Genomic DNA, 57,671 nt, shown 5'->3' on the forward strand with positions numbered 1-57,671 from the left:
CTTTTTTTTGTAGCCATTCTATTGATTTTTTAATTAACTTTACAAAGTAACTGATTTATGCGATTGGGAAAGCTACCGAAGGTTTAGTTCAACAGGAGCTTGGTGGTTTGGTTTTTCTCAATATACTTTTAAACATTTGCCACAGTTTGGAAATGTTAAAGAAAATTTACCAAAGGATTTGGTTCTTCTCAATTATAAGAATATTTTCAAAAAACACGCAGAGCACGGTGGATTTTGGGAAGTATTTAAAGATAATGTAAGTTTTTATGTAGATATTGCTAAAGAGAGCTTTAAAGAATTATTTAAGGTAGGTAATAAACTTTTTGGAGATAAAAATCTAAAATTTTTTCTTTCCAGTTTTTTCTTTTACAGCATTGGTATGCAGACCATTTTTCTAATGGCGACACCTTTTGGTAGTAATGTTGTTTTCCCAAAAAGTGATGAAAAATATAAATTAATCATAACAATTCTTGTAATCCAAGTTATTGCAATTTTTGGAGCTTTTCTGTTCTCGAAGTTATCAAAGAAAATAGGAAACAAAAATGTTATTACTATTTCTGTAATTATTTGGGTTGTTTGTTGTTTATCTGCCTTTTCTCTTAATAAAGAAAATCCTAATCTCCAATATCAGTTCTACGGTTTGGCAGGTTTGATAGGTTTGGTAATGGGTGGTTTGCAGGCAATGTCAAGATCGACGTACTCTAAATTATTACCGGTAGATTCTATGGAAAATACAACCTATTTCAGCTTTTATGATGTGTTAGAAAAAATTGCAATTATCTTTGGAATGTTAATATTCAGTGTTTTTATACAGAAGTTTGGAAATATGCAATATGCTTTTATTGCAATGTCGGCTTTCTTTATTGTAGGTGCAATTCTTATTAGATTTGTAAAGGCGAAAATCAATATTAATTAGTCATTGTTTTGAAAGTATTAAGCTTCGCATTTTTATTTCTTTTTTCGATTTTAAATGCCCAAAAACCAATCGTTGAGGATTTGAAAATCGGACAAAAAGTAACATTGACTTCTAAGGTTCTGAAAGAAAAAAGAATCCTGAACATCTATATTCCACAGGATTATGATAAGACCAAATCCTATCCTGTGATGTATATCCTGGACGGAAGTATGAACGAAGATTTTCTTCATTTGGTCGGACTTCAGCAGTTTTTTAATTTGTCATTCAATATGCCCAATTTTATTATTGTCGGGATTGAGAATGTTGACAGGAAAAGAGATTTTACTTTTCATACAGATTTGAAGGATCTGCAAAAAGATTATCCTACGACGGGACATTCGGATAAATTCATTCAGTTTGTTGAAGAAGAATTACAGCCTTACATCAATAAAAATTATAAGACGGATAAAACGAAGTATATTATTGGACAATCATTAGGCGGACTGGTTGCAACAGAGATTTTGCTAAATAAACCACAGCTTTTCACACATTATTTCATCATCAGTCCAAGTCTTTGGTGGGATGACGAAAGTCTTTATAATAATGCAGCAAAATTGATTTCTCAACAGAAAGATGACGAGCGATTCGTTTATATTTCTGTCGGGAAGCAGGAACATCCGATGATGGTAAAAGAAGCGGACGGATTATATCAGATTCTTAAAAATTCCGGAAAAAAGAATTTAAAATTAGAATATAAATTAATGACCGACGATGACCACGCGACCATTTTGCATAAAAGTGTTTACGAAGGTTTCCTGAAATTATTTCCTCCAAAAGATTAATTTTGATTAATTAATAAAAATTTAAATTTTCGGTATTAAAATTGATAATTTTTGAAAGAAAATATTTTGTAAATTTGCAATATCAAAACACGATATGAACAACCCTTTATTTTACGCAAAAATTCTTTTGTTCGGTGAGTACGGCATCATTGAGGATTCTCAGGGACTTACTTTACCTTACAGTTTTTATAAAGGAACCTTGAAATTCTCAGATCTGGATAACGATTTTGAAAAAAAATCTAATCAATCTCTGGAAAAATATTCCAATTATCTTTCAGATTTAGAATTACCTTCCGACTATCAGCTGGATGTTAAATCGTTCCAATCAGATATTGCAAAAGGTTTGTTCTTCGATTCTAATATTCCGCAAGGTTACGGCGTTGGAAGTTCTGGCGCTTTGGTAGCTGCGATTTTCGAAAAATATTCTTTTATCAAAAAAAATCCTGAAACGATTTCAAAAGATGAGCTGAAAGACCTGAAAGTTATTTTTGGACAATTGGAAAGTTATTTCCATGGAAAAAGTTCAGGAATCGACCCGTTGATTTGTTTTATGAACCTTCCGATTCTGATAGAAAGCAAAGAAAGCGTGGACAAAGTTTCTATCCCGAAAGAAGAATTGGGCAAAGGCGCTATTTTCTTGATCGATTCCGGAATGACGGGAGAAACCGGACCAATGATCCAGATCTTCTTTGAGAAGTTGAAGAATGAAGGTTTCCGCAAAACTTTGAAAGAAGAATTCATCCGTTATAATAATGCTTGTATTGACGCTTTCCTGAAAAAAGATATGAATCCGTTTTTCCGTAATCTGAAGAAATTATCGGTTTGGGCATACGAACATTTCCGCCCGATGATCCCGGAAAATCTTTTCAATGTTTGGAAAAAAGGTCTCGATTCAAACGCTTATTACCTGAAGCTGTGCGGAAGTGGGGGCGGAGGTTATATCCTTGGTTTTGCGAAAGATTATGCAAAAGCGGAAGAGATGCTGGAGGGATTCCACAAAGAAGTGATTTACAGATTTTAGTCTGAACCACAAAAGTCACAAAGTTCTCACAAAGCACACAATTATTTGCATTCGAAATTTGACGAAGTCAAATCTTTGTGACCTTAAAACATAAATTAAAAAACTTTGTGAGCCTTGTGTTTAAATTCAGAGTTTCTAGCCAAGATATTTATTTAAACTAAAAAAATGGTAGCAAAACCGACTTCACGAAATGCTCTTTACCGTATTTCTCAGTTGATGGGTTTTCTTTTGGGTGCTCGTTTTTTTGTGGCGGTTCTGCTTACTTTTGCGCTTTATGTTTCCACGTTTTTCCTATTTAATAGGGAAGAAAGTTTCAGAAATTTTGTTTTCGATTACAAAGTTCACTCCATTATCATTTGTTCTGTTCTCAGCATCTTAGCTGGCGGAATTATCAATCGGTTTTATGATAAAGAAAAAGACCAGGTTACAAAGCCTTTTCGTTCCAGATTACAAAACTTTTTGAAAGAAAAATATTTCCTGACAGCTTATGTCGTTCTCAACGCATTATCGCTTGGATTGGCATTTTTTGTATCACACAGAGTTTTTATTTTCTTTCTGATATATCAGTTTCTAATGTGGTTTTACAGTCATAAACTCAGCAAAATTATCGTTCTTAACAATTTTACTTTTGTATCGTTAACACTTTATCCGTTCTTCGGAATGTTGATTTATTACCAGACATTTTCACTTAAGATTTTGTTTCTGGCCATTTTCCTTTTTCTGATGTTGTTTATTATCGATGTTACGAAAGATACACTGACAAAGAACGCAGACAAAATGTTCGGTTATGACACACTTGCGAACAGATTGGGATATCAGAATACAAGGTCAATCCTTTTAATTCTTTTGATAATTACATTAGCAGTTTCCGTCATTCTAAGTATAGGAATCGGGTTCAAAAATATAATGGCCTGGTATTTTTTAGCAACAACATTGGTCATTATTGGAACCGTTTTTATGTTGTTCCGAAATCAGAAAAATGATAAATTCAAATCCCTGAATCTTCTTAGATTATGGATTTTCTTTGGGATTTTAGCAATGTTATTTGATGGTATTTTCCACAAATATCCTTGGCTCATTTAAAATAAATTCAAAAATGTCAGTAACAATTAGAAAAAACAAGCGGGAAGATAACGAAATACTAGCAAAAATTATCAGAACCAGTTTCCACGATTTTGATGTTAAGGCGACTTGCGGAACGGTTTACACAGATCCAACGACAGATGACTTGTTCTCTCTATTTCAAACTGAAAGATCTGCATTGTTTGTTGCGGAAGAGAATGGTGTTATTTTAGGGTGTTGCGGTATTTTTCCAACAGAAAATCTTCCTGAAAATACAACAGAACTAGTCAAGTTTTATCTTACAAAAGAAGCCAGAGGAAAAGGAATCGGAAAGTTATTAATGGAAAAATGCTTTGATAAGGCGAAAGAATTAGGCTATCAACAAGTTTATTTGGAAAGTTTGCCGGAATTCAGCAAAGCTGTTTCCATTTACGAAAAACAAGGATTTCAGTATTTGGAAAAAGCTTTGGGAAATTCAGGACATTCTGGTTGCAATCTTTGGATGATTAAAAAATTGAATTAATTCTATCCGAAAATATCATTCAGAACTTTTGCTAATCTTAATCCACCATACAGCAATTGTCTCTCAATAGTGGGTTCAAAACGATAATTGTAATCATAACTTAATACTGCGTCATTCGGCGTTTGATAATAAATTGAATTGGCAATTTTGTGACTGTCATACAACCAATCTTCCAGAGTTCCGCTCTGGATTTGCTTGACTTCATCTTTGGATTTAATGTCCAGAAGGTTGGCAAACTCAGTGTAAGAATACTTTTGGTCCTCAACCAGTTTAGAATCCCAAACCGAATGCAGGTTGGTTTTCTGTCCGAAATAAGTCACATTGATTTTGTTTCCGCCTAAGTCAGAATATCTTCCAACATGCAAAGGCTGATGTAAATCACCGATTAAATGGACTAAGAAAATCAAGGCTGTTTTTTTATCAGTATCAGAAGCGTTCTTATCTTTGATTTTGTCTGATAAGATTCTGATCTGAGTATAGATATTCGGTGCTTTTTGAATAGATAATGTATCCTTGAATTGGGTAAAATTCTTTTGAGGATTCACGTTAACATAATGCCATGCAGATGTTTCCTTCCAAACGCCGGTCGTGTCAGATTTGATAAAATCCGGCCAGTTGGCATAGTAAGCCAGCTTTTCGTTTTCCAGAAGCTTCCTGATTTTTCTTTCCGCTCTTGAACTTAAATGATGTTGCGCAATTTCTGCCACTACACGATGCCCTGTTAATCCCCATGCAAAGCAATAGAACGAAGATAATATAAAAACAGTGAGCACAAATCTGGATAAAATATTTTTCATTTTTAATTAATTTCAAGTTGCAAAGATAGTTTTAGCTCAACTTTTTTCTTCTAAAAAACAGTGTTAAATATTATTAAACTTGTGATTGATTTTTATCGCAAAGACGCAGATAAATTAATTTATAATGTTGTTAAAAGTCGCAAAATCAAACTTTGCGACTTTTAAATTAAGATTAATTATCAAAATCTTGCGTCTTTGCAATGATTAATTAAACTCAATCTGATGATTAAAAAACAAGTTAATTTCCGTAATTTTGCGTTTTCCCAGAATGAGACTTTTCAATGAAAGATAATCAGGACTTTATCGAAGTTTACGGTGCTAGAGAACACAATCTCAAGAATATATCCGTAAAAATTCCAAGAAACGAATTGGTTGTTATCACAGGGCTTTCCGGAAGTGGAAAATCCTCTTTGGCTTTTGATACAATTTTTGCTGAAGGACAACGCCGTTATATCGAAACGTTTTCGGCTTACGCAAGACAGTTTTTGGGCGGATTGGAACGTCCGGATGTTGATAAAATCGAAGGCTTGTCGCCGGTTATTGCCATCGAACAAAAAACGACGAACAAAAATCCACGTTCAACCGTTGGAACCATTACGGAGTTATATGACTTCCTGAGACTTTTGTTTGCAAGGGTTTCAGATGCTTATTCGTTATCGTCTGGGAAAAAGTTGGTAAGTTATACCGAAGAGCAAATTCTGGAAACGATCAAAGATAGCTTCAAAGGGAAAAAAGTGTATTTGCTGGCTCCGGTTGTGCGTTCCAGAAAAGGACATTACCACGAATTGTTCATTCATCTTTCCAAAAAAGGTTATTCACAAGCTAGAATTGATGGTGTTTTACAAGACATCGAATACGATTTGAAACTTGATCGTTACAAAACGCACGACATCGAAGTGGTGATTGACCGCTGGATTATCGGCGAAAATGCTTCTGAAGCCAGAATGTCAAAATCGCTGAAAACGGCTTTGGAAATGGGAGAAGGAATTATCGCAATCCAGGAAATGGGGCAGGATGAAGTTCACTTTTTCAGTAAGAATCTGATGGACGATTCCACAGGAGATTCCTTGGCTTTGCCAGAGCCGAATACTTTTTCTTTTAATTCTCCGAAAGGGCATTGTGAGACTTGCAAAGGTCTTGGAACGATTAAAAAAGTCAATACGGACTATTTCGTCGAAAACGATAAATTGTCAATCAACCAAGGGGCATTGTTACCTTTGGAACAGCTTAAATCCAACAAATGGATTTTATCTCAGATCAAATCTATTCTGGAAGTTTTTGATTTAGGTTTGACGACACCTTTCAAAGATATTCCGAAAGAAGCTTTGGAATATATCTATTACGGTTATAGCAGTGATATTACAAAAGAACTGAAACATGCCGGAATCTCAAAAAAAATCAAAATCAACTTCGAAGGTTTGGTCAAAATCCTTGAAGATATTGTTGAAGAAAGAGAAAACTATGATGCGGTTTTAGTGGAAAGAAATTTCACCACTGAAGAAACTTGCCCGACCTGTAAAGGCGCACGTCTTCGTCAGGAAAGTCTGAGTTTTAAAATCGATGGAAAAAATATTGCGGAAGTCAACGGATTGTCTTTGCTCGATTTCAAAGAATGGTTGGCGGAAGTCAAAGATAAATTCAGTGATAAAAATAAACTGATTGCGCACGAAATTCTAAAAGAAATCGAAACCAGATTACAATTCCTTTTAGATGTCGGTTTGGATTATCTGAGTCTCAGCAGAAGTTCTAGGACACTTTCCGGAGGAGAATCTCAGAGGATTCGTCTGGCAACTCAAATTGGTTCTCAATTGGTGAATGTTCTTTACATTTTGGATGAACCTTCAATTGGTCTTCATCAGCGTGATAACGAAAGATTGATTAAGTCTCTGAAAGAATTACGTGATATCGGAAATTCGGTTTTAGTTGTAGAACACGACAAAGATATGATTATGGAAGCTGATCACGTTCTGGATATTGGTCCCAAAGCGGGGAAATTCGGTGGGGAAATTCTTTGGCAGGGCAATCCAAAAGATATTACCAAAGCCAATACCATCACGGCTGATTATATCACTGGAAAACGTAAAATCGAAATTCCTTCTGAGCGCAGAAAAGGAAACGGAAAATCAATCGTTCTGAAAGGTGCAACGGGAAATAACCTTAAAAATGTAACGCTTGAGATTCCACTGGGGAAATTGGTCGTTATTTCAGGGATTTCGGGAAGTGGAAAATCATCTTTGATTAACGGAACTTTATACCCGATTCTGAACCGTCATTTTTACCGTGCCATTCAGGAACCATTACCTTATAAAAGTATCGAAGGCATTGACAATATCGACAAAATTGTAGATGTTGACCAAAGTCCGATTGGAAGAACACCACGTTCCAACCCGGCGACTTACACAGGAATGTTTACCGATATCAGAAATCTTTTCGCTGAATTACCGGAAAGTAAAATCCGTGGTTACAAAGCCGGTCGGTTTTCTTTCAATGTCAAAGGGGGAAGATGCGAAACCTGTCAGGGGGGCGGTTTGAAAGTGATTGAAATGAATTTCCTTCCGGATGTTTATGTTCATTGCGAAACCTGCCACGGTAAACGCTTTAACCGCGAAACGCTGGAAGTCCGCTACAAAGGAAAATCAATTTCCGATGTTCTCGATATGACGATTAATGAAGCGGTAGAATTTTTCCAGCCGATTCCGAAAATATTTAACAAAGTCAAGACTTTGAAAGATGTTGGTTTGGGTTATATCACAATTGGCCAACAATCGACCACATTAAGTGGAGGTGAAGCACAGCGTGTGAAACTGGCAACTGAATTGTCGAAAAAACAGACAGGAAATACATTGTATATTTTAGATGAACCAACCACAGGACTACATTTCGAAGATGTGAAAATCCTGATGGAAGCGATTACGCAATTGGTGGAATTAGGAAATTCATTCATCATTATCGAACATAATATGGATGTAATCAAGCTTGCTGACCATATTATCGATGTTGGACCGGAAGGCGGAATGCACGGCGGACAAATTATTGCAGAAGGAACGCCGGAAGAAGTAATTAAATCTAAGAAGAGTTTGACGGCTAAATTTTTGAAGAAGGAATTGTAGTTGGTATCAAATTTGTGATTCTGTATATAAAATCTGTTATGAAATATATTAGAATTTATCTGGCGATAGTTGTTTTTTCTTTAAGTTTTATAGAATGTGCTGCGCCACCACGACCTCCAAGACCACCGCATCCCTCAAACCGTTCGGCACTCAAACCAATGCCACCGGGACAAGCCAAAAAAGTCTTTGGAACCAAATCTGCTAAACCTTTCGCTCCTGGACAAAACAAATAAATAAACATCAAGGATTTTGAAATTTCAAGATCCTTTTTTCTTTTTCAATATTAAATTTTCACTTTCAATGTTAATTTAATATTAACTAAATATAAATTTTATGTAACTTTGTCGTAACATTAGATAAGTAATAACTTAAAATCAATTGATTATGAAAAAGAAAATGCTAGCGTTATCAATATTTTTGTTTGGATTTTTAGGAACGCTAAACTTAGTAAGAGCTCAAGCTACAGACAACAAAATACAGGAAGTTTTCATCAATTCCGGAGACGGGTTCGGAGAGTTAAGGAAATTGTTGAAAGATAATTTCGATTTTACCAACCAGGATTATAAAGAAGGCGTGGTGAATTCCGATGTTAGGTTCAGTCTTTCAGAAGATGGAAAAATCACTAATGTTCACGCTAATGGTGACTGCAAAAACGTAAGCAAAGAAATCGAAAATGTGTTGTCACACATTATCTACAAAGTAGATATGGAGAAAATGAGCCAGAAAATGGTGGCATCATCTTATGTAATGCCTGTGAGCGTTACCATAGACAACCGATAAAAGTTTAAAATTGTTAGTGAAAAGTCATACATTTTGGTGTGTGGCTTTTTTTGTGGTGTAAATTTTATATCATAAACACTTCGACTTCGCTCAGTGTGACAAATTTAATACTACAAATCTTACTAATACATTGTCAGGCTGAGCGGAGTCGAAGCCTTTTCAAAAGAAATAATCTTTTCTCTATTTTCTTTCTTCTAATAAAGGGATTTTTCTATATTTATAAACCAACAAATTGAACAAAAGAAAACTCAGTTTTATGATTGATAAAAGGGTTAAAAACGCTCAGGAAGCGGTAAAAGATATACAAAATGGAATGACGATAATGCTTGGCGGATTCGGGCTTTGCGGGATTCCGGAGAATTGTATTTCAGAATTGGTAAAGAAAAATGTAAACAATCTGACTTGCATTTCCAATAACGCAGGCGTTGATGATTTCGGTTTGGGATTATTATTACAAAAAAAACAAATCAAGAAAATGGTTTCTTCCTATGTTGGAGAAAACGCCGAATTTGAGAGACAGATGTTATCCGGAGAATTGGAAGTAGAATTGACGCCACAAGGAACATTGGCCGAAAAATGCAGAGCAGCACAAGCCGGGATTCCGGCATTTTATACGCCGGCAGGCTACGGAACTGAAGTTGCCGAAGGTAAAGAAGTCAAAGATTTCAACGGAAAACCTCATATCTTGGAACACGCTTACAACGCTGAATTCTCCATCGTAAAAGCCTGGAAAGGCGACCACGCTGGAAATTTGATTTTCAAAGGTTCGGCTCGTAACTTTAATTTTCCAATGGCTGGAGCCGGAAAAATTACCATTGCAGAAGTGGAAGAATTGGTAGAACCAGGACAACTTGACCCGAACGAAATCCATATTCCCGGAATTATGGTTCAACGGATTTTCCAAGGTGAGAATTATGAGAAAAGGATAGAGCAGAGGACTGTGAGGAAGATATAAAAATGCGCTGAGTTTTTCCAGCGTATTTTTTTTGAAAACTTTTATTACTAAATATATCTACTTAATAATTTTTTAAATTTATACTACAGAGAGTTTTGTAAATTACAATGTAAATGATTTTTTCAAAAGTTCAATTTTTGATTTGTATACTTCTTCCATATTTGAATAATAGATTAAGTCATACATCGAGCCACCGATGAATTTTACAGACATTGAACTTGCAAAATATTCAGCATAGTTTTTCCAATCATTTATGCTTTTTAGAAAAAACGATTTATCAATATATTCATTTCCGTCAAGCGAAACAAAACTATTTGTAATTTTTTCAAGCAATTCTAAAAATTCCTTTTCTATTTTTTCGAAATTGTTTTTTGCATTTTGATTTATCTCAAATTGAGTCTCAGGATAATTTGGTTGTAGATATTCAGTAACAGAAACAAAACAACATTCAAGAAAAATTTTGAAGTTTTCCAAATTGTAAATTGTCTCAGAATAATCTATATGAATATTATTAGCATACTCGTGGCAAAGAATATGTCTTAATTTGAATATTTCTTTTACACTTTTAATTATCGCATTAGGATTGTTTTTGAAAATATTAAGAACTTCATTAAATCTTTCATACAAATATTTTCTTTGAAATTTTTTGAGCTCTTCAATTATATCACTGTCTCTTAAATTATTAATGTTTGAAGTTATATCTTCAAAGTTGTTGTAAGAAAGTGCGTGTGCAACTAAATCACCAATAGTTATAGTCTTTGTTTGAAATGCCGTAAGAATTGTTATATCAATTTTAAAATTATTAAACTGATTTATTTTTTTTATATTAGTAAAACAACTTTCATTATTGTCAATTAATTCTTTAACTAAGCTTCTACTTAATGCTTCAGAGCAGGCTACAATATTAATTACAGAATATCGAAGAATTTCAGCTTGTATAAAATCATCATTTAGTTTTTGTGAATCTTCAATGATTTTTTCAATACGATTAATCTTGAGATAAAACTCCTCGTAAATATCATTATTTCTACTTTTTATTTCTTTTATCTCATTTATGATATCTCGCTTCATACTTTTTGAATTCCTAGTTAATATTTTTTCAACTATTAAGATTATGCTTTTAGATACTATTTTCTACCGATTTCCTCTCCCCAATCTGCTGTCTCCACATCGCATAATACAAACCTTTTTCCGCAATCAGGTTTTCGTGTGAACCGGTTTCTATAACTTGTCCACGTTCCAAAACATAAATTCGGTCTGCGTGCATAATCGTACTTAACCTGTGCGCAATTAGAACTGTAATTTGTTCTTTTTGTTGTGAAATATCTTTGATGGTTGAAGTGATTTCTTCTTCGGTAATACTATCCAAAGCAGAAGTTGCTTCATCAAAAATTAATAGATGAGGTTTTCTGAGTAACGCTCTTGCGATTGCGATTCTCTGTTTTTCACCGCCACTTAATTTCAGTCCGCCTTCGCCGATAACCGTTTCTATGCCTTTTTCAGCACGTTCCAATAACGATTTGGTACTGGATTTTTTCAAAGCGAGTTGGATGTCTTCTTCGCTGGCATTTGGATTGACAAAAAGTAGATTTTCTTTAATTGTTCCTGCAAAAAGCTGTGTGTCTTGCGTTACAAATCCGATTTGGTTTCGCAATTCATCAAAGTCAAATTCTTTCCCGTTGATTTGATTGTAGAAAATATTCCCTTCCTGAGGTCGATACAATCCAACGAGTAATTTTACCAATGTACTTTTTCCGGAACCACTCGGACCAACAAACGCAATCGTTTCTCCATTTTTAACATCAAATGAAATGTTATTCAATGCTTTATATTGAGCGGATTGATGTTTGAAAGAAACGTGCTTGAACTCCAACTCATTGATTGAACCGATTTGTTTCGGAGTGTGCGGTTTTTCTTCCACAGGTTTTTTCATCAGATTATCAAAGTTCTTCAATGATGCTTCGGCTTCACGGTAAGAAATGATGATATTTCCGATTTCCTGCATCGGACCGAAAATGAAAAATCCATAAAACATCAATGACAAATATTGTCCCGGCGTTACAACATCTCTGAAAATCAAATATAAAAGTGTCAAAGTAATCAATTGTTGAAGAAAATTAACCATCGTTCCCTGAATGAAACTCAATGAACGGATACTTTTTACTTTCTTCAGTTCCAGTCCGAGGATTTTATAAGTATTGTTATTCAGTCGGTTGATTTCCTGTTTGGTCAAACCTAAGCTTTTTACAATCTCGATGTTTCTTAAACTTTCGGTAGTGCTTCCAGCAAGACTTGTAGTTTCAAGAACAATGGTTTTCTGAATATTTTTGATTCTTTTACTTAAAAGATTCGTTACAAATGCAATCAGAAAAATCCCGACAATATAAACCGGCATTATAGACCAATGCAGTCTAATTGCATAGACTGAAACGAAAATGATACTTACCAGAATCCCAAAAAAAACATTAATGAAATTGGTAATAAACTTCACTGAGTCTTCTCTTACTTTGGTCAGAATCGATAAAGTCTCGCCACTTCTCTGGTCTTCGAATTCCTGATAAGGCAACGCCATAGAATGCTGCAAACCATCCGTAAAAATATTGGCCCCGAATTTTTGAGTAATAACATTCACGGCGTAATCCTGAAATGCTTTTGCAATTCTGCTGACCATTGCAGTTCCAATCAGCAATCCTAAAAAGTAAAATGCACCGTGATAAATATCGGTTCCGTAAAGAAATTGATTCAGATTTCTGGGAATCAGCTTTTCTTTATCAAAAAAGTGTGGGTGTGTTACCAATTGGTCAAGAATATTTCCTGTAATTGCCGGTGCAAATAATGAAAATACCTGATTTATAGCGGCTAAAACCAACGAGGCAATGATCAGCCATTTGTGTGGTTTAAGGTAATGTAATAATGTTTTCATAATTGTTGACTGCAAAATTACTGATATAAATCCGATAGTTTTAATAATAATTTGTATCGGCAAAAAAGCATTTTTCTATGAGATGAAATATTGATATATTGCAACAACAATTTTTACTATGCTGACAAAAGAACAAATCGCACAACGCATATCAAAAGAAGTGAAAGACGGGATGTATGTCAACCTTGGAATCGGGATTCCGACTTTGGTGGCCAACTATGTTCCGGAGGATATTTCGGTAGAATTCCAGAGTGAAAACGGTGTCTTGGGAATGGGACCTTTTCCTTTCGAAGGCGAAGAAGATGCAGACCTCATCAACGCAGGAAAGCAAACGATTACGATTCTTCCGGGAGGTTCTTTCTTTGATTCTGCTTTCAGTTTTGGAATGATTAGAAGTCAAAAAGTGGATTTGACAATTTTGGGCGCAATGGAAGTTTCTGAGAACGGTGATATTGCCAATTGGAAAATCCCTGGTAAAATGGTCAAAGGAATGGGCGGCGCAATGGATTTGGTAGCTTCGGCAGAAAATATCATTGTGGCAATGATGCACGTGAACAAAGCCGGAGAATCGAAAATTCTAAAAAAATGTACGCTTCCATTAACAGGTGTCAATTGTGTCAAAAAAGTAGTGACAGAGTTAGCGGTTATGGAAGTTACGGATAAAGGTTTCAAGCTTCTGGAAAGAGCACCAGGAATTTCTGTTGAAGATATTGTGAAAGCCACAGAAGCGAATTTGATTATTGAAGGCGAAATTCCGGAGATGCAATTCTAATTCTAACCACAAAAGTCACAAAAGAATTACTATATCTTTTGTGACTTTTGTGGTTTATAAAATATTTACTTCTTTACTGCTCCAAAAACTTTCTCCAAAAGCGAAGTCGTCCTGAGCGCCGAATTATTTCTGATTCCTGTTTCTTTTTCTGCCACCATTTTGAAAACACCATTGATGGTTTCTGTAGTTACATATTCATTCAGGTCAGTAGTGACGGCTTGACCTGTCAATAGATTATATTTCGAAATCAAATTTTTCCAAACCGTGTCTGCGCCTACTTTTCCAAGCGAAGCTTTGACTTTTGGCTGGAATGCTGTGAACAGCTGGCTTTGAGTTTTTGTCTGCAAATAATTGGTAGCAGCCGTATTGTTGCCGAGAAGAATATTTTTTGCATCCGTAATCGTCATTGAAGTTATGGCATTGGCAAAAATCGGAGTAGCTTCTGTAACGGCATCTTCCGCAGCTCTGTTCAATAACTTGATACCTTGATCGGCCAGACTTCCCATTCCCAGGCTTCTAAGTGTAGTATCGATTTTTCTTAGTTTTTCCGGCATCAGGATTTTCACCAGGTCATTTTTGTAAAAGCCGTCCGTAACGCCTAGTTTTTTGACACCTTCAGTGACACCAATATTCAAGGCTTGCTTCAAGCCTGACGAAATTTCGGTCTGAGTCAGATTACCAAGATTGATATTGGAATTCGATGTAGTTGTTGTATTGGTTGAGCTGGAATTCGTAGGCTTTGTTTTTGTAAGATCTACGCCGGTTTTCTCTTTGATGATGCTGTTGAGAACATCACCAATCTGGGCTTGAGTAAATGTTGAAAGCAATAATCCCGCAATAATTAAATAATTCTTTTTCATTAGGTTTTGTTATATCAAATTAGATGAGCGAATTGAATTGATGTTAAATACTTATTTAAAATTTAATTAATTCTGATTCCTCAAAATTACGTCATAGAGATCCTGCCTTCTGTCGGACATTGTTTTCACCGATCCGTTGTGATGTAGTTCTTTCAAAAGGTTGAGATCCACATCCACAATCAGGGTCATCTCGGTGTTCGGTGTTGCTTCACCTTTTATAGCGTTGGAAGGGAACGCAAAATCCGAAGGCGTGAAAACCGCTGCTTGCCCAAACTGGATATCCATATTGTTAACACCGGGCAGATTGCCGACACAGCCTGCAATGGCAACGTAACATTCGTTTTCAATAGCTCTTGCAGAGGCGCAGTTACGGACGCGCATGTAAGCATTTTGGGTATCCGTGAGATAAGGGACGAATAATATTTTCATTCCCTGATCTGCCAGCAGTCTTGGAAGTTCCGGAAATTCTACATCGTAGCAAATAACTATTCCGATTTTTCCGCAATCCGTATCGAAAACTTTGATTTCATTGCCGCCGGTCATACCGTAATATTTGCGTTCGTTTGGTGTGATATGAACTTTCCGGTACTCGTCAATTTTTCCGTCTCTGTGAAGCAGATAGCTGACGTTATATAACTTTTCTTCTTCCAGGATCGGCATACTTCCGGAAATGATATTCACATTATAACTGACGGCAAATTCTGAAATTTTTTCCTTGATTTCTTCCGTTAATTCCGACAGTTTCTCCATCGATTCGCGTTCATTCATATGATTGAAAGGTGCCAGTAAGGGCGTGTTGAACAACTCCGGAAACAGACAGAAATCCGACTGATAACCCGCAACGGCGTCCACGAAAAATTCAACTTGCTTATAGAAATCTTCCAGATTTTTCAAAGACCGCATCTGCCACTGAATTAATCCCAAGCGAATAACACTGTCCTGCATCGTGTTCTTCTTTGCAGTGTAATAGATATTATTCCATTGTAAAAGGACTGCATATTCTTCCGACTCAGAATCGCCTTTCAGATAACCTTTCAGGATTTTGACCGGCGAAAAATTATTCCCGATCTGGAAACTCAGAACCGGATCATAGATTTCCTTATTCCTGACTTTGGTTATATATTGTCTTGGTGATAATTCTTTGCTGTAAAGATGGTAATTCGGGATTCTTCCGCCAATGATGATGGATTTGAGATTAAGGATTTCGCACAATTCTTTTCTGGCATCATACAATCGTCGTCCTAATCTTAACGCACGGAATTCCGGGTCGACAAAAACTTCGATTCCGTAAAGAACATTCGCGTTGTTGCTGTGGGTATTAAATGTTTCATTGCCGGTGATCTCGTTATAAGTATGCTGGTCTCCGAACAGTTCGTATTGAACAATGATTGATAATGCCGCTGCGGCTAATTTTCCGTCCACTAAAATACAGATCTGACCTTCTGCGAAAATTGAAGTCAGCTTCTGGATGTTACGCTTGCTCCAGACATTGTCATCAATCTCCGGATAGGCTTTCTGCATTGCTTCTGTCAATTCGTCGTAATCGTCAATGCTTAATTTTCTGATTTCTATCTGCATTACCTATATTTTTTTATTGATTAACCACAAAAGTTACAAAAGAAGAATTTTAAATTATTAAGTTAATTAAAATAAACTTTTAGTAAGTTATTTTTCTTTAAGGATTTATCTTATCAAAAGAATTGTGTCTTTTGTAGTTTTATGTATATTTTTTGATTAATATTTCTTTCAGTTGTTTCATGCCTTCCGTTGCAGAGGATTTAATATAATTCTCATTTTTTGTAAAAGAGTTGGGGTTTTCAAGATTGGGATCGATGACAAAAATCTCGCAATGCCGCGGCGCATATCTAATAACCGAAGCGGCCGGGTAAACTTGCATAGATGTTCCTATAACCAAAAATAAATCCGCTTCTGAAGCGATTTTAATTGCATTGTCCATTTCCGGAACCATTTCTCCAAACCAGACGATATGTGGACGAAGTTGCGAGCCATCGGAATGTAAATTACCAATAATTATGTCTTCTTCCCAATCCAGGATTTCATTTTCATCCGAAGAAGATCTTGCTTTTCTGAGTTCACCATGAAGATGTATGATCTTTGTAGAGCCGCCGCGTTCGTGCAAGTCATCTACATTTTGTGTGATGATATGAACGTCAAAATGGTTTTCCAGTTCGGCTAAAATTTTGTGTGCTTCGTTGGGTTCTACTTCTTTCAATTGTCTTCGCCTGGCATTATAAAAATCCAGTACCAACTTAGGATTTCTTGCAAAGCCTTCGGGTGATGCAACATCTTCGATGCGATAATTTTCCCAAAGTCCGTTGTAATCTCTGAAGGTTTTAATCCCACTTTCGGCAGAAATTCCCGCTCCTGATAACACCACTAATTTTTTCAACTTATTCAAGAATTTTCTTTAAATATAATGAATTTTCTATTGCAGAAGTTCCCCAGGTGTTATTAAAATAGATGTAAAACTCTTGATTGGTATTACTGATTTCTTGTGCGAGATTATCAAGAAATTCTTCCGAATAAGGCGATTTGTATAGTGTCGGTTTTCCATGCAGACGATAATATCCGATTTTGGAATTTGTAATAATCACATCTTCAGGGATTTTTCCGGGAAAACTAACGCCGCAAAAAATCCATTGATATTTCTTGAATAAATTGAAAATTTCATCATTCCACCAGGATTGATGTCTGAACTCAACTGCAACTAGAAACTCGCCAGGTAAAGTTTTATTGAGCCAGTTGATGTTGTTTTCTGTGCAATGAAAAGATGATGGAAATTGAATCAGAAATCCGGCTAATTTGTGTCCCATATTTTCATCAATCAGTTTACAAAAATCTGAACATTCATCTTTTTTACTTTCCGAATAACCGAAATGGGAAATAGCTTTGGGGATTTTAATAAAGAATTTAAAATCATCTGGCGTTTCATCATTCCATTTTTTAAGTGTTTTTGCTGTTGGCTTTCTGTAAAATGTACTGTTGATTTCTACCGTATTATATGTTTTGGAATATAATTTCAGAAAATCTTTATTCTGAGAATCTTCAGGGTATAGTGAGCCTTTCCAATCTGTATTATAGAATCCGGAGCAACCAATATGATATTTCTGTTTAGAACTTTTCATGAAAATTTAAAAATAATTTTTGTGCCAAATAGCAGTTTATCAATACTTTTTTGAGTCATAAAAATCGAATATGATATTTATCATACCAAAATAGTATGATATAATGATTTTAGTTAATACTTTTGCCTCGTGATAATGAATTGCTGTCATACTTATTAAGAAAGACCGAGGGAACTGGCCCATTGAAGTCTTGACAACCTGCCGATTTGGTAAGGTGTTACATTCAGCCTTTGAAAAAAGGAAAGATAAGTTGAAAATGTTAATTACGGTTGTGATGCCGTCTCAATATAACTTCTTTCAGACTTGTCTGGGAGAAGTTTTCTTTTTTATATAAAACGTAAAATTTAAAGATATGATTCAAAAAACTATGAACAGATCCGGAAGAAAAGCTGTGTTGTCTACTGCAGTTGTTTTCTTTTCAGGAATTTATTTAACTCAGGCTCAGGAAACAAAGCCTGTGAAAGATTCTACTTCTGATAAACAAATTGAAGAAGTGGTTTTAGTTGGTTCCAGAAGCGGTGGACGTTCCAAAGCGGACAGCCCGGTTCCTGTGGATGTTTTCAACCTGAAAGATATTCAACAATCTTTGCCTCAAACTAATATTAATCAGATCCTTAATACGATTGCACCATCATTTACATCAACCATACAAACCAATGCAGACGGTTCTGACCATCTTGATCCTGCTCAGTTAAGAGGTTTGGGTCCAGACCAGACTCTGGTTTTGGTGAATGGAAAAAGAAGACACACCTCAGCACTTGTCAATGTGAACGGGACGCCGGGAAGAGGAACAGTGGGAACGGATCTTAATGCCATTCCGGCTTTTGCTTTGAGCAGAATTGAAGTTTTGAGAGATGGCGCTTCGGCTCAGTATGGTTCTGATGCCATTGCCGGAGTTATGAACCTGCAATTGAAAAGAGATACAGGAAAACTGACAGGCCAACTGAATTATGGAGGTTATCTCACGCCTGCAGCCAATGACCACACGGGAAATTATGATGGACAGCAATTTCAATTAGATTTGAATTATGGAAACAAAATTGGAAAAAGAGGAGGTTTTTATAATATTACGTGGTCTTCGCAGTTTCGTGATCCGACCAGAAGAGCCGGAACAGAAAGCGCTCCAATATATAATGCTTATAATGCCATCGAAAAAAGAGCTGCGGAAAATGGCGTGAATCTTTCTTCTTATTTCAATAACATCAATAATCTGAAAGGAACGGCTGGTGAACAGGATTTCGTCAATCTGATCCATCAATATGCGCAAGGTATTAGTTATTTTAATTCGATTTCTCCAAATCTTCAGTCTAACATCCAGTCTGCAAATAGCATAACGGCTTTGCAAAATGTTCTTAAAACATCAGCATTTACGACAGATCAGTTAAACTATTTAACAGATCAGGAGTTGGCATACAGAGGTCAAACCAGAAAAGATTTTAACCAACAGGTTGGGCAATCGAAACTGAACAATCATCAGCTGTTTGCAAATATAGAAGTACCGTTAAATGACGATTGGAAAGTCTACACTTTCGGTGGTTATTCCATTAGAGATGGTGCGTCAGGTGGATTTTACAGGAGACCGACACAGGCAAGAACGTTTACCGGATTGTATATCGATGGTTATTTGCCGGAGATTCATACCAAGATTCAGGATGTATCTTTGTCTGCCGGAATCAAAGGAAAATGGAACGGCTGGAATGTGGACTTCAGTAACACCTTCGGGCAGAACAGTTTTGATTATACGATTGAAAATACGGGGAATACAAGTTTGAGATTCAATTCTCCAAGTTCCTTCAACGCCGGTGGATTGCAATTTTTGCAGAATACAATTAATTTGGATTTCAGCAAACAATTTGATGTTTTTGAAGGTCTGAATGTCGCTTTCGGAGCAGAGCAGCGTCACGAGAATTTTAAAGAAAATCCAGGTGAAGAAGCTTCTTACACGGCTTACGATATTTATGGTAATCCACAGACACCGACAACATCAAGTTCTGATAAACCAACCGACTTTTTTGGTGCAGCATTGCCGGGAAGTTCTCAGGTTTTTGCAGGTTTCCGGGAAGCTAACAGAACTGACAAAAACAGAAATGCTTATGCGGCTTATGCTGATCTGGAATTCAATTTTACCAATTGGCTTTTGGTAGATGCAGCGGTTCGTTACGAGGATTATTCGGATTTTGGTTCGACTTTCAATTACAAACTGGCGTCAAGAATCAAATTAACGGATGATCTTAATTTCCGATTTGCAGGTTCCACAGGCTTCAGAGCGCCGTCTATACATCAGATTTATTACAATACAACATCAACATTATTTACGTCTCTTCCTGGAAGTAATCTGCCGCAATTGGTAGAAGTTGGAACTTTCAGTAATGACTCAACCATTGCAACAGGGTTGGGAATCAATAAATTAAAACAAGAAACTTCTAAATCCGTAAGCACTGGTTTTACATATAAAATCCCGGCTTTGAATTTGAATATTACTGCAGATGCGTATTTTATCAGAATCGATGATAGAATTGCTTTAACCGACCAATTTTCAAGACCTACGGATTTACAAATTCAAAATAATCCGAATCTTGGCCCGGTTCGGGATGCGATGGATGCTGCTAATGTTAATGCTGCTCAGTTTTTTGCCAACTCTATTGATACAGAAACAAAAGGTCTGGATGTGGTCATCAGTCATAATTACAGAACTGGCGCTATAAAATTGAATAACGATTTTGCCATCAATTTTAATAGAACCAAAAAAGTCGGCGATATTCACGCTTCCGATTTGTTGAAGAATGCAGGGTTGGAAAACACCTATTTCGGAGAGAAATCAAGAGTTTATCTAGAGGACTCGGTTCCAAAGGTGAAAGCGAGTTTGTCTAATAATTTAAAATGGAATGATTTCAATTTCTATCTGAGAAATACTTACTACGGAAAAGTTTATGGTGCAGATGGTATCAATGGAAATGCTTACGAACATCAATTAATTTCAGATAAGATTATTACCGATTTGTCTATAGGTTACGATATCAACAAGAATTTTAATTTAACTATTGGAACAAACAATTTATTTGATATTTATCCGACTAAAAATGTGACAAGTTCTACGAATAATGATCAATTTATCTATTCTAGATCAACATCACAGTTCGGACAGAACGGCAGATATGTGTTTAGCAAGTTGACCGTTTCTTTTTAACATGAAATTTTTTTAAGGTTTTTATTTTGTTTTGAATGGCATCTGGAATTTTCCAGATGCCTTTTTTTGTTTAACACAAGGACAAAAAATATAAGTTAAGCTTTAGAGCACAAAGCATTTCATCATTAAAAATAAAAATCTTAAAACATTTTCGAAAATAAATTGGGCTTCGTGCCTTTGTGTTTAACTTAAATATCCAGTTTCGCATTATTCAACCTCAAAGAATTCAGAATGACGGAAACAGAACTGAAGCTCATCGCCGCCGCCGCAATCATTGGGCTTAACAAAATTCCGAAGAAAGGATAGAGCAGACCAGCAGCTAACGGAATTCCTAAAACATTATAAATAAAAGCAAAGAATAAATTTTCTTTAATGTTTTTAAGCAGTTTTTCACTTAGGATTTTTGATTTTGCAACTCCAAGAATGTCGCCTTTTAATAGTGTGATTTCAGCACTTTCAATTGCTGCATCTGTTCCCGTTCCCATTGCAATTCCGATATTGGATTGAGCCAAAGCCGGTGCATCATTGATTCCGTCTCCTGTCATTGCTACGATTTTCCCTTCATTTTGAAGTTTTTTGATTTCGTTCATTTTATCTTCCGGAAGACAATTGGCTTTGAAGTTTGTGATTCCAAGTTCTGTTGCCACTGCTTTTGCGGTGTGTCCGTTGTCTCCGGTCATCATTATCACTTCGATGTTTTGAGAATGGAGATAATTGATAGCTTGTTTTGAAGTCGTTTTTATTTTATCTGAAAAGCTTAAGAATCCAAGAACTTTTCCGTCTTTTGCGAGATAAGAAATCGTTTTAACTTCATCTTGTTTTACAATGACTTTTTGTTTTAATGATTCAGGAATTTCTATATTGAAGTGTTTTAATAATGCTTCATTTCCAAGTAAAATTTCTTCATTATTGATTCTTCCTTTTACGCCTTTTCCGGAAATATTTTCGAAGTCCTGAACTTTTTCAAATTGTAAATTTTGAGTTTTAAATTTGTCTAAAACCGCATTGGATAATGGATGTTCCGAATTCTGATTCAATGAACCTGCTAATTTCAAAATTTCATTTTTATCAGTATTTTCAAATGATTCTATGTGATCTAGACTTGGTTTTCCTTCTGTTAAAGTTCCTGTTTTATCTGTAATAAGAACATTGACTTTGTGCATTTCTTCCAGGGCTTCCGCATTTTTAATTAAAATTCCGTTTTGAGCGCCTTTTCCGATTCCGACCATCAGGCTCATTGGAGTTGCCAGGCCAAGTGCACACGGGCAGGCAACAATCAAAACGGCTACAGCATTCACAAAAGCGTAAATAAGCTTGTTCTCGCCACCGAAAACGGACCACAAAACGAATGTCAGAACAGCAATTCCAATCACTGTGGGAACAAATATCTTGGAAATTTTATCCGCTAATTTCTGGATTGGAGCTTTGCTTCGGCTGGCTTCGTTGACCATCTTGATGATTTGAGAAAGCAATGTCTCATCGCCAACTTTTTCGGCTCTCATTAGAAATGTTCCGTTATCATTAATCGTTCCTGATGTCACTCTATCGCCGGTCTTTTTTTCGATAGGAATAGGTTCTCCTGTAATCATCGATTCATCAACATTAGAATTGCCTTCAGTTATTTTTCCATCAACAGGAATTTTTTCACCAGGTTTTACTCTCAAAATATCGTTGATTTTAATTTCTGCCAATGATACTTTTTTCTCGTTACCATCTAAAATCAAATTGGCAGTGTCAGGCGAGAGATTCATCAATGCTTCTATGGCTTTACCTGTTTTCATATGTGCTCTTGCTTCCATCATCTGTCCCATTATGACTAATGTCAGAATCACGCAAACGGATTCGAAATAGAGTGGAGTGTTGCTTCCGTGTGCCAATTCGTGAGGAAGAATGTTCGGGAAGAATAATGCAATTAAACTGAAAATCATAGCGGCAGCAACACCCAAAGCAATCAATGAAAACATATTAAGATTCCATGTTTTGAAAGAAACCCAGCCACGTTTCATCAGAAACCAACCTGCATAAAACAGAACCGGCAATGTCAGAATCAATTCCAAAATCCCCTGAACTTGATGAGAAAATGGCCAATCAATAAACATTCCGCTCATGGATAAAATGAAAACAGGAATAGAAAACGCCAAAGCTGTCCAGAATTTTGTTCTTAATAATTTATAAGTTTCATCTTCGTGATCGTTATCTTTTGAAGGTTTTGGAACGAGATCCATTCCACATATTGGGCAATTCCCGGGTTTATTTTGCACAATTTCAGGGTGCATTGGACAAGTATACTCAACAGCTTTTTTCTCCGGTATTTTTACGAGGTCCATTCCGCAAACAGGACAGCCGACATTGGAATCATAAACTTTGTCACCTTCGCAAAACATCGGACAGTAGTATTTGCCTGCATTTTTTGCCTGATTAATTGTGGGCGTCTTATGTTGGTGATGATGATGTGGATGACTTGCTGCGTTTTTTACTAAGTCCTCAGTAATTTTCTCCAAATGCATATGACAAACCGGACAACCTGAATCTGATTCATAAGTTTTGTCGCCTTCGCAAAACATCGGGCAAAAATAATCTCCGATTTTTTCTTTGAAACTTGCCGGGAGGTTAGTTTTGGAATAGGTTTGAGGCTTGTTTTTATGATCATCGCGTTCTTCTATCGGAACAAGGAACATATTGCAAACCGGGCATCTTCCGGGTTTGAAATACAGTTTTTCGCCTTCACATTCCATCGGGCAATAATAGACCGAGCTTGGTGAAATTCTTTGACTAGGATGTAGATTGTCGTGATTATGATGATTGTGGTTTTCCATTTTCAGATGTTTAACAATACAAATTTCTGAAAAATAGATGCCAATCAGTTATAAATAAATGGAAAGATGTTATATATACTAAAAACAGAAAACTCCAGAAGTCACTGAAGGTTTAATTCTCTAATAACTTAAACTTCTATTGTTAGAGAATTATTTAAGAAATAATTGTTAAAAGTTAGAATGTTAAATATAGCTTGTTTTGCAGCCATTTTCATTCACAAAACTTTAAATGAAACTTATAAAAATATGAATCAAAAAGTCATGATTATTCTGTCTTCAACCTGAAAATCTCCTTCGCATTGAAAATAATCACTGCCAAGAATATCAGTGCATAAGAACAGATTTGAATGAGGTTCAATGGTTCTTTGTAAACTGTACTGGCTAAGATAAATGCGATGATGGGATTAATGTTCAGTATCATTCCGACTTTTGAAGAGGCAATTCCTGTCAATGCAAATAGATTGAGTAACAATGGTACAATCGTGTATATCACTGCAATAATCTCGACAAAGAAATAAAATTTGAATTCCGTAGGAACTGGTCCCGAATAAGCCGGAAAAAACGGTGACAAAATCAAAGCAGATAAAACGATGTGAAAATTAAGAATCAGAAACTTATCGAATTGTTTATTTTGACTTTGGCAAACCAAATATGCAGCGTAAGTGAAGCCAATCAAGCTGCTGTAAAACATATCCAAAATATTGGTGTAAGACAACAAAATACAGCCAAACAAACTCAGAAAAACCGACAACCATTGGAGTTTACTCAACTTATCTTTCAATATAAAATAAGCCAAAATTGTTGTGATAACGGACAAACTAAATAGGCGACCGACGTTGCACGAACGCTCACGTGATTCATCACATAGATAAATGAAAACCAATTCGCGGTCAACAAAATACTGCTTCCGACATTAACAATAATCGTTTTTCTTTTCGCTTTTTTAGAAATGTATTTGAAATAATTTAAGTTCTGTTTCAGTTTTTCTCTTTTGAAAAGAATCGAAACTAGCGACATTATCAATGCACAACTGAAAACCCTGTAAAAAAGAATGTCCGAAGATGCGTAAGAATGAAGGGGTTTCAGCACCAAACTGAATGTACCCCAAATAGAAAATGCTAAAATAGCAGCGAGATAATGTTTGAGATTATTCAAGACGTTGTTTCTTTTTGAATCAATAAATTGCTGTGCAAAAATAGGCAACTTTTACCCGAACTTTCCTACAAATTTATTGATTTTCTCAATCTGTAATTGCAATTTTCTTATCAACACAATCAATGAAAATATTACTATTTAAAAATATTTTGTTACCCAGCATTCCCGTCATTCCAGAATACTTCATCATAGAAAACTGCAGATTGGAAAAACCTTCCACATAAGTCACCTTTTTAACAGGAATTTGTTGGTTTTTGAATTGGATATTTTCATTACAATCGGTTGTATAGGTTGTCAAAACATTGTTCCAGGACTGTGATTTTTCGATATTGATTTTTGAATTTTGAGATTTCAGACTTTGCCATTCCTCTTTGTAGGTCAATAGTTCATAAGCGCTGGTTCCGGAATCGTAAAGGAATTTTCGTTCTTCACCTTTTAGAATTCCCGGAATAATGATTTTCCTTTTCCTGAATTTGAAATCGAAAAGTTGGTTTTTGGATTCTTTTGGAATCTGATTTAAATTGAAAACAACCTGATTGCTTTTGAAATTAATCAAGGTTTTTCGGTTTTCCAGGATGTCAGCGCCAATCGTTCCAAGGATTTTAATCGAATCCTTTTCTTCATTTTTTCCTTTGTTAAATATTTTAAATCGGTTGGATGAAATCTCGGTTTTTCCAACAAAGAAAGCAGTTTTTGCCTTTTCGTCATTAATTGAGATTTCTTCGATATTTTTTATCGGATCAGAATAAAATACGGTGTAAGGTGAACCGGTATCAAATTGTAAATAATAAGTTTCGGGATTTCCGGGAAAATGAATAGGAAGCAGCAAAACATTTTTGTCATTTCCTAGCCATGTAATTGGGATATTTCCGCTTTCGTTTTTGACAGTTAGATAGTTTTTTTCAGGCGTAAATTTTTGGTCGAAATAAATATAACCGCCAACCAATATCAAAACCAAAATGGCTAAAAATCCTAAAGCTAATTTCTTAAAAAGTTTCATTGTCTAATTTTTCTGCAACATTCGGTTTTTGAAATCGAATTTGCTGCGAAAATAATATGACAATTTTATGTCAGTTTTGTGACTAAGTTTATAAAAAGTTGTTTTTCAGCTTTATAGAAAGTGTTTTGTTTTGGTTGAGACTGATTCCGTTTTTGATGACAATCCAGAGTTTGATGATGATAAATGCCATCAAAGGAACTATAAATAATGGAAATCCAATAGAAAACCAATGTTGAATAAATGGGCTTAATATCAATAGAACCGAAACAAAAAATGCCAAAATAATCTGAACACAAATAATACTTTTTCCTAATTCTCTATTCTTGGAATCTTTAGTTTTGTAAGTCAAAATCGCTGGGAAAATTATCCCGCCAAACGGAATAATTAATCCTGCTAAAGCTGATAAATTAATGAGTTTTGCCCTGTCGATTTGGGTAATTTCTTCATTCTTTGAAAATAGATTTTCCGGTTCGGTTTCCAAAGTTTGCGCAATGGCTTTCAAAGTAAAACCTTTGAGACTTTGTCCGGATTCAATTCTCTGAATCGTTCGCAAAGATAATCCAGATTTCTCAGCCAATTCTGTCTGAGTAAGATTTTTTTGTTCGCGGAGAAGTTTGACTTTGGATTGCATTTTAGTAAATTGATTCTAAAGCATTATTAATTCCATCTTCATCTAATTTTTTTAATTTTTCTTTTAATGATATTTCCATATAATCAATTTCTGCTTGATAACCCCAATAAAATTCTCTCACAATTTTTAAAAAGGAGTTTTTTTCTTCTAATAAGTCAAAATAGCTTATATACTCACCATTATAAATTGCGAAATCAATTCTATTTAGTAAATCTATATATTTTTCAAAAAAATTATAATTGAAATTTTTAAATTTTTCGATAGCTTTCAAGATATTATCCCGAGAATATAAGTCATTTTTAGTTATTTGAAGATATATACCATCGTTTTTTTTATTAAATGAAAATGGTGTTAGTGATTTAAAATATAATTTTTTGTCTTCCGTAGTATGTAGGAAGAATAGTATTGGTTCAATGAAATTTTCCCAATAAACTTTATGCTCTTTAGAAACCTTAAAATTTTTCTTGTTAGTGATTTTTTTCTGTTGACATTTAACTTGAAATTTTACAATCTTAGAAGTAGATTCTTTTGTTTCAAAGTCAATGATTTCAAATTCACCATCAATTCCTAAATCTGTAGTAATAATTCTTGTAGGAAAATTTAAATCAGATAACAATGTCAAACAAACAAAATGCTCACCAATATTTCCTGTGGCATTTTGTAGAAGGAACTTTTTCATAATAATTCAACTAATTCTCAAAGATATTAAATTCCAAAATCAGTATATTAAATTTTAATTCCTTACAAACAAGTTAGCTTTAATATAAAATTTAAACCTTATCCAACGCGATCCTCTTTTTCTCCTTAGAATTCAAAAACTGAGTAGGAGAGAAGCCTGTAATTTTCTTGAACTGATTGGAAAGATGCTGAACACTTTTGTAACCCAATTTCTGTGAAATCTCGGTCAGATTCAATTCTTTATAAAGCAATAATTCTTTCACTTTTTCAATTTTTTGAAGAATGAAATATTGCTCCAGTGTTACATTTTCATTCTGAGAAAAAAGTTTGGAAATAGAACTGTAATCTTTGTGTAACCCGGAACTCAAGAATTCTGACAAAATAAAATCATCATCCAAATCTTCCTCAGCAATTTTCTGAATGATCAAGGTTTTGATCTTCTCAATCTGTTTTTTAGAAGAATCTTCCAGAATTTCAAATCCTGTAGATTTCAGTTTCAAGTTTAGCGTTTCGAGTTCCTTGTCAGAAATCTGATTTTTTGTTTCGACTTCACCCAATAAAATTTGATTGACCTCAATTTTCAAATCCTCCAATATCGATTCCACTGCAGAAATACAGCGGTTGCAAACCATATTTTTGATAGAGATTTTCATATCTTCAAAAATACTTAAATTTTGACAAGTTTTTAAGTTTTCGGAATAACCAAAGTAATCATAGTTCCTTTACCGGTTTCAGAATTTATAGAGAGTGTTGAATTGAGTTCTGATGCTCTTTTCTCCATATTCCGGATTCCGTTTCCGAGTTCTGTCTCATCGATATCAAAACCCTTTCCGTCATCTGTTACGGTAATTTGAACTTGATGGTCAACACTTTTAGCATTGAGTAAAATGTTCTTGGCTTCGGCATATTTCATAGCATTATTCACAGCTTCCTGCGTAATTCTGTAGATGTTCATCCCATCAACAGACGAAAAATGCAGGTTGTCCAGAATCGGATCTCTCTCAAAAGCAATATTGATATTTTCGGTGGATTTTCGGGCTTTTTCCACAAAATTCAGAATCCTGTTCCTAATCTCGTTGAAATCAATTTCGGAATGATTCATAGCCCAAATCGTATCCCGCAATTCTGTAATTGTATCCTTTGTAAAATTCGAAATCGAAGTCAGTTTATTATTGATTTTTTCATCCTTTATATTGAAAGCCTGTTTCAAAGTTTCTATGGAAGAAATAATGAAGGTCAGTTGTGCACCGATATTGTCGTGTAAATCTCTGGAAATTGATAATCTTTGCTCCTGAAGCTTGTTTTGATGGGCAATTTCTTCTATTGCGTATTTGAGTTCATATTCTTGCTTTTGTTGTTTGTTTTTGAGTTTCAGCGTTCTGTAAACAAGAAAGGAAATGATGATTCCGAAACAGAAAAGAATACCAAGAATTTTAATGGTATTCATTCTTTTCTTTTCAAGGTTTTTTTGCTCTAGAATTTGTTTTTCCTTTTTAGCTGTGTCAAATTTTATTTGCAATTCAGCCATTTTATCATAAGTTTCCTTGTTGATAATGCTGTCCTTAAGAGCTTGGTTTTTTTTGTAATATTCAAGAGCTTTTGGCAAATCCTTATTAAGTTCATAAGACTGGCTTAGCATGTTGTAGTCATGTCTCAGCAGATTAGTAATTTTATATTTTTCTGCTAATTCTAAAGATTTTTCAAAATTATGGATTGCCATCGGATATTTTTTCATCGCAAAATATAAATCACCATTATAAGCGTAATTGTCAGCAATTCCATATTCATCTTTCATTGCAATTCGTTGTTTCATTGCCTTGTCAAAATATTCTTTAGCAAGATCAAATTTTTTTTGATGGATGTAAATTTCCCCGATATTATTCAGGCTATACGGAATCCCGACAGCGTCCTTAGCTTTTACTTTAATATCAAGGCCTTTGAAATAATAAAATAGTGCGCTGTCTTGCTGTTTCAGATTGTCTTTTATAACGCCATAGTTATTGTAAATGCTTAAAAGAGGTTTTACAAAATTTTCTCTTTCTGCTATTCTCAAACCTTTCATCATATATTTTTCTGCATCGGGAAGATTGGTTGCTTTTAGCCGAAAGCCCAGTTCTCCATAGACTGATGATACATTTTCAAGGTCATTTTGTTTTTCAAAAAGTTCAATCGCCTTCAGAGAATATTTGATGTTTTCATCATAATCTCCACTGTAATAAAGAGCTAAAGCTAAAAGAGCATAAGTTCTGGCTTCTGCTTTTGGGTTTTTAGTTTTGATGGCGTCAGAAGCATTTTTTTTAAGCTGGGTAATAATTTTTTTTGAATTGGTTTGCACATAAGTCATTGGCAAATTGCTAATAGAGTCAATCCGTTTTTTTGATTGTGCAAAACCATTGAGGTATAAAAATGATATGAAAAATAAAATGAATCTGTACATTTCAAATAAGTCTGCTTGTCCTGGCCTTTTCAATCGCTTCCAGTTTATTGTGAACCTGAAGTTTTGTATAAATATTTTCTATGTGTTTTCTGATAGTACTCGGAGAAAGGAAAAGATTGATTGCAATGATATTATAATTTAGTCCGCGGCTCAGCTGTTCCAGAACTTCAATTTCTCTTGTGGACAGTTTGATATCTTCATCACATTTTCTATTTTCAAATTCCTGAGGATTCCGTAGCAATTTCAGTGTTTTAAAAGCAATTGAAGGACTCATTGCAGCACCGCCTTCCAGCACTTCCAAGATTGATTTCTTTAATTCCTGTGGTGAGGTTTCTTTCAGGAGATAACCGTCCGCACCTGCTTTGATGGCATTGAAGATGTTGGCATCATTGTCAAAAACCGTCAGGATCAGGATCTTGATTTGCGGATAACGGTTTTTCACAAATTGTGTTGCTTCTATGCCGTTCATTTTCGGCATTTCGATATCCATCAGGATCAAATCCACATTAGGATCTTTTTCAAGTTTTTCAATCAGGTCTTTACCATTCACGGATAAAAATTTGATTTTGAATTCATCATAAAAAGACAGTCTTTCCTGAACAGATTTTGCAAGAAGGAAGTTATCCTCTGCTATGGCAATTTTCGTAATCATAATTAATTTGATATTTAATTAGAATTGACAAAAAACCATCAATATGATTTTTCATTAGTTTAGTTTTTAATAAAATTAAAATTATTTTCATTAGAATAGATTATTTTTCTATTATTTTTTTGAAAATATTAATTTGTAGATCAAAAATATCCGTATTTAATTGAGCTTTGGCTTCGGATATTTTCTTAGCCAGGCTATTGTCCAGTTTTATTTTGTCACGGTAAATTTTTTCATCTGATGTGAGTTTCGACAAAAGTTTATACAGATTGGCCAACCTGAGCCGATGTTCTTTTTTTATCCGCCGGATTTTTCTCATCAAAGTAAAAATGATAAGAATCAGAATGATAATAATGCTGCTATAAATAATCTGTATCATATTTCAAACAAAATAGGCTTCGTTTTTAACGGAAGAGAGAAGTCACGGTAAACTTACCTCATCAGATTATATTTGTTGATTATATTATCGGATTTAAAAATTTGAGTTTTCATGATATTTAGAAGTTTAGTGTTTACGGTTGTCCAAAATTCCTGTAATATCGAAGCTCAAACAATACGACATTTGACGTATTTTAATAGAAAAAGCATCACAATTCGTGATGCTTTCCAAGATTATTTATTTAGATTAATTATTTAATAATCAATTTAGTATTTGATTTTTTACCTTCAGATTGTTGTGTGATGACGTAAACACCTGGTTTTAGATTGGTATTAATTTCATTTTTACCTTTATTTACAATAGAAGAGAAAACTACTTTTCCGCTAATGTCTTGTATCACAATGTTTCCAGTATTTTCAGTTTCCAAAAAGAAATGGTTCTTGCTAGGATTCGGATAAACGTTGATTTTTGATTTCGAAACATCAGAGACCGCTAAAGTTTCCGCACAGTTGTATGGCTTGAAATTAACTGTATTCGGATTCAAACTCCCGATGACAGATTGTACCATTGCATCATTGGAAAGCTCATCCTCTCTCCAGCAGTTTCCGATAGCATTGACAGTAGCCGACGTGTTGTTGAAAAAAGCAACAGTGTTCCCTGCGTTTATATTGTTTTTGAAAACATTGTTTCCGTGGTCATCAGTAGTACCCAAATCGATTACCGCGTTGCTCAAAATGGTGATTCCCCATAGATTGCCTCGGATTTGATTGTTTCTTACGATCACTTTCTGAGTTCCTGTCAAAGAAATCCCGCTTCCTCCAAGGTTAGGATTATTCTCGGTATTATTGTTTTCAATAATATTATTTTTGATAATTCCGGAACTTCCGGCACCTTGATGTGTAATCCCATAACGGTTATCTTTAACAGTGTTTCCTTCTATACGGAATCTGTTTGTTCCACCCAATAAGCCGGAAACAGAAATCCCTCCGGATTTGGTAATAGCTCTGTTTCCGATAATCTGATTATTGATAACTCTTGTAGAATCTATACCTGCAGGTCCCATATTGATCTGTGGATAGTTGCCATTATCCGTATTATTTCCATAGAAGTAATTATTAATAATGTCTATGGAAACAGCTCCGGATGCACCGGAATTGATGCCTGCTCTGGAGTTTTCCAAAAACTGTGAGTTTTTTACCACGTGACCACCTCCTTGGAAAAGTGCTAATGCCGCGCTACTTGCAAGGCTGCCAGTGGAACCACTAAGAGAATTATTATTTTTATAAAGAATACAATTGTCCATCAGGAATCCTGTTGTTAATACACGGACACCGCCACCGTATTCAACTCTTGTATTTTTCATTTCAGCTACTGATCCTTCTTCAAATCTGATTCCTCTGTAAGGGCTTCCGATTGTACTGGCAGTAATAGTAAAGTTGGTTGCTGTAGTTTTATATTGTCCGTAGATGTAAATTGCAACTCCCGGATTGACTTTCAGTGTTGTATTTTCATCAATAAGAAGTTTGTCCGTTGCGGAAAGTGTAAGATCAGCGGTCAAAGTATAATCTGTACTGTTTTTCACTAAAACTGTTGGTGCGGCTGCAGATAAACTTGTTAAAGTGTAGTTGGTTCCATTGTTCGGACTTGTGAATTGAGCATTAAGAAAAGCAGCGCAACCCACAAAAAAAAGAGTCATTTTTTTCATAAACATAAATTTTTCTAGTATCAAATGTATTAATGTATTTTATTTTTAACATAATATATTTGTAAAAAAATTTTATGTTTTCAGAAATAATCGCCGGTACAATGCGTTGGGGCGTTTGGGGAGCGAATCTTACTCCAAAAAAAATTCAGGAATTGATAGAAGTTTGTCTGGAAGAAAAGATTACGACATTTGATCATGCCGATATCTATGGAGGTCATACAACCGAAGAGCTTTTCGGAGACGCATGGAAAGAAATGAATATTGAGCGGGACAAAGTTCAGTTTATTTCCAAATGCGGAATCGTAATGAATTCTGAAAAGAAACCTTCTTCTCTCAAATATTACAATTACAATTCTGATTACATTCAATGTTGTGTTGATGAAAGTTTAAAGAATTTAAAAACTGATTATCTGGATGTATTATTATTGCATCGTCCGTCACCACTGATGAATCCTGAAACAATTGCTGATACATTTCAAATTTTGAAAGACACTGGAAAAGTGAAGCATTTTGGCGTAAGTAATTTTTCTGTTTCCCAATTTGAATTAATCGACCAGTATTTTCCATTGATTACTAATCAAATTGAAGTTTCTGTCAATGAAATTTCAGCTTTTGAAAACGGAACGTTGGATCAACTGATGATGAAAAGCCTCAGACCAACAGCGTGGTCGGTATTAGGGAATTATTTCACTGAAAAATCTGAACAGAATTCCAGATTAAAAAGTATAATCCAAAATCTTTGTCAGAAGTATAATGCCGAGGAAAATCAAATCTTATTAGCATTTATCTTAAAACATCCTTCGAGGATCATTCCAGTGATCGGAACTTCCAGAACCGAGACAATCAGGGAATTAAAACAGTCTCTATATATTGATATGGATCTTACGGACTGGTTTGGAATTCTTGAAGCAGTCAAAGGAAGAGAGGTGGATTAGTATTGTTTTTAACATATTGATTTTGAGATTGTTTTAATATTAATAATAATTCATTAATGATATATTGAAATTAATTGTATCTTGCAGCATTATTATATCGGAATCAATAATTTGTTCATTCGTCTTGTTGTTTTTCTCTTATAATTTCAAAACAACTTTAATTTAATTTTTTTTTAAAATGAACATTTTTGTTTCAAACATCAATTACGCAACTAAAGATTACCAGTTGCAAGAACTATTCGAAGGTTATGGAGAAGTATCTTCTGCCAAAATTATTACAGACAGAGAAACCGGGAGATCAAAAGGATTCGGTTTCGTAGAAATGGGTGATGCTGAAGGAAAACAGGCTGTTGACGCATTAAACCAGAAAGAATTTAACGGTAAAATTCTTAACGTAACAGAAGCAAGACCAAGAGAAGAAAAACCAAGAAGATCTTTCGATAACAACCGTGGTGGTGGTTACGGAGGAGATAGAGGTGGAAACCGTGGCGGTGGAAACCGTTGGTAATATCCCTTTACTAAAAATAGAAGCGACAATATTTTGATCGCTTTTTTTATTTCTTCTTTTTCTTTTTCTTTTTTTTGTCCTTATCCTTTTTCTTGTCCTTCTTGTCGATAGTCAGCTCTTTCACCAAGTCTTTGATTGGATTTGATTTTTCAATATTCTCCTGCAAAGGAACAACTGTTGTTTTCACTTCAAAAAACTGGTTAAAATCTTTGGCTTTAATCAGATTCTCATCCATCAAAATTTTAAGCAGTTCGCTCCCAGAATTATCAAAATAGTTTTTCAGGAATTTTTTCAGGACCGATTTTTTATAATCTTCTAATCTTATAGAAGGAGAGTACAGGTAGATTCGGCCTTGCTTTTCTACATTCAGATAATGCTTTTCTACAAGTATTTTCAGGAATGTGGAAACCGTATTTTGATGAGGTTTGGGTTCCGGAAAGGCGTTCATCAGGTCGCGGAAGTAGATTTGACCTTCCTTCCAGACGATTTGCATCACTTCTTCTTCAGAAGGCGTTAGAGTTTGTAACATCATAAATATTTTTTTAGAAGATAATCGCTTTTACCATTATCAGATAAACCAAAGATACAAAAATCGCAATCACAGCGCCCGATATCACTTCCTGAGGTGTATGTCTTTTCAGAATAATCCGGGTAATTCCAATAACTACAGACAGTAGAAACCAGAAGATTCCAATCATTGGATTAATAGCAAAAAACAGAGCCGCAACATAGATGTTCAGACTTGTATGCATCGAGCTTTTGATGAAAAAATTACTGACCTGCATCAGGATTAGCAGGATACACAACATCAGAATTGTCCAGTCGATCTCCCGGTGCAGAAAATAATCCACGGCAAGGAAAACAATCGTCGCAACAATGATGAAAATGTACAGAGAGTGGCGCTGTTTCCGGTTAGAAACATCCATATTCGTATAGTTTCCCTTCTTCACATTCCGGTAGATCCAGATTGCGATTGGGATAATCAGCAACAGCAAAATCGGTATAAATTTCTTCGATGCTTCTTCCCAGGTATAATTCCTGTAACTGTAATAGAAAAAGTAGATCACAAGAGAAACCAACGGGTTAAAAAAATTCGAAATAACTTTCGATATTTTGAGAATAAAAGGACTATTGATTTCCATTCAGATAAGTTTCGGCGTCAATATACAAAAAATAAATATTGGGGCGTGTCCCTTTGTTTTTCCACCGCATTTTCCATCGCAGAAAAACAAGCGGGCCGCGCTGTCCGCTATTATCTTTTTGTTTTTCAGGAACATAGTTCCCAAAAAAACAAAAAGGATAGCTGCTGCCATCGCTCACGCACTGCCTCTGGTAGAAAAATTTCCCTTTCACAGAAAATGCGCGCCAATGTGATATTTATTAGGCATTACAAAAATATAATTCTATGCTGACAATAAAAAAGGATTTTTTTCTTATTTTTGCTACATATTTCGAAAAAACAATGAAAGAATTTTCTAAAGAAGTCTACCTTAAATGGTATGAGGAAATGACGATGTGGAGAAGGTTTGAAGACAAATGCCGTTCTCTTTACTTAAAACAAAAAATCAGAGGTTTTTTACATCTATATAACGGTCAGGAAGCGATTCCGGCAGGTTTTACCCACGCAATGGATTTGACAAAGGACAGTATGATTACTGCGTACAGATGTCACATCCATCCAATGGCAATGGGCGTTGATCCTAAAAGAATTATGGCTGAGCTTTGTGGTAAAGCAACCGGAACATCCAAAGGTATGGGTGGTTCTATGCACATTTTCAGCAAAGAGCACCGCTTTTATGGTGGACACGGTATCGTAGGTGGACAGATTCCTTTGGGAGCTGGCATCGCCTTCGCAGACAAATATTTTGACAGAAAAGCCGTTAACATCTGTTTTATGGGTGATGGCGCTGTTCGTCAGGGTTCACTTCACGAGACTTTCAATATGGCAATGAACTGGAAGCTTCCTGTAGTATTCGTTTGTGAGAACAACGGCTACGCAATGGGAACTTCTGTTAAGAGAACAGCCAATCACGAAGACATTTATAAATTAGGATTAGGATATGAAATGCCTTGTCTTCCTATAGATGCAATGGATCCGGAAAAAGTAGCTGAAGCTGCTTACGAAGCGATCGAGAGAGCAAGAAGAGGAGACGGACCGACTTTCATCGAGGCTAGAACATACCGTTACAGAGGTCACTCTATGTCAGATGCCGAGCCTTACAGAACTAAAGAAGAAGTAGCACAATACAAGTTGGAAGATCCAATCGAGATTGTGAAAAGCAGACTTTTGGAAAACAATTGGGCTACAGAACAAGAATTGGAAGCTATTGACGAAAAGTCAAGAGAATTTGTAGAAGAATGTATCGAGTTTATGGAAAGTTCTCCATATCCGGATGCTTCTCAGGTTTACGACTTTATCTATTCTCAACCGGATTATCCTTTCATTGATAAATTAGAAAACTAAAATATTATTAATTTGAAATTTAAGAATTTGAAATTTGAATTCAATGAATCTCAAATCTCAAATCTCGAATCTCAAATCTCAAATCAATAAAAAATTATGGCAGAAGTAATTACTATGCCCCGTTTATCGGATACGATGACGGAAGGTAAAGTTTCAAAATGGCACAAAAAAGTGGGTGAAGCTGTGAAAGAAGGCGACATCCTTGCAGAAATCGAAACTGATAAAGCCGTTCAGGATTTTGAATCAGAACTGAATGGTACATTATTATACGTCGGAGTAGAAGAAGGAGGACAAGCGCCTGTAGATTCTGTTTTGGCAATCATTGGAGCAGAAGGAGAAGATATCTCATCTTTAATTAGCGGAGGAAGCGCTGCTAGCTTTACACCGGAAGCTCCGAAAGCTGAAGAAGCAAAAGAAGAACCTGCTGCTGAAGAGTCGGCTTCTGCTGATATCCCAGAAGGCGTAGAAGTCATCACGATGCCTAGACTTTCTGATACAATGACGGAAGGAAAAGTGGCGAAGTGGCATAAAAATGTTGGTGATGCTGTGAAAGAAGGTGATATCCTTGCAGAAATCGAAACAGATAAAGCGGTTCAGGATTTTGAGTCAGAATTCAATGGAACATTATTATACCAAGGTGTTGGCGAAGGCGATGCTGCGGAAGTTGATAAAATTTTAGCAATTATTGGACCTGCGGGTACTGATGTTTCTGCAGTAGTTTCCGGAGGTGGTAAAAAAGCTGCCGCTCCAAAAACAGAATCAAAAGCTGAAACCAAAACCGAAGATAAAAAAGAAGCTGCCCCTGTTGCTGCTTCATCAACTGGTGAAAGAGTAGCAATTTCTCCATTGGCTAAGAAAATTGCTCAGGATAAAGGAATTGATTTCTCAGGAATCAAAGGTTCCGGAGAAAATGGTAGAATTGTGAAGAAAGATGTTGAAAACTATCAGCCTTCTGCACAACCAGCTGCTGCATCTGCTCCGAAAGCAGTTTCTGCACAACCAAGTGTAGCATTTACGCCTGGTGAGGATAGCGAAACTCCAAACTCTCAGATGAGAAACATCATCGCGAAGAGATTGGCTGAAAGTAAATTTACTGCGCCACATTACTATTTGACGGTTGAAATCAATATGGATAAAGCCATCGAAGCTAGAAAAGAGATGAACAGTGTTCCGGATACGAAAGTATCTTTCAACGATATGGTTATCAAAGCGGTTGCTGTTGCGTTAAGAAAACATCCACAAGTTAATTCTTCTTGGGCTGGCGATAAAATTGTTCATCACGGAAATATCAACGTTGGTGTAGCAGTGGCCGTTCCAGACGGATTGGTAGTTCCTGTATTGAAAAATACAGACTTTATGAACTATAACGAAATCTCTGCTGCAGTAAAAGATATGGCTGGAAGAGCTAAAACCAAAGCGCTTAAAGCTAACGAAATGGAAGGTTCTACTTTCTCTGTTTCTAATCTTGGAATGTTCGGAATTGAAACATTTACATCAATTATCAATCAACCAAATTCTGCGATCTTATCTGTAGGAGCGATTATTGAAAAACCGATTGTGAAGAACGGACAAATCGTTGTTGGGAATACAATGAAGTTGTCTTTGGCTTGTGACCACAGAGTAATTGATGGGGCAACAGGAGCTCAGTTCTTGCAAACGTTGAGAACTTACCTGGAAAGTCCATTGACGCTTTTATTAGGATAGAATAACTTATTCGAAATATTTATAAAACCTTTCAATTCTGTTGAAAGGTTTTTTTTTGTGATTTAATTTGGGCAGCTTAATCCGCCTGTAGTTGATCCTGAGCTTGTCGAAGGGCTCCCAAACCTAACGAAGTGGTTCGACGAAGTCAATCTTTTCACTCCACTTCGTTGCGTAAAAAGGATTTCCGCTCAAGTCGGGCTGCGTAAGATTCTGTGTTGAAAGTTACTTTAGATTGTGTAAATGTTGCGTAAGGGATAGTAACGGATATCCTTTTTATCTTATGGAATAATGCTAATTTGGATGGGAGATGTTCTTGACAAAAAGATAGTAGTGGACAGGCCGACCCGCTTGTTTTTGCCGAACTGGAAATGTTGATTTTATTGATAAAGTTTGTGAGTAAAAACAAAGGGTTACGCCCAAAAAATTATTATTATGAATGTTGTATTTGATTATCTTTGCATCGTGAAAAAGCTTGGTTTTGTATTTCTGTTTTTAGGTGTTTTTGCGTTTGGTCAGGATCACCTTTCTGGTTTTAATATGATGTCTTTTACGTATAAGATGAATCCGAAATGGATGGCTTATTTAGAACTCCAAACAAGAGCCAGACGCGATTACACGGTGATTGATTACTATGAAACCAAAGGCGGGATCGGGTATAACCTGAATAAAAATAATCAGGCATTTGTTGGACTTGGAAGATATGGCACTTATGAAAAAATGAAGATCTCTCAGGAGGAATTCAGACTTTGGCTGCAATATACTTTTACGCAAAGATTTGGACGACTGAAACTGGATCACAGAGGCAGGGCAGAACACCGGTTTTTCTACGCGAGTCAAACTGGAGAACATACAGAAGCGAATCGATTCCGTTACAGGCTGAGCGCAACTTTACCAATTAACAAACCAAAAGTTCAGGAAGAAACTTTCTTTATGAATGCTTTTGAAGAATTATTCTTTGGTCCGAAAGACCCGAATTTTAAACGAAACCGGACTTTTGCGGGTTTTGGTTACCAGTTCAATCATACATTGTCTGCAACCACGGGTTATATGTTCCAGAGAGAATTTTCCACCAAAGGCAATGATAATTTTCACTTTCTTTATTTTGCGCTCAACTTCACTTTCGATGGAACGGATGACGAGAAGGATATTGTGATTCCGATGGTGGATTAGATAAATTTTTCTCGCTGATTTTAATACTTTTCAGAAAGATAAAGGTACGCCTTCAGATATTTATTGAAACGTTTCAAATCTTTTTCCTGTAATAATTCTGTACATCTTGTTAAGTCCATATTATCTCTTAAGTCATTCAATTTTACAGCAATTGCAAGCGGACTTTTTTCAATTCTTGCAATAAAGGCATCGTAATTCAGATGTTCTTCTTCGCGTTTTGTAAGGCATTCCACAGCTTCCAGGATGTAATCGGGAAAGCCTTTTTCTCTGAGGTATTCGAAGGAAAATTCTGGGTGGTCTTCTACGACGTCGTGCAAAACACCAACAATTTTTTCGTCGATGGTTTTGCCGGCATTCATCACCCGGAAAACGTGTCCCAGATAAGGCGCATCGTATTTGTCGGTTTGTTTTTTATGGGCTTTGGTAGCGATTTTTATAGCTTTGTTGAGAAGTTCGTGTGAGGACATTTATTGTAAAAGTTTAAAACGAAATTATGAAAAGAAAATGAAAAGATGGTGTGAAAAATTCAGTTTTTCACACCATTTCTAAATTTAATCCCAATTCATAAATTCTTCGTATGCATAATATGAAATGGCTATAAGTAAAGCATATTTCAGGATTTTCTTCACTATTTTGTAACTTCCGAAAAGAATCGGATTATAAACAGATTTGTCGAAAGGTTTGTTTGTTAATTTTTCCATTTTTTTTAATTTTTAATTGTGGTTGAATTTGATTTAAATGTCTTTAAAATTTGTTGTTTCCAGTCTTCAATGACTTCAAGGTTTGCTTTGTCAGCTTTGTCAAAGAAGAAATGTTGGTTGATTTCAAATCCGCAATAAGTGAAAATACCTTTATCGGATGTTAAGGAAAGAGCTTTGTCCATTCCAATTTCCTCATACTCTGCTTTTGATTTTCCGTGTGTATTGATAACAGTTGTCAGCTTGCCTTTAAGTAAGCCTTTTTGTACACCTTGGTCGTAACGATAGGCAAAACCATAGCTAAAGACGCGGTCGATAAATCCTTTCATTACAGCCGGCATTCCTGTCCACCAAATTGGGTAGATGAACGTAATATGCTCTGCCCAGGAAATAAATTCCTGTTCCTGTCTCACATCGTCTGACACTTTTCCCAATCGCTGCCCCTGCATATCTTCTAATGAAAGAATCGGATTAAAATTAATTTCACATAAATCCCTGATAACGACTTCGTGTCCCGTATCCCATAAATGTTCGGCTAATGTTTGCTTCAAATAGCTGTTTAAACTCTGTGGATTCGGATGAGCGTAAATAATTAAATGTTTCATTGTCCTATTTTTTTATTTTGATAGGACAAAAGTAGAGTGGTGCAACTTATAAAAATTGTAAGAAAACGAAATAGATCTTTTGACTTACAGATATAAAATGCTTATTCTGTTTTTGGATTGCAGATATCCTGTTGGAATTTGAGGTATTTTTTAGGACTTAGATTGATATAGTATTTGTAATCGCGGATTAACTGACTTTGGTCATAATAACCACATGTATTAACTATTTCAAACCAGTCAACTTTTTTGGATGTAGAGGCTGTGTCTTGAATCAGCTTGATAGATTTTATAAAACGTGAATAACGATTGATTTCTTTGGAAGTGTAGCCCAGATGCTTTTTGTGATTAAGCTGTATATTTCTTTCAGTTTGATTTCGCTGGTTTGCGATTAATTTGATTGGATTTATATTTTCATCGGTAATGTTTATCAGCTTTTCTACAATGTTATTTCTCTGTTTCAAATAAGGTTTGCAAAAATCAAGAAGATAATTGATACGATTTTCAGTACTTTCTATTTTATTGAGTTCCGTCCACAAAAAGGTAAAGCAATTTTTTTCTAACAAATCATCCGGATTAATAGGGAAATGTTCAGCAATAGATGTACTGCCGAAGAAACGATAAAAAGCATCATCTTTAAAATTGGCGATCAAAATTTCTGATTGGGGAGGTAACGAATATTCTAAGGATTGTTTTATTGGTCCCAAAACGATACATCTGTCAATCTCAATGTCGTTATTGTTTTTCGAATGAAGTATCGACTTTACACCAAAATCAAATATCAAAATTGTCTGAAATGAAGGCAGCAATGTTTTGGTAATGGTTTCGTCAGAGTTATTTTCTGAAAAATAAAAGTGAGTAAAAATTTCTTCATATTCTGCCGGGACAGATATTCTGAAATTTCTATATTTTTCATTTTCTTGCATTCTATTAAATCCTATTCAAAAATAATCAAAACAAATAAAAAAGCGCCAGTTATTTGGCGCTTTATAATCTTATTTTAAATTATCTTCCTTTCAGTTCATCCAGCAATCTTTCAAGAGAATTAAGATCAGATATCAAAACCTCTCTCGCCTTTGCACCATTGAAACCGCCAACCACGCCAGCCGCTTCCAATTGGTCCATAATTCTTCCGGCTCTGTTATAACCTAATTTCAATTGTCTTTGTAGCATAGATGTAGAACCTTGTTGTGTAGAGATCACAATTCTTGCAGCATCTTCAAATAATGCATCTTTTTCGTTCGGGTCAAAAGCACCAACCGTAGAACTGCCTTCTTCTCCGGAATACTCAGGCAAAAGATAAGCATCCGAATAACCTTTTTGCTCACCGATGAATTCTGCAATTCTTTCCACTTCCGGCGTATCGACAAACGCACATTGAAGACGTGTCAGATCATTGCCGTTAAAATAAAGCATATCTCCTTTACCAACCAATTGTTCTGCACCAGGCGAATCCAAAATCGTTTTGGAATCCACTCCGGAAATTACACGGAAAGCAACTCTCGCGGGGAAATTCGCTTTGATCATACCTGTGATTACATTAACAGAAGGTCTTTGCGTTGCAACAATTAAATGAATTCCAATCGCTCTCGCTAATTGCGCCAGTCTCGCAATCGGATGTTCTACTTCTTTTCCGGCAGTCATAATCAAATCTGCAAATTCGTCCACCACCAAAACAATGTAGGGCAAATATCTGTGACCATTTTCAGGATTAAGTTTTCGTTGAGCGAATTTCGCATTGTATTCCTTGATGTTTTTACAGAAGGCATTTTTCAGCAATTCGTAACGGTCATCCATCTCAATACAAAGTGAATTCAAAGTATTAATTACTTTCGCATTGTCTGTGATAATCGCATCTTCCGTATCAGGCAATTTCGCCAGATAATGTCTTTCAATCTTTGAATAAAGTGATAATTCTACTTTCTTCGGATCCACCATAACGAATTTCAGTTCGCTCGGATGTTTTTTATAAATCAATGACGTTAAAATCGCATTGATACCAACCGATTTACCTTGTCCCGTTGCTCCAGCCATCAAAAGGTGAGGCATTTTCGCCAGATCAGCTACAAACACTTCGTTGGAAATGGTGCGTCCGAAAACGACAGGCAAATCCATATCCGCATTCTGGAACTTTGGAGAGGCCACTACGGAACGCATTGAAACCATCGTTGGGTTTTTTCTGGGAACTTCAATCCCGATTGTTCCTTTTCCAGGCATTGGCGCAATGATCCTGATTCCAAGAGCAGAAAGATTAAGTGCAATATCGTCCTGCAATTTCTTAATGGCTGCCACGCGGATTCCTGCTTCCGGTACGATCTCGTAAAGTGTTACGGTTGGTCCAATCGTCGCTTTTATTTCAGAAATGCCGACGTTGAAGGTTTTCAGCAAGCCAACAATTCTGTTCTTATTTTCTTCGAGTTCGTCTTTATTGATGGTGATTTCCTCGTTGCCATAATCCTTTAATAATTCTACGGAAGGCATTTGGAATTTTGCCAGATCCAGTTTGTGGTCATAGAGTCCGTGCTTTTGCACCAGGTCATCAGATTTTTGTTGTTCTTCAGACGCTGGAAAGTCTTCATCTTTTTTGATTTCCACATTGAAAGCAAAATCATCTTCAGTTTTGACAACCGGACTTTCTACAATTGTCTTTTGAGGCTGAGTGGGAGTAGAAGATAATATGATTGGTTCAGGAACAGATTCTTTAATCGGTTCTGTGATTTCTTCTTTGAATGATGTTTGATTCGGTGTTTTGATAGGTTCAAAATCCTGCGTAACTTTAATATTGCTGAAATCCTGATCTTGATTTGAAGCAGGAGATTGAGAAACAATTTCTTTTTCCAGTTCTTCATCTGCCTCAAATTCTTCATCAGAATCCGGCATCAGACTTTTCAGTTTTCCGAAAGTATTATCATTAATGTCATTCAGCTTATTTTTGATAGAGCTTGGTCTTAAGTTAAATTCCAAAACAAAATATAATGCAAAACTTACCAAAAGAACCATCCAAAGCCCAACGGAACCGATATAAGACTTCAGGTAATCCATGATCTGATAACCGTAAACACCACCTAAAACACCTTCACCATTAGTCACTGCACCAAAGAAAATCGGTGTCCAGCAAATGAAAAACAAACTGTGAGAAATAGTTTTCCAAGGTTTGAAATAATTTTTTTTAAAAATCAATGTTCCGAAAACAAAAAACAAAAATGCCACCACAAAAGCGGCAACGCCAATGCTCTCAAAAATGAAAAGATTGCCCAGCCAATCACCGATTTTCCCAAATATATTAGAAGACTGTACCGTTTTATCAGCCATTGTTCCTGCTTGGCTTTGGTCGGATTTCCAGTTCATCAGATAAGATACGAAAGAAAGAGTCAAAACTACCGATAAAACGATAAAAGTAATTCCGGAAATAATTCTTGGTTTCGATATGATTTTGCTTGTGCTGGAGGGCGTATTCTGTTCGTTGTTCATTTTCAAAAAATAGTCAATAGTTGCAAATTTAATGTTTTTTCTTTCGGATAAAAATAAAGAAAGGATTTTGTGATAAACTTATTTTTAATTGTCAGGCTAGTAACAAAAAAAATATTTCCCAGACATATTCAGTAAAAATAAAACTATGACAGAGAACCGAATGTTATTATCTAGAATTGCCGGTATGCTTTATTTAATAGTCATTATCACCGGATTGTTCAGCTTGATGTATGTTCCGAAAAATTTGTTCGTCTACGGCAATGCTTTAGAGACGGCCCAAAATATAAGTCAAAAAACCGGCATGTTCAGAATCAGCTTGGCTAGTAGTGTAATATGTTATCTTGCTTTCACATTTTTGGTAATTTTCTTATATCAAATATTACGTACAGTAGATATTTTCGTCGCAAGAGTAATGGTGATTCTTGCGTTGATCAGCGTTCCGGTCTCATTTTACAACTTAATAAATAAATATGCTATTCTTGATTTAATTAAAGATAACACATCGGATCTGGCTCAAAAATCGGAAAAAATTATGGAGCTTCTCAATAATTACGATAATGGGATTTTTATTCTTACTATATTCTGGGGGCTTTGGCTGTTACCTTTTGGTTTTTTGATCTTCAGATCAGGATTCTACCCCAAGATTATTGGAGTCTTATTGATGGTCGGATGTTTTGGGTATTTAATTAATTTTTTCGGAAATACTTTATTTGTTGATTATCAAAGTGTTGGTGTTTTACAATATCTCAAGTTATTGCCCACAGTAGGTGAATTCAGTATTTGCTTTTGGTTATTGGTTGTAGGAGCGAGAAAAACAAAAACTTAAAAAAATATAAATAAACAATTATGAAAACAGAATTACAAGATCATAAGATCAATATAAAACTTCAACTATCCGCATTATGGACTGGTGTTATGTTTTTATACATTTATGGAGATTATTTTGAGCTGTATGTTCCCGGAAAGATAAATGGGTTGTTAAACGGTCAGAATATGTTGGATAATCCTGGGAAATTATTTCTAGCCACTGTACTTCTTGCAATTCCTGCACTATTAATCTTTTTAAACCTTATGCTCAAAGCAAATTTTGCCAAATGGCTTAATATTATTTGGGGGCTGTTCTTTAGTGTTTTTACTTTATTAGTCGGGATTTCATCATTATCTGCATGGAAAACGTTTTATGTATTCCTTGCATTTTTAGAGAGTTTGGTAACTGCGATAATTGTTTATAAATCCTGGAATTGGCCAAAGTCAATTTAAATCTTTCTTTTAAATGAAAAAAATCATAAATCGATGTTTTAATTAGCCCAATCAAATTATCATCCTTATTTTTGCGAATCATAACTTTCAGAATGAAAAAGATTCAGGATATTCTTATTTCTACGCGAATGATGGCTGTGTTGTTGCTGATTTTCGCAATTTCTATGGCAGTTGCCACTTTTGTTGAAAACGATTATGGAACGCCAACCGCAAAAGCCCTTATCTACGAAGCAAAATGGTTTGAGGCTATCATGTTTTTGTTGATTCTCAACTTCATTGGAAACATCGGGAGATACAGACTCTGGAGAAGGGAAAAATGGCCGGTTTTGGTTTTCCACTTGGCTTTCATCCTGATTTTTATTGGTGGAGCAATTACACGTTACATCAGTTTTGAAGGAACGATGCATATCCGCGAAGGTGAAACATCTAACGAAATTGTAACAGACAAACATTTTTTCAAAATCAAAATCGAGGAAAAAGGAGAGCAACAGAATTATCATGATGTTCCTTACCTGATGTCACCGCTTCATCACGATTTCAAGGCGACTTATGATTTCCTTGGAAAAGAAAAAATCGTTGTAAAAACCCTTGATTATATTCAAAGAAAAAAAGACAGCCTGGTTGTTGACAAAGCTGGAAAAGAATATTTGCATCTGGTTTCAACCGGTGATATGGGCGGACGTCAGAACATCTATTTGGCAGAAGGTGAGGTTCAGAACATTAACGGGACTTTGGTAAGCTACAACAGAACTGCAATTGAAGGTGCCGTTGAATTTCAGAAAAAAGACGGACAGCTTTACATCAAAACGCCGAGCGATGCTTCTTATATGACGATGGCAACCCAGGCGACCGGAACCACTAAAAAAGATGAATTTCAACCTTTGGCGTTGAGAAGTCTTTATACCATTGACCAGTTGAAATTGGTAATTCCTGAAGGGACGAAACACGGAAAATTAGTTGCTTACGAAGGCGATAAACAAAAAGATAAAGATGTTCCGGATATGTTGAAAGTAGAAGTTGCCGGGCCGAAGACTAAGCAGGTTGTTGATTTGGTTGTAGAAAAAGGAAACCCGAATAATTACAAGCAGATTCACTTAGATGGTTTGGATATCATGTTAGGATTCGGGCCGAAAATTTATTTCACGCAGCCTTTTGCACTTAAACTGGAAAAATTTGTGATGGAAACTTATCCAGGAAGTTCTTCGCCGTCAGCTTATGAATCTCATGTTAGAATCGTTGATGAAGGAAAAGAAACGCCTTACAATATCTATATGAATCATGTTCTTAATTATAAAGGTTACAGATTCTTCCAGGCAAGTTTTGACCCGGACAGAAAAGGTACCGTTCTTTCTGTCAACCACGATTTCTGGGGAACTTTGATTAGTTATATCGGTTATGCATTCTTGTTTTTAGGAATGTTTGTAACCTTGTTCTGGAAAGGTTCTCGTTTCTGGAGCCTGAATCAAATGCTGAAAACCATCAGCAAGAAAAAAACAGCTGCAGTTCTTTTACTTTTATTAAGTTTTGGGCTTAATGCACAGGAAATCGATATGCACGGCAAAGACGGAAGTCATGAGAATCATTCTCATTCAACTGAAGCAAAACCGGCTCCAGGTAAAAATCCAATGGTTTTGGATGCTGATGAAATGGTAAAAAACATTACAATCAACAAAGAGCATGCAGACAAGTTTGGATCTTTATTAGTTCAAAATTATGAAGGTCGTATTGTTCCTGCAAATACCCAGGCGCTTGATATTTTACATAAATTAACTTCACGTTCCAAATTCCAGGATCTTGATGCCAACCAATGGTTTTTGGCAGCTACAATAGATCCGATGTTTTGGGCTCAGGTCAATATCATTAAAATTGAAACTGCCGGAAAAGTCGGAAAAGACCTCAGAGCTAAAACAAAAGCAACGGATGAAGGTTTTACAAGTTTGATTAAATTATTCCCTGCCGATAAAAATGGTAATCTTCGTTTCGTCCTGGAAGATGATTATAATGATGCTTTCCGTAAAAAGGCGTCTGAGAGAACAAGATATGACGAAGCAGTTATCAAACTAAATGATAAAGTTCAGGTATTGAACGGAATCATGTCTTACCAGTATTTCAGGACGGTTCCTGTTAAAAATGACCCTAATCACACGTGGAATTCTGTAATGACACCTTCTTTTGAACCGGACGAAAATGCTCAGGCTGTTTTAGGGCCTTATTTGTCAAGCGTACTTTTAGCAACCCAAGGCGGAAGCTGGGCTAAGGCAGATGCAGAACTTAAAAAAGTAGAAGAGTATCAACAGAAATGGGGTAAAAATGTAGTGCCTTCCGAAACAAAGGTAAAAGTAGAAGTTTTGATGAATCAACTGGATATCAACTTCAAATTATTGATTTTCTACACCATCATTGGTGGCTTGCTTTTAGTTCTAGGGTTTATAGAGTTATTTAAACCAAATAAAATTCTTCATAATGTTATAAAAGGTATCATTTATATCGGAGCTGTTGGTTATGTCTTACATTTCTTAGGGTTGGTTGCAAGGTGGTATATCTCTGGTCACGCACCTTGGAGTAATGGTTATGAGGCAATTGTCTTTATCTCTTGGGTGGGAATTACAGCAGGCTACGCTTTATACAGAAATGCCAACGCTTTGATTCCTGCAGCAGGATTTTTGGTTGCAGTAATTATGATGGGATTCGCACACGGCGGTTCGGCATTAGATCCACAAATTACACCATTGGTACCGGTTCTTAAATCTTACTGGTTGGTAGTTCACGTTGCAATCATTGTCTCGAGTTATGGTTTTTTCTCTTTATCGATGCTCATTGCAATGATTTCCTTGATTTTCTATGTAATCGCCAATAAAAATGTGTTTAAAAAACATAATGACACAACACTTAAAGAATTGGCAATCGTTAGCGAAATGTCTCTTAATATTGGATTGCTAGCTCTTACTATCGGAAACTTCTTAGGAGGAATCTGGGCCAACGAATCCTGGGGACGTTACTGGAGCTGGGACCCGAAAGAAACCTGGGCTTTCATTTCCATTATGGTTTATGCCTTTGTAATTCACATGAGATTAGTTCCGGGATTGAGAGGCAGATATACTTTCCATGTGGTAACGATGTTCGCATTCTGTTCTATGGTGATGACCTATTTCGGAGTGAATTATTATTTGTCAGGATTGCACTCATACGCCAAAGGCGATCCAATTCCTTTGCCACTTTGGGTTTACATAAGTTTGGGCTATATGCTGACATTGTCAGTAGCGGCTTGGTTTAAGTATAAAAAACTAAATGAAAAACAAGAAAAAAGGACACAGGTAGATCCTTAAGACTTTTTACATAAATTAACCGGACTTTTGATAAGTTCGGTTTTTTTTATTATTTGTATTAAAATAAATTGTATATTTATGATATCAAATTAATATCAAATTAATACATTATGGAAAAAATTGTAAAACCTTTGTCTGGCTATTTGGCGTTAGTAATCAGTCTTGTCCTTTTTGGATTAAGTGTTTTTCTTTTTATTAACGGTGCGAGTAATAGAAATCCCGCTTCTATGTTTTTTGCGGCTATTTCTTTTTTAGCTTTTATCTTTTTTTTGAAAGGCTTAATGATCATCCAGCCGAACCATTCCAGGGTGCTTAGCTTTTTTGGTAAATATGTTGGAACGGTGAAAGATAATGGATTGTTTTTCATCAACCCGTTATATTCGACTCAGAAAATGAGTCTTCGTTCTGAAAACCTACAAGGACAAACCTTGAAAGTGAATGATAAAATGGGTAATCCGATAGAAATCGGCGCTGTAATTGTTTGGAAAGTTGGTGACACTTACAAAGCAGCTTTTGATGTGGAACGTTACATGGAATATGTGAGAATCCAAAGCGAGGCAGCTGTTCGGCATTTGGCAGTAAGCTTTCCTTATGATAATCTAGAGGACGAAAATGCGGAAATTACCTTGCGTGATGGCGGAGATAATGTCAATCATATTCTTGAAAAAGAATTGACAGACAGGCTTTCCACGGCGGGAATTATTGTTCAGGAAGCTAGAATCAGTCATCTGGCTTATGCGTCAGAAATTGCTGGAGCAATGTTACAAAGACAACAAGCAACTGCGATTGTGGCTGCTAGAGCAAAAATTGTTGAAGGTGCTGTTGGAATGGTTGATATGGCATTGAAAAAATTATCTGCGGAAAATATTGTTGAACTGGATGACGAAAGAAAAGCAGCAATGGTAAGTAATCTGATGGTGGTTTTGTGTGGCGAAAAAGCGGCTCAGCCCATTCTGAATGCAGGAACACTTTATAATTAATTAAATCTAGCATTGATGAAGAAGAGTTTTGTTTTACGGCTAGATGATGAGATGTATAAATTGCTGGAAAAATGGGCCGCTGATGAATTCCGAAGTGTAAACGGTCAGCTTGAGTATATCATTAATCAGAGCCTTATCAATTCGGGAAGAAAAAAAGATAAAACGGATAACAAATCAACAGATAAAAAGTAAAGCAGTCCAACCGGACTGCTTTTTTATTGTAAAAACTTCTGAATGTAAATCTCTCTTTGCTCATCGGAAATTCCCAGAACTTGATGAATGTAATTGTCGATTGATCCATATTGTTTGTCGATTTCATCAAAAGCCAACTGGAGATAATTCTGTTCAACCCAACTTGTTTTTTCAATAACACCCATATCTAATTTTGGAAATATAAAATGAAAGTTATCAGCAAGATTCAATCTTTTCTGAATAATTTTGCTTCGAAGATTGTTGGATTGTAGGTATTCTTCAAAAATTACGGCATCATCAAATTTTAGAACTTTCAGAATCAAGGCTGTAATTATTCCGGTTCGGTCTTTTCCTGCTGTGCAATGGTAGAGTATAGGTTGATCGGAATTGAGGATTTCAGTAATGATTTTCTTAATGATTTCGGGATTTTCAGAAACACAATCTGTATAAAATTTTATCATTCTTTTATCAGCATCATTCTCACTTATTTTTCCTTTCAAAGCTAATTGTTTTGCATTTCTCATTTCATCATTTTTATCCTCAAAAGCAGAATAAACTTTATAAATCATATTCTTAGGCAGTTGATCTGGTTCTTTTGCAATTTCCTGCTTTGTTCTAAGATCAATAACTTTGTTTATCTTCATTCTGGTCAATTCATCAAAAGAAGACTTTCTAAGGTTGTGAAGGTTTCCGCTTCGGTAGATTAAACTGTCTTTCAGAATTTTCCCTTCAGAATTTTTAATTCCGCCTAGATATCTTAGATTATAAACTTTCTTTATCCCGATGTGATTTTGATTGGAATAGGTTGAAAACTCTGTCTTGGAAGAAGTGTAAGTTTTACAGGAAATAAAAAAGAGGAAAATTAAATAATAGAAATGTCTCATCTTATAAAAACGATTGTAGAACTTAAATATTTTCTAACAAAAAATTCCTGCTTAGAAATAAGCAGGAATTTTAATATTCTAGATGATTAATTATCGTTTAATGACTTTTTGTGTTTCCGATTGACCATCAGCGAAATCGATTTTCATCAGATAAACTCCCGGCTGTAATTTTGAAAGATTAATTTTTGTAGAGTTATCTTCTAACAAGATTTTACCATCTGTATTATAAACAGAAACTTTACTCACTTTTGCAGTTGAATTGATATTGATAAAATCTTTTGCAGGATTTGGATAGACCGAAGATTTTTTTGCATTAGCTTCATCAGTTCCTAATTTGATAACAGTAGAATAAATTGGACCAACCCAAAGGCTGTTTATGTTGTCGTTAATGCATTTTGACTTAACATACATCTCATATAACCAGTTTTTTGTGAGTTCATTTTTAGAATCTACGGGGGTATTTGATATCTGATGAATATCTTCATAATCTGATGTATATACGTTTTTTCTAGACCAGATTGTTTCCCATTGGTTAGCATTTCCATTTTCTTTCCATGAAATATTAATTTCCTGTCCAACCTGACTTGTAATTTGGAATTGTGTAGGTGCAGCACAAATGATCTGTCCGCTTTTTTGATTCTGTATGTACATAGAAATCGGAAAATAACCCTGCCCGTCTTTAAAAACCGCATCTGGAACATCAATTTTAATAGAATGAGATCCCACTGCAAGATTACCTAACATAACCTCACGATTTGGAACAGCATCTCCTGGACACCAATTGTTCCAGTTCATCCAGTTTCTTGGCGGTTTCACAGTTGTTCCGTAGATGCCATTGCCTTGGGTGTTATATTGTCTGTAGTCTTCACAGGTTTTTCCGCCAGGTTTATATTCATGGATCAACAGATTATCCAGATATACAAAGTGTTGTCTTCTCACGTATTCTTCACCGCCTGAGTTGGAGCCGTGATTGGAAGTAACCAGATACAAAACTGCGTTCTGAACCGGTTGATCCAGTGTGAAGTTTACAATCCTGGTTGTTTGTCCGGGAACATCGGTGGCGTTATAATTATTCAGATTCTGACGATAAGATAAGGGTAAAAAGAAATTCTGTGATGATGTTGCGGTTCCGCTGGTCACAAATTCCAGATTTCCACGGAAAACATCTGTTCTGTCTGCGCAGCCCGATACTTGCGTTTGAGCAGCAGCAGAATAGCCGTCTGCCCGGAATTCAACCCAAAAATCATAAACGGATGCAAGCGAAGTGTCATGTAAAATATTAGATATATTGTCAACCTGATAGCTGTAAGGAACCTGAGTTGGTGAAATATTCTTATTCATAAATGGTGTAATGAATCTTCCAATTTCGATACGCTTGATGTCAGCCTGATTATAAGTATAACTTGTGCTTCCTTTTGGTACAAGAACCAGATTAACGCCGGCAAGTCTGTCATAGTTGTCACAAGCGGCAGTTAAAACAATATTCATTTTTACATTGCTTCCGATAGATGCAATTTCGTTATCTGTCAGTTTTCGGGAAATAATGTCCTGTTCATAGGCATGCAATCGAATTGCTGCGTTTGGGATCTGCGAATATGCTTCAGGAGGTAAAGATTCTCCTGCTCCAAGATAATGATACATGCTATAGAATGGAACATCATTAAAAACCGTTACGTTTTGAGCTCTGAGAAATGGTGCTATTGCAAAGGCTGCAACAACAAATAGTAGTGTTTTCTTCATATTAGATTTATTATTATAACAAATTTAGGAAATCTTTACAGATATGAGTTTTTTAATGGTGTTTTTTGTGATTTTTAGTATGAATATTATTTAATTAGCTTGGTTTTTCATAAAGAATCCTGTTATTAATAAAACTTGCTGTTTTCATGGGGAAAAGTTATCTTTAAGAAAAATTACAAATTATGATATACATTGGTTTTATTGTCTTTTTTGGATTAATAACATTATTTGCTTCGTTCTTCACTGTTAAACAGGAAACTGCGGCGATTGTTGAGCGTTTGGGTAAATTTCATTCTGTGAGACACGCCGGACTTCATCTTAAGATTCCGTTTATCGATCAGATTTCCAAAAGAATGAATCTTAGAATTCAGCAATTGGATGTAATGATCGATACCAAAACGTTGGATAATGTTTTTATCAAAATGAAGGTTTCCGTACAGTATCAGGTAATCAGAACCCAGGTTGGGGATGCTTATTATAGATTGGAGAATCCTCAGGATCAGATTACTTCATATGTTTTCGATGTTGTAAGAGCGGAAGTTCCTAAATTAAAACTGGATGATGTTTTTGTAAAAAAAGATGATATTGCAATTGCCGTAAAAGGAGAACTTCAGGAAGCAATGCAAAGTTATGGTTATGATATTATTAAAGCTTTGGTGACTGATATCGATCCTGACGAACAAGTAAAGCACGCTATGAACCGAATCAATGCTGCTGAACGTGAAAAAACTGCTGCTGAATATGAATCTGAGGCGCAAAGAATCAGAATTGTAGCTGTTGCAAAAGCCGAAGCTGAATCCAAAAAATTACAGGGGCAGGGTATTGCGGATCAAAGACGTGAAATTGCGAAAGGTTTGGAAGAATCTGTGAAAATGCTCAACAGCGTCCAGATTGAACCACATGAAGCTTCTGCGTTGATTGTTGTAACTCAGCATTATGACACATTGCAATCAATTGGTGCTAATAATAGATCAAATCTTGTTTTGTTGCCGAATACACCAACCGCTGCCAGCACAATGCTCAATGACCTTGTTGCGGCAATGGCTGTTTCCAAACAGATTGATAATGTTGATAATCCAAAACCTAATCGACAAAATCCAAATTTCTTATAAAATGAAAGCCTGATTAATTCAGGCTTTTTTATTTGTCGTCCGGATGAAAACCAATGGTTCTTACAGGTTCTTCTTTGGCTTTGTAAGTTTCCAGTTCCTGTTTTAGATCTTTAATTCTTCCTGCAAATCGATCGTAAGAATTATCTTCAGCTTCTGACAAAAACTCCTGAACATTATTGAGATATTCGCCAGTGAGCTTAGAAGCTGATTCTTTTAAACAGGCGTCCAGGATTCCTTGGCTGATCCGGATGTTTTCAGTTTTGTTTTTCAAATACAAACTTCTGATTCTTTTTTTGAGACTTTGCGTGAAATCGACCAGCATTGTGTTAGAAAAAACTTTCATTTTTTCTGCAGTTTCTTTCCAGAATGGGATTTGATCAGCCTGATTATATTGTAAAATTTTTAATAATGTCGCATCCTTACTCAGGTTTTTTGTCATATTGAAAAGAAGCATTTCTGCACGTTCCTGTTTGTTCGGAGGGAAAATAGGAATAAGAACATCAAATCTTCCCGGAGCTAAAATCTCAGATTCTATCTCAGCCAGTTCTTTTGCAGAACCAATCATTAGCACATTTTCTTTTTCAAATTTTTCGATGCTGTGAAGTATGCTTTCTTTAACATCTTCGTAATCCTGAATGATGTTTTGATTGTCCTGTTTGAACATCATTATGTCATCAAAATTTTCGAGGAGCAATACAACCTTATCCTTTTTGAGCATCTGGGAAAGGTATTCATCAAAGCTCAGCTTTTTATCATTAATCAAAATTGATTTGAGTTGAGACTTCCGAATTTCGAAAAAATCAAAGTCGATCATTTCTGCAATTTTTTTTGCCCAGAAGATTTTACCGCTTCCAGGAGGTCCATAAACTACAATTCCTGCCGCTTTTTGGATACCCCAGTTTTTAGACTGTTCAGGATTGATAAATGGTTCCAGCATATCAGAAATGTAAAAAAATAAATCTCTGTAACCGATGAAATCCCTATGTTTCAGTTCTGTTTTATTCCCAAAATAATTATAAATAAACTGATAATCACCACCAAGCTGATTATCTATCCCAAATGTTGAGATCGACGACCTGTAAATGCCATTATCATAAATATTAGGAAATTGATTTTGAATGATTTGCTCTACTTTTTCTGTAGGCTGATGGATGTTTTCGGCAATCTCTTCTGCTGTTTTTTCTCTGTTCAGATCTTCATCATATTTTTTTAGAAATTCTTTATTTTCATCGGCAAATTTTTCAAAATTTTGAGTAATACCGAGATTTGGAGAAAGGCAGTCTGAGATTTCTAGATTGAAATCCTGGATAAACTGCTTGATGCTTTCTTCGGAGATATTTAGTTTTTTAGAAAATTCAGTGATATTTTGAGTCATTTTTAAATCTTTTCAGAAAATTAACAAAAACTATACAAATCGGCGTAACATTTCTATCGGTTATAAGACTTTTATATAAAATATTCTATGGAAAAAATCTTGGAAGTAAAAAACCTGACCAAAAAGTTTAAACACATTGCGGTTAATAATATTTCCTTTGATGTAGAAAAAGGTAATGTTTATGGTCTTTTGGGACCAAACGGTAGTGGAAAATCAACCACTTTCGGGATGTTGCTGTCTACAATCAATCCAACTTCCGGTAGCTGGAAATGGTTTGGAAAAGAAGGAACAGATACGAACACACTCAAAAGAATCGGCGCCATTATAGAACAGCCCAATTTCTATCCTTATCTGAGTGCCGAAAAAAATCTTGAAATCGTTGCCGAAATCAAAGGTGCTCCTAAAAGTAGAATTGATGCCGTTTTGGATGTGGTTAATCTTCTGGACAGAAAAAAAGATGCGTTTAAAACTTATTCTCTGGGAATGAAACAGCGGCTTGCAATTGCGTCTGCTTTATTGGCTGATCCGGAAGTTCTGATTTTAGATGAACCAACCAACGGTCTTGATCCCGAAGGAATAATTCAAATCAGAGAAATCATCAACAAGATTGCTAAATCCGGAACAACAATTATTGTGGCGAGTCATCTTCTGGATGAGATCGAGAAAATCTGTTCTCATGTGATTGTCCTGAAACAGGGAACTGCGATCTACTCAGGTTCCGTTGATGCCATGAGCAATACAAAAGGTTTTTTTGAGCTGAAAGCGGATAACATTATGGAGCTTGTTTCCGTGCTGGAATCTTTTGGGATTTTCTCATCAGTAAAAGAAATGGATCATCTGATTATTGCTCAGATTTCTACAGATATATCTGCATCAGAACTTAATAAAAAACTATTTGAAAATGGGATTTTGCTTTCTCATCTTCAGAAGAAAAGAGAAAGCCTTGAAACTCAATTCCTGGAACTTGTAAAACAAAACAACTTATGATACGCCTTTTAAAATTAGAATATCTCAAAAACCTCAATTATGTACCATTTAAGGTATTTGCGGGTTTATATTTTGTCATTCTTGTAGTCCTTTTGTTCATCGGGCTAATTGATTTTGATATTTTTGGACAAACAATCAATCTCAAAGAGCAGGGCATGTACGATTTTCCCGGTGTGTGGAATTTTACGACTTATACGGTTGCATTGTTGAAGATCTTCCTTGGCTGTATTATTGTCTTTTCAATCTGTCAGGAGTTCAGTAACAGGATGTTTAAGCAGAATGTGATTGACGGATTGAGTAGGGAAGAATTTATTGCTTCCAAATTGCTGACAATTCTCGTTTTTACAGCTTTTTCTACATTTCTGGTTTTTGTAATAGCTTTTATTTTAGGGAAAAGTTATTCTACAACACAGGATAGTCATTTGATTTTTAAAGAAGTGTATTTTGTTTTCAATTATTTTCTGAAGCTGTTTACATTCTTCTCTTTTCTGATGTTTTTATCCGTTTTGTTCAGGAAGTCGATATTTGTGTTTCTTGGCTTTTTTATGATGTGGTTTGCTGAGAAAATTATTGGTGGAATAGAGCATATTAGCATTATTAAAAATGTTAACGATATCGAACGCGAAAGACTTTTGAATACACATACTTTTTATTCTGATTTTCTGCCGCTGGAAAGTATGTCCAGACTAATTCCTTCGCCGCTAGTGAGAACAAAACTGGCTCAGATATTTGGCATCGAATTTAAATTTGTTTACCCTTGGGAAAGTGTCATTGCATGTTTGATCTGGGCTACAGTTTTTATTGTAGGCAGTTACTGGATTCTTAAAAGGAAAGATTGGTAGAATTTAATTTAAATAAAACTTATAATATTTTGTAATATAGATTTTTATTAATTTTATTTAAAGTAAATTTTAATAATTTAAATTCGTTTTTTTTAGTGAATTCAGAAATCATTGGTAAAAATATCAATGATTTTTTATTTTTATTTGTAGATAAAAATCTACAAAATGCCTTATTCAAGGGCGTTTATGACATGTTTTTTTAACCCAATTTTAACTTTTAATGTATTGATTTTAACAATAAAACGGATAATTTTGCAATAATGGATTTTAGATTTTTATTGCTTGTATTAAGCCTTGTTTTTTCTTCGCAATTCTTGATTGCACAGAAGAGTTATAATGCTCTGGTTTATGAAGGTAATAAAAAATTTGATGCCAAAGAATATGATGCTTCCTCCAGCAAGTATGTTGAAGCTATTGCAGTAAAAAACGGAAATTACACGGCACATTATAATCTTGGAAATGCGCTTTACAAAAGTAAGAAATATGAAGAAGCTGCTGCAGAATATCAAAAATCCGTAACACTGACTAAAAGTAAGTATGAGAAAGCTGCTGCACTTTATAATCTTGGGAATGTATCGATGCAGTCCAATAATCCGGAAAAAGCGGCGGATTATTACAAACAGTCTTTGAAACAGGATCCTTACAATGAGACTGTCAGAAAGAATTATGAGATTGCAATGCTGAAGGATAAAGAGAAAAAAGAAAAGCAAAAGCAGGATCAAAACAAGGGAAAAGGAGAAGGTAAGGATCAAAAAAATAAAGATCAGTCCGGAAAAGGTGATCAAAACAAAAATCAGCAAAACGGACAGGGCGACCAGAAAAAAGGCGAAAGTCAGGGAAAACCTAACGAGCCTAAGAAACAGGAAAATAAAATTCCGGAAGAAGCAGAGAAAATGATTTTGCGCGATATAGAAAACCGCGAAAGAGAGACTGCAAGAAGAATATTAAACAAAAAAGCCAATTCGATGCCGCAAAGCAACGAAAAGGATTGGTAAATGATAAGAAAAAATTTATACATATTATTCCTTTTAGCATCGGTTTATTCGTTTGCTCAGGTTAATCTTTATTCTGAGGTTAATACCAAAGAAGCACGTGTAA

53 protein-coding genes, 1 pseudogene and 1 riboswitch (1 of these 55 running past the window's edge) are annotated in these 57,671 nt (G+C 35.5%); of the genes and pseudogenes, 25 read left to right on the forward strand and 29 right to left on the reverse strand.

The window, feature by feature from the left end:
• Positions 1 to 82: 82 nt before the first annotated feature.
• From QOL71_RS16605 to QOL71_RS16625, 5 genes and pseudogenes are all read left to right on the forward strand, one after another.
• Positions 83 to 916: pseudogene (locus tag QOL71_RS16605) on the forward strand (MFS transporter); the annotation flags it as partial.
• An 8-nt stretch (positions 917 to 924) separates the two neighbouring features.
• Positions 925 to 1,737 carry an alpha/beta hydrolase gene (locus QOL71_RS16610; protein WP_283418015.1) on the forward strand — a complete coding sequence of 271 codons (813 nt, stop codon included), beginning with the start codon at positions 925 to 927 and terminating at the stop codon, positions 1,735 to 1,737.
• 94 nt (positions 1,738 to 1,831) lie between these two features.
• Complete coding sequence (locus QOL71_RS16615) at positions 1,832 to 2,758, forward strand: mevalonate kinase family protein (protein ID WP_283418016.1); 927 nt, start codon at positions 1,832 to 1,834, stop codon at positions 2,756 to 2,758.
• A gap of 165 nt (positions 2,759 to 2,923) precedes the next feature.
• Entirely contained in the window at positions 2,924 to 3,841 is a 918-nt protein-coding gene (locus QOL71_RS16620) for a UbiA family prenyltransferase (RefSeq protein WP_283418017.1), read from the forward strand.
• 13 nt (positions 3,842 to 3,854) lie between these two features.
• Positions 3,855 to 4,343 (forward strand): GNAT family N-acetyltransferase, encoded by a 489-nt coding sequence (locus tag QOL71_RS16625; RefSeq protein ID WP_283418018.1) that lies wholly within the window; start codon positions 3,855 to 3,857, stop codon positions 4,341 to 4,343.
• Positions 4,344 to 4,345: 2 nt separating this feature from the next.
• Here QOL71_RS16625 and QOL71_RS16630 read toward each other — a convergent pair whose 3' ends face one another.
• Complete coding sequence (locus QOL71_RS16630) at positions 4,346 to 5,140, reverse strand: S1/P1 nuclease (RefSeq protein ID WP_283418019.1); 795 nt, start codon at positions 5,138 to 5,140, stop codon at positions 4,346 to 4,348.
• A 281-nt stretch (positions 5,141 to 5,421) separates the two neighbouring features.
• Between QOL71_RS16630 and uvrA the strand changes: the two genes are divergently transcribed.
• A complete protein-coding gene (gene uvrA / locus QOL71_RS16635; RefSeq protein ID WP_283418020.1) occupies positions 5,422 to 8,250 on the forward strand; it encodes an excinuclease ABC subunit UvrA in 2,829 nt (942 codons plus the stop codon).
• Between the two features lie 55 nt (positions 8,251 to 8,305).
• On the opposite strand, the gene QOL71_RS16640 is transcribed toward uvrA, so the two are convergent.
• Positions 8,306 to 8,491 carry a hypothetical protein gene (locus QOL71_RS16640; protein WP_283418021.1) on the reverse strand — a complete coding sequence of 62 codons (186 nt, stop codon included), beginning with the start codon at positions 8,489 to 8,491 and terminating at the stop codon, positions 8,306 to 8,308.
• 143 nt (positions 8,492 to 8,634) lie between these two features.
• Between QOL71_RS16640 and QOL71_RS16645 the strand changes: the two genes are divergently transcribed.
• Positions 8,635 to 9,030, forward strand: a complete 396-nt coding sequence (locus tag QOL71_RS16645) for a hypothetical protein (protein ID WP_283418022.1) — start codon at positions 8,635 to 8,637, stop codon at positions 9,028 to 9,030.
• Positions 9,031 to 9,286: 256 nt separating this feature from the next.
• A complete protein-coding gene (locus QOL71_RS16650) occupies positions 9,287 to 9,985 on the forward strand; it encodes a CoA transferase subunit A (RefSeq protein WP_283418023.1) in 699 nt (232 codons plus the stop codon).
• Between the two features lie 102 nt (positions 9,986 to 10,087).
• Here QOL71_RS16650 and QOL71_RS16655 read toward each other — a convergent pair whose 3' ends face one another.
• Together QOL71_RS16655 and QOL71_RS16660 are read right to left on the reverse strand one after the other, a co-directional pair.
• Positions 10,088 to 11,056 (reverse strand): hypothetical protein, encoded by a 969-nt coding sequence (locus tag QOL71_RS16655; RefSeq protein ID WP_283418024.1) that lies wholly within the window; start codon positions 11,054 to 11,056, stop codon positions 10,088 to 10,090.
• A gap of 49 nt (positions 11,057 to 11,105) precedes the next feature.
• Entirely contained in the window at positions 11,106 to 12,908 is a 1,803-nt protein-coding gene (locus QOL71_RS16660) for an ABC transporter ATP-binding protein (protein ID WP_283418025.1), read from the reverse strand.
• A gap of 118 nt (positions 12,909 to 13,026) precedes the next feature.
• Here QOL71_RS16660 and QOL71_RS16665 point away from each other — a divergent pair, with 118 nt between their 5' ends.
• On the forward strand, positions 13,027 to 13,680 hold the full coding sequence (locus QOL71_RS16665; RefSeq protein ID WP_283418026.1) for a CoA transferase subunit B: 654 nt from the start codon (positions 13,027 to 13,029) through the stop codon (positions 13,678 to 13,680).
• A 65-nt stretch (positions 13,681 to 13,745) separates the two neighbouring features.
• On the opposite strand, the gene QOL71_RS16670 is transcribed toward QOL71_RS16665, so the two are convergent.
• The 4 genes from QOL71_RS16670 to QOL71_RS16685 all read right to left on the reverse strand — a co-directional run bounded on the left by QOL71_RS16670 (position 13,746) and on the right by QOL71_RS16685 (position 17,686).
• Positions 13,746 to 14,540 carry a DUF4197 domain-containing protein gene (locus tag QOL71_RS16670; RefSeq protein ID WP_283418027.1) on the reverse strand — a complete coding sequence of 265 codons (795 nt, stop codon included), beginning with the start codon at positions 14,538 to 14,540 and terminating at the stop codon, positions 13,746 to 13,748.
• A 66-nt stretch (positions 14,541 to 14,606) separates the two neighbouring features.
• Positions 14,607 to 16,118 carry a carbon-nitrogen hydrolase family protein gene (locus tag QOL71_RS16675; protein WP_283418028.1) on the reverse strand — a complete coding sequence of 504 codons (1,512 nt, stop codon included), beginning with the start codon at positions 16,116 to 16,118 and terminating at the stop codon, positions 14,607 to 14,609.
• A 139-nt stretch (positions 16,119 to 16,257) separates the two neighbouring features.
• Complete coding sequence (locus QOL71_RS16680) at positions 16,258 to 16,950, reverse strand: SIR2 family NAD-dependent protein deacylase (RefSeq protein WP_283418029.1); 693 nt, start codon at positions 16,948 to 16,950, stop codon at positions 16,258 to 16,260.
• A gap of 1 nt (position 16,951) precedes the next feature.
• Positions 16,952 to 17,686, reverse strand: a complete 735-nt coding sequence (locus QOL71_RS16685; RefSeq protein WP_283418030.1) for a DUF72 domain-containing protein — start codon at positions 17,684 to 17,686, stop codon at positions 16,952 to 16,954.
• Positions 17,687 to 17,835: 149 nt separating this feature from the next.
• Positions 17,836 to 17,938: riboswitch (SAM riboswitch) on the forward strand.
• Positions 17,939 to 18,053: 115 nt separating this feature from the next.
• Here QOL71_RS16685 and QOL71_RS16690 point away from each other — a divergent pair.
• Positions 18,054 to 20,873 (forward strand): TonB-dependent receptor plug domain-containing protein, encoded by a 2,820-nt coding sequence (locus QOL71_RS16690; RefSeq protein ID WP_379953471.1) that lies wholly within the window; start codon positions 18,054 to 18,056, stop codon positions 20,871 to 20,873.
• A gap of 188 nt (positions 20,874 to 21,061) precedes the next feature.
• Here the strand turns inward: QOL71_RS16690 and QOL71_RS16695 are convergent, their stop codons facing one another.
• The 11 genes from QOL71_RS16695 to QOL71_RS16745 all read right to left on the reverse strand — a co-directional run bounded on the left by QOL71_RS16695 (position 21,062) and on the right by QOL71_RS16745 (position 32,323).
• The gene (locus QOL71_RS16695) at positions 21,062 to 23,689 is read right to left on the reverse strand and encodes a copper-transporting P-type ATPase (RefSeq protein WP_283418032.1); all 2,628 of its coding nucleotides are present in this window, start codon (positions 23,687 to 23,689) and stop codon (positions 21,062 to 21,064) included.
• 265 nt (positions 23,690 to 23,954) lie between these two features.
• Positions 23,955 to 24,458: an EamA family transporter gene (locus QOL71_RS16700; protein WP_283418033.1), complete on the reverse strand. Its 504-nt coding sequence runs from the start codon at positions 24,456 to 24,458 to the stop codon at positions 23,955 to 23,957.
• Positions 24,459 to 24,466: 8 nt separating this feature from the next.
• A complete protein-coding gene (locus tag QOL71_RS16705) occupies positions 24,467 to 24,844 on the reverse strand; it encodes an EamA family transporter (RefSeq protein ID WP_283418034.1) in 378 nt (125 codons plus the stop codon).
• Positions 24,845 to 24,929: 85 nt separating this feature from the next.
• Positions 24,930 to 25,844 carry a hypothetical protein gene (locus QOL71_RS16710; RefSeq protein WP_283418035.1) on the reverse strand — a complete coding sequence of 305 codons (915 nt, stop codon included), beginning with the start codon at positions 25,842 to 25,844 and terminating at the stop codon, positions 24,930 to 24,932.
• 88 nt (positions 25,845 to 25,932) lie between these two features.
• Positions 25,933 to 26,475, reverse strand: a complete 543-nt coding sequence (locus QOL71_RS16715) for a helix-turn-helix domain-containing protein (RefSeq protein ID WP_283418036.1) — start codon at positions 26,473 to 26,475, stop codon at positions 25,933 to 25,935.
• Position 26,476: 1 nt separating this feature from the next.
• Complete coding sequence (locus QOL71_RS16720; RefSeq protein ID WP_283418037.1) at positions 26,477 to 27,154, reverse strand: DUF4365 domain-containing protein; 678 nt, start codon at positions 27,152 to 27,154, stop codon at positions 26,477 to 26,479.
• A 91-nt stretch (positions 27,155 to 27,245) separates the two neighbouring features.
• Positions 27,246 to 27,806, reverse strand: coding sequence for a helix-turn-helix domain-containing protein (locus QOL71_RS16725; RefSeq protein ID WP_283418038.1), 561 nt, complete (start codon positions 27,804 to 27,806; stop codon positions 27,246 to 27,248).
• Between the two features lie 32 nt (positions 27,807 to 27,838).
• Positions 27,839 to 29,590, reverse strand: coding sequence for a tetratricopeptide repeat-containing sensor histidine kinase (locus tag QOL71_RS16730; RefSeq protein ID WP_283418039.1), 1,752 nt, complete (start codon positions 29,588 to 29,590; stop codon positions 27,839 to 27,841).
• A 1-nt stretch (position 29,591) separates the two neighbouring features.
• Positions 29,592 to 30,242, reverse strand: a complete 651-nt coding sequence (locus tag QOL71_RS16735; protein ID WP_283418040.1) for a response regulator transcription factor — start codon at positions 30,240 to 30,242, stop codon at positions 29,592 to 29,594.
• A gap of 100 nt (positions 30,243 to 30,342) precedes the next feature.
• Complete coding sequence (locus QOL71_RS16740) at positions 30,343 to 30,618, reverse strand: hypothetical protein (protein ID WP_283418041.1); 276 nt, start codon at positions 30,616 to 30,618, stop codon at positions 30,343 to 30,345.
• A 250-nt stretch (positions 30,619 to 30,868) separates the two neighbouring features.
• A complete protein-coding gene (locus QOL71_RS16745; protein ID WP_283418042.1) occupies positions 30,869 to 32,323 on the reverse strand; it encodes a right-handed parallel beta-helix repeat-containing protein in 1,455 nt (484 codons plus the stop codon).
• A 74-nt stretch (positions 32,324 to 32,397) separates the two neighbouring features.
• Between QOL71_RS16745 and QOL71_RS16750 the strand changes: the two genes are divergently transcribed.
• Positions 32,398 to 33,258, forward strand: a complete 861-nt coding sequence (locus QOL71_RS16750) for an aldo/keto reductase (protein ID WP_283418043.1) — start codon at positions 32,398 to 32,400, stop codon at positions 33,256 to 33,258.
• 178 nt (positions 33,259 to 33,436) lie between these two features.
• Complete coding sequence (gene rbp / locus QOL71_RS16755; protein WP_283418044.1) at positions 33,437 to 33,766, forward strand: RNA-binding regulator; 330 nt, start codon at positions 33,437 to 33,439, stop codon at positions 33,764 to 33,766.
• Between the two features lie 46 nt (positions 33,767 to 33,812).
• Here rbp and QOL71_RS16760 read toward each other — a convergent pair whose 3' ends face one another.
• Positions 33,813 to 34,298: a BlaI/MecI/CopY family transcriptional regulator gene (locus QOL71_RS16760; RefSeq protein ID WP_283418045.1), complete on the reverse strand. Its 486-nt coding sequence runs from the start codon at positions 34,296 to 34,298 to the stop codon at positions 33,813 to 33,815.
• A gap of 10 nt (positions 34,299 to 34,308) precedes the next feature.
• Complete coding sequence (locus tag QOL71_RS16765) at positions 34,309 to 34,908, reverse strand: phosphatase PAP2 family protein (protein WP_283418046.1); 600 nt, start codon at positions 34,906 to 34,908, stop codon at positions 34,309 to 34,311.
• 320 nt (positions 34,909 to 35,228) lie between these two features.
• Between QOL71_RS16765 and pdhA the strand changes: the two genes are divergently transcribed.
• From pdhA to QOL71_RS16780, 3 genes are all read left to right on the forward strand, one after another.
• Positions 35,229 to 36,230, forward strand: coding sequence for a pyruvate dehydrogenase (acetyl-transferring) E1 component subunit alpha (gene pdhA, locus QOL71_RS16770; RefSeq protein WP_283418102.1), 1,002 nt, complete (start codon positions 35,229 to 35,231; stop codon positions 36,228 to 36,230).
• Between the two features lie 96 nt (positions 36,231 to 36,326).
• Positions 36,327 to 37,934, forward strand: coding sequence for a dihydrolipoyl dehydrogenase family protein (locus QOL71_RS16775; protein ID WP_283418047.1), 1,608 nt, complete (start codon positions 36,327 to 36,329; stop codon positions 37,932 to 37,934).
• Positions 37,935 to 38,366: 432 nt separating this feature from the next.
• The gene (locus tag QOL71_RS16780; protein ID WP_283418048.1) at positions 38,367 to 39,104 is read left to right on the forward strand and encodes a DUF2490 domain-containing protein; all 738 of its coding nucleotides are present in this window, start codon (positions 38,367 to 38,369) and stop codon (positions 39,102 to 39,104) included.
• A 20-nt stretch (positions 39,105 to 39,124) separates the two neighbouring features.
• On the opposite strand, the gene QOL71_RS16785 is transcribed toward QOL71_RS16780, so the two are convergent.
• The 5 genes from QOL71_RS16785 to QOL71_RS16805 all read right to left on the reverse strand — a co-directional run bounded on the left by QOL71_RS16785 (position 39,125) and on the right by QOL71_RS16805 (position 43,875).
• On the reverse strand, positions 39,125 to 39,571 hold the full coding sequence (locus tag QOL71_RS16785; protein WP_283418049.1) for a phosphohydrolase: 447 nt from the start codon (positions 39,569 to 39,571) through the stop codon (positions 39,125 to 39,127).
• Between the two features lie 84 nt (positions 39,572 to 39,655).
• A complete protein-coding gene (locus QOL71_RS16790) occupies positions 39,656 to 39,805 on the reverse strand; it encodes a hypothetical protein (RefSeq protein ID WP_283418050.1) in 150 nt (49 codons plus the stop codon).
• A gap of 5 nt (positions 39,806 to 39,810) precedes the next feature.
• Positions 39,811 to 40,407 carry an NAD(P)H-dependent oxidoreductase gene (locus QOL71_RS16795; protein WP_283418051.1) on the reverse strand — a complete coding sequence of 199 codons (597 nt, stop codon included), beginning with the start codon at positions 40,405 to 40,407 and terminating at the stop codon, positions 39,811 to 39,813.
• A gap of 101 nt (positions 40,408 to 40,508) precedes the next feature.
• Entirely contained in the window at positions 40,509 to 41,330 is an 822-nt protein-coding gene (locus QOL71_RS16800; protein WP_283418052.1) for an AraC family transcriptional regulator, read from the reverse strand.
• 79 nt (positions 41,331 to 41,409) lie between these two features.
• Positions 41,410 to 43,875: an FtsK/SpoIIIE family DNA translocase gene (locus QOL71_RS16805; RefSeq protein WP_283418053.1), complete on the reverse strand. Its 2,466-nt coding sequence runs from the start codon at positions 43,873 to 43,875 to the stop codon at positions 41,410 to 41,412.
• A gap of 184 nt (positions 43,876 to 44,059) precedes the next feature.
• Between QOL71_RS16805 and QOL71_RS16810 the strand changes: the two genes are divergently transcribed.
• The 5 genes from QOL71_RS16810 to QOL71_RS16830 all read left to right on the forward strand — a co-directional run bounded on the left by QOL71_RS16810 (position 44,060) and on the right by QOL71_RS16830 (position 49,633).
• Entirely contained in the window at positions 44,060 to 44,701 is a 642-nt protein-coding gene (locus QOL71_RS16810) for a DUF4386 domain-containing protein (RefSeq protein ID WP_283418054.1), read from the forward strand.
• A gap of 20 nt (positions 44,702 to 44,721) precedes the next feature.
• Complete coding sequence (locus QOL71_RS16815; protein ID WP_283418055.1) at positions 44,722 to 45,135, forward strand: DUF6326 family protein; 414 nt, start codon at positions 44,722 to 44,724, stop codon at positions 45,133 to 45,135.
• 92 nt (positions 45,136 to 45,227) lie between these two features.
• Complete coding sequence (gene ccsB, locus QOL71_RS16820) at positions 45,228 to 48,461, forward strand: c-type cytochrome biogenesis protein CcsB (protein ID WP_283418056.1); 3,234 nt, start codon at positions 45,228 to 45,230, stop codon at positions 48,459 to 48,461.
• A gap of 110 nt (positions 48,462 to 48,571) precedes the next feature.
• Positions 48,572 to 49,441, forward strand: coding sequence for an SPFH domain-containing protein (locus QOL71_RS16825; protein WP_283418057.1), 870 nt, complete (start codon positions 48,572 to 48,574; stop codon positions 49,439 to 49,441).
• A 15-nt stretch (positions 49,442 to 49,456) separates the two neighbouring features.
• Positions 49,457 to 49,633, forward strand: coding sequence for a type II toxin-antitoxin system antitoxin (locus QOL71_RS16830; RefSeq protein ID WP_283418058.1), 177 nt, complete (start codon positions 49,457 to 49,459; stop codon positions 49,631 to 49,633).
• Positions 49,634 to 49,656: 23 nt separating this feature from the next.
• On the opposite strand, the gene QOL71_RS16835 is transcribed toward QOL71_RS16830, so the two are convergent.
• On the reverse strand, positions 49,657 to 50,517 hold the full coding sequence (locus tag QOL71_RS16835) for a tyrosine-protein phosphatase (RefSeq protein WP_283418059.1): 861 nt from the start codon (positions 50,515 to 50,517) through the stop codon (positions 49,657 to 49,659).
• A 90-nt stretch (positions 50,518 to 50,607) separates the two neighbouring features.
• Entirely contained in the window at positions 50,608 to 52,257 is a 1,650-nt protein-coding gene (locus QOL71_RS16840; RefSeq protein ID WP_283418060.1) for a peptide-N-glycosidase F-related protein, read from the reverse strand.
• Between the two features lie 182 nt (positions 52,258 to 52,439).
• On the opposite strand from QOL71_RS16840, the gene QOL71_RS16845 reads away from it, so the two are divergent.
• Positions 52,440 to 53,369 carry an SPFH domain-containing protein gene (locus QOL71_RS16845; RefSeq protein WP_283418061.1) on the forward strand — a complete coding sequence of 310 codons (930 nt, stop codon included), beginning with the start codon at positions 52,440 to 52,442 and terminating at the stop codon, positions 53,367 to 53,369.
• A gap of 28 nt (positions 53,370 to 53,397) precedes the next feature.
• Here the strand turns inward: QOL71_RS16845 and QOL71_RS16850 are convergent, their stop codons facing one another.
• A complete protein-coding gene (locus QOL71_RS16850; RefSeq protein ID WP_283418062.1) occupies positions 53,398 to 54,744 on the reverse strand; it encodes an AAA family ATPase in 1,347 nt (448 codons plus the stop codon).
• Positions 54,745 to 54,831: 87 nt separating this feature from the next.
• On the opposite strand from QOL71_RS16850, the gene QOL71_RS16855 reads away from it, so the two are divergent.
• From QOL71_RS16855 to QOL71_RS16870, 4 genes are all read left to right on the forward strand, one after another.
• A complete protein-coding gene (locus QOL71_RS16855; RefSeq protein WP_283418063.1) occupies positions 54,832 to 55,731 on the forward strand; it encodes an ABC transporter ATP-binding protein in 900 nt (299 codons plus the stop codon).
• Complete coding sequence (locus tag QOL71_RS16860) at positions 55,728 to 56,573, forward strand: DUF2705 family protein (RefSeq protein ID WP_283418064.1); 846 nt, start codon at positions 55,728 to 55,730, stop codon at positions 56,571 to 56,573. Before QOL71_RS16855 ends, QOL71_RS16860 begins: the two co-directional genes overlap by 4 nt.
• A gap of 260 nt (positions 56,574 to 56,833) precedes the next feature.
• On the forward strand, positions 56,834 to 57,568 hold the full coding sequence (locus QOL71_RS16865) for a tetratricopeptide repeat protein (protein WP_283418065.1): 735 nt from the start codon (positions 56,834 to 56,836) through the stop codon (positions 57,566 to 57,568).
• On the forward strand, positions 57,569 to 57,671 hold the beginning of the coding sequence (locus QOL71_RS16870; RefSeq protein ID WP_283418066.1) for a BatD family protein. The gene runs 1,637 nt beyond the window's last position; 103 of the gene's 1,740 nt are visible here — the first part of the coding sequence; it begins with the start codon at positions 57,569 to 57,571; its stop codon lies beyond the right edge, outside the window.

Origin of the sequence: Epilithonimonas pallida, from assembly GCF_900182975.1 — a bacterium.
Taxonomy (GTDB): domain Bacteria; phylum Bacteroidota; class Bacteroidia; order Flavobacteriales; family Weeksellaceae; genus Epilithonimonas; species Epilithonimonas pallida.

What these genes read in the sequence shown, in the direction of transcription:
- QOL71_RS16615 (WP_283418016.1), top strand. Translation starts at nt 1,832, where the DNA reads ATGAACAACCCTTTATTTTACGCAAAAATTCTTTTGTTCGGTGAGTAC.
- QOL71_RS16620 (WP_283418017.1), top strand. Translation starts at nt 2,924, where the DNA reads ATGGTAGCAAAACCGACTTCACGAAATGCTCTTTACCGTATTTCTCAG.
- QOL71_RS16625 (WP_283418018.1), top strand. Translation starts at nt 3,855, where the DNA reads ATGTCAGTAACAATTAGAAAAAACAAGCGGGAAGATAACGAAATACTA.
- QOL71_RS16630 (WP_283418019.1), bottom strand. Translation starts at nt 5,140, where the DNA reads ATGAAAAATATTTTATCCAGATTTGTGCTCACTGTTTTTATATTATCT.
- uvrA (WP_283418020.1), top strand. Translation starts at nt 5,422, where the DNA reads ATGAAAGATAATCAGGACTTTATCGAAGTTTACGGTGCTAGAGAACAC.
- QOL71_RS16640 (WP_283418021.1), bottom strand. Translation starts at nt 8,491, where the DNA reads ATGTTTATTTATTTGTTTTGTCCAGGAGCGAAAGGTTTAGCAGATTTG.
- QOL71_RS16645 (WP_283418022.1), top strand. Translation starts at nt 8,635, where the DNA reads ATGAAAAAGAAAATGCTAGCGTTATCAATATTTTTGTTTGGATTTTTA.
- QOL71_RS16650 (WP_283418023.1), top strand. Translation starts at nt 9,287, where the DNA reads ATGATTGATAAAAGGGTTAAAAACGCTCAGGAAGCGGTAAAAGATATA.
- QOL71_RS16655 (WP_283418024.1), bottom strand. Translation starts at nt 11,056, where the DNA reads ATGAAGCGAGATATCATAAATGAGATAAAAGAAATAAAAAGTAGAAAT.
- QOL71_RS16660 (WP_283418025.1), bottom strand. Translation starts at nt 12,908, where the DNA reads ATGAAAACATTATTACATTACCTTAAACCACACAAATGGCTGATCATT.
- QOL71_RS16665 (WP_283418026.1), top strand. Translation starts at nt 13,027, where the DNA reads ATGCTGACAAAAGAACAAATCGCACAACGCATATCAAAAGAAGTGAAA.
- QOL71_RS16670 (WP_283418027.1), bottom strand. Translation starts at nt 14,540, where the DNA reads ATGAAAAAGAATTATTTAATTATTGCGGGATTATTGCTTTCAACATTT.
- QOL71_RS16675 (WP_283418028.1), bottom strand. Translation starts at nt 16,118, where the DNA reads ATGCAGATAGAAATCAGAAAATTAAGCATTGACGATTACGACGAATTG.
- QOL71_RS16685 (WP_283418030.1), bottom strand. Translation starts at nt 17,686, where the DNA reads ATGAAAAGTTCTAAACAGAAATATCATATTGGTTGCTCCGGATTCTAT.
- QOL71_RS16690 (WP_379953471.1), top strand. Translation starts at nt 18,054, where the DNA reads ATGAACAGATCCGGAAGAAAAGCTGTGTTGTCTACTGCAGTTGTTTTC.
- QOL71_RS16695 (WP_283418032.1), bottom strand. Translation starts at nt 23,689, where the DNA reads ATGGAAAACCACAATCATCATAATCACGACAATCTACATCCTAGTCAA.
- QOL71_RS16710 (WP_283418035.1), bottom strand. Translation starts at nt 25,844, where the DNA reads ATGAAACTTTTTAAGAAATTAGCTTTAGGATTTTTAGCCATTTTGGTT.
- QOL71_RS16715 (WP_283418036.1), bottom strand. Translation starts at nt 26,475, where the DNA reads ATGCAATCCAAAGTCAAACTTCTCCGCGAACAAAAAAATCTTACTCAG.
- QOL71_RS16720 (WP_283418037.1), bottom strand. Translation starts at nt 27,154, where the DNA reads ATGAAAAAGTTCCTTCTACAAAATGCCACAGGAAATATTGGTGAGCAT.
- QOL71_RS16725 (WP_283418038.1), bottom strand. Translation starts at nt 27,806, where the DNA reads ATGAAAATCTCTATCAAAAATATGGTTTGCAACCGCTGTATTTCTGCA.
- QOL71_RS16730 (WP_283418039.1), bottom strand. Translation starts at nt 29,590, where the DNA reads ATGTACAGATTCATTTTATTTTTCATATCATTTTTATACCTCAATGGT.
- QOL71_RS16735 (WP_283418040.1), bottom strand. Translation starts at nt 30,242, where the DNA reads ATGATTACGAAAATTGCCATAGCAGAGGATAACTTCCTTCTTGCAAAA.
- QOL71_RS16740 (WP_283418041.1), bottom strand. Translation starts at nt 30,618, where the DNA reads ATGATACAGATTATTTATAGCAGCATTATTATCATTCTGATTCTTATC.
- QOL71_RS16745 (WP_283418042.1), bottom strand. Translation starts at nt 32,323, where the DNA reads ATGAAAAAAATGACTCTTTTTTTTGTGGGTTGCGCTGCTTTTCTTAAT.
- QOL71_RS16750 (WP_283418043.1), top strand. Translation starts at nt 32,398, where the DNA reads ATGTTTTCAGAAATAATCGCCGGTACAATGCGTTGGGGCGTTTGGGGA.
- rbp (WP_283418044.1), top strand. Translation starts at nt 33,437, where the DNA reads ATGAACATTTTTGTTTCAAACATCAATTACGCAACTAAAGATTACCAG.
- QOL71_RS16760 (WP_283418045.1), bottom strand. Translation starts at nt 34,298, where the DNA reads ATGATGTTACAAACTCTAACGCCTTCTGAAGAAGAAGTGATGCAAATC.
- QOL71_RS16765 (WP_283418046.1), bottom strand. Translation starts at nt 34,908, where the DNA reads ATGGAAATCAATAGTCCTTTTATTCTCAAAATATCGAAAGTTATTTCG.
- pdhA (WP_283418102.1), top strand. Translation starts at nt 35,229, where the DNA reads ATGAAAGAATTTTCTAAAGAAGTCTACCTTAAATGGTATGAGGAAATG.
- QOL71_RS16775 (WP_283418047.1), top strand. Translation starts at nt 36,327, where the DNA reads ATGGCAGAAGTAATTACTATGCCCCGTTTATCGGATACGATGACGGAA.
- QOL71_RS16780 (WP_283418048.1), top strand. Translation starts at nt 38,367, where the DNA reads ATGAATGTTGTATTTGATTATCTTTGCATCGTGAAAAAGCTTGGTTTT.
- QOL71_RS16785 (WP_283418049.1), bottom strand. Translation starts at nt 39,571, where the DNA reads ATGTCCTCACACGAACTTCTCAACAAAGCTATAAAAATCGCTACCAAA.
- QOL71_RS16790 (WP_283418050.1), bottom strand. Translation starts at nt 39,805, where the DNA reads ATGGAAAAATTAACAAACAAACCTTTCGACAAATCTGTTTATAATCCG.
- QOL71_RS16795 (WP_283418051.1), bottom strand. Translation starts at nt 40,407, where the DNA reads ATGAAACATTTAATTATTTACGCTCATCCGAATCCACAGAGTTTAAAC.
- QOL71_RS16800 (WP_283418052.1), bottom strand. Translation starts at nt 41,330, where the DNA reads ATGCAAGAAAATGAAAAATATAGAAATTTCAGAATATCTGTCCCGGCA.
- QOL71_RS16805 (WP_283418053.1), bottom strand. Translation starts at nt 43,875, where the DNA reads ATGAACAACGAACAGAATACGCCCTCCAGCACAAGCAAAATCATATCG.
- QOL71_RS16810 (WP_283418054.1), top strand. Translation starts at nt 44,060, where the DNA reads ATGCTTTATTTAATAGTCATTATCACCGGATTGTTCAGCTTGATGTAT.
- QOL71_RS16815 (WP_283418055.1), top strand. Translation starts at nt 44,722, where the DNA reads ATGAAAACAGAATTACAAGATCATAAGATCAATATAAAACTTCAACTA.
- ccsB (WP_283418056.1), top strand. Translation starts at nt 45,228, where the DNA reads ATGAAAAAGATTCAGGATATTCTTATTTCTACGCGAATGATGGCTGTG.
- QOL71_RS16825 (WP_283418057.1), top strand. Translation starts at nt 48,572, where the DNA reads ATGGAAAAAATTGTAAAACCTTTGTCTGGCTATTTGGCGTTAGTAATC.
- QOL71_RS16830 (WP_283418058.1), top strand. Translation starts at nt 49,457, where the DNA reads ATGAAGAAGAGTTTTGTTTTACGGCTAGATGATGAGATGTATAAATTG.
- QOL71_RS16835 (WP_283418059.1), bottom strand. Translation starts at nt 50,517, where the DNA reads ATGAGACATTTCTATTATTTAATTTTCCTCTTTTTTATTTCCTGTAAA.
- QOL71_RS16840 (WP_283418060.1), bottom strand. Translation starts at nt 52,257, where the DNA reads ATGAAGAAAACACTACTATTTGTTGTTGCAGCCTTTGCAATAGCACCA.
- QOL71_RS16845 (WP_283418061.1), top strand. Translation starts at nt 52,440, where the DNA reads ATGATATACATTGGTTTTATTGTCTTTTTTGGATTAATAACATTATTT.
- QOL71_RS16850 (WP_283418062.1), bottom strand. Translation starts at nt 54,744, where the DNA reads ATGACTCAAAATATCACTGAATTTTCTAAAAAACTAAATATCTCCGAA.
- QOL71_RS16855 (WP_283418063.1), top strand. Translation starts at nt 54,832, where the DNA reads ATGGAAAAAATCTTGGAAGTAAAAAACCTGACCAAAAAGTTTAAACAC.
- QOL71_RS16860 (WP_283418064.1), top strand. Translation starts at nt 55,728, where the DNA reads ATGATACGCCTTTTAAAATTAGAATATCTCAAAAACCTCAATTATGTA.
- QOL71_RS16865 (WP_283418065.1), top strand. Translation starts at nt 56,834, where the DNA reads ATGGATTTTAGATTTTTATTGCTTGTATTAAGCCTTGTTTTTTCTTCG.